General features: G+C 48.0%; 48 protein-coding genes, 2 pseudogenes and 1 other annotated feature (2 of these 51 running past the window's edge). Of the genes and pseudogenes, 28 read left to right on the forward strand and 22 right to left on the reverse strand.

The features are described 5' to 3' along the window. From secA to dapB, 3 genes are all read left to right on the forward strand, one after another. Positions 1-752, forward strand: partial view of a preprotein translocase subunit SecA gene (gene secA / locus T411_RS0104010; RefSeq protein WP_000628943.1) — the 3' portion only. 1,960 nt of this gene lie to the left of the window's left edge; 752 of the gene's 2,712 nt are visible here — the last part of the coding sequence; its start codon lies off the left edge, out of view; its stop codon occupies positions 750-752. Between the two features lie 149 nt (positions 753-901). After that, complete coding sequence (mutT, locus tag T411_RS0104015) at positions 902-1,300, forward strand: 8-oxo-dGTP diphosphatase MutT (protein ID WP_000821181.1); 399 nt, start codon at positions 902-904, stop codon at positions 1,298-1,300. 114 nt (positions 1,301-1,414) lie between these two features. Then, entirely contained in the window at positions 1,415-2,224 is an 810-nt protein-coding gene (gene dapB / locus T411_RS0104020; RefSeq protein WP_000251590.1) for a 4-hydroxy-tetrahydrodipicolinate reductase, read from the forward strand. A gap of 87 nt (positions 2,225-2,311) precedes the next feature. On the opposite strand, the gene T411_RS0104025 is transcribed toward dapB, so the two are convergent. Next, the gene (locus T411_RS0104025) at positions 2,312-2,440 is read right to left on the reverse strand and encodes a hypothetical protein (protein WP_000402351.1); all 129 of its coding nucleotides are present in this window, start codon (positions 2,438-2,440) and stop codon (positions 2,312-2,314) included. Positions 2,441-2,706: 266 nt separating this feature from the next. Here T411_RS0104025 and carA point away from each other — a divergent pair, with 266 nt between their 5' ends. After that, positions 2,707-3,846, forward strand: a complete 1,140-nt coding sequence (carA, locus tag T411_RS0104030; protein ID WP_000045131.1) for a glutamine-hydrolyzing carbamoyl-phosphate synthase small subunit — start codon at positions 2,707-2,709, stop codon at positions 3,844-3,846. 16 nt (positions 3,847-3,862) lie between these two features. Next, on the forward strand, positions 3,863-7,093 hold the full coding sequence (carB, locus tag T411_RS0104035; protein WP_001126441.1) for a carbamoyl-phosphate synthase large subunit: 3,231 nt from the start codon (positions 3,863-3,865) through the stop codon (positions 7,091-7,093). An 89-nt stretch (positions 7,094-7,182) separates the two neighbouring features. On the opposite strand, the gene T411_RS0104040 is transcribed toward carB, so the two are convergent. The 5 genes and pseudogenes from T411_RS0104040 to T411_RS0104060 all read right to left on the reverse strand — a co-directional run bounded on the left by T411_RS0104040 (position 7,183) and on the right by T411_RS0104060 (position 11,477). After that, on the reverse strand, positions 7,183-7,665 hold the full coding sequence (locus T411_RS0104040; RefSeq protein WP_000039390.1) for a hypothetical protein: 483 nt from the start codon (positions 7,663-7,665) through the stop codon (positions 7,183-7,185). 124 nt (positions 7,666-7,789) lie between these two features. Continuing rightward, positions 7,790-8,004, reverse strand: a pseudogene (locus tag T411_RS1000000121555) (transposase); the annotation flags it as partial. A gap of 273 nt (positions 8,005-8,277) precedes the next feature. Next, on the reverse strand, positions 8,278-8,895 hold the full coding sequence (locus T411_RS0104050) for a retron system putative HNH endonuclease (RefSeq protein ID WP_000612658.1): 618 nt from the start codon (positions 8,893-8,895) through the stop codon (positions 8,278-8,280). 12 nt (positions 8,896-8,907) lie between these two features. Continuing rightward, positions 8,908-10,529 (reverse strand): annotated as a pseudogene (locus T411_RS01000000119015) (AAA family ATPase). Continuing rightward, the gene (locus T411_RS0104060; RefSeq protein WP_001882075.1) at positions 10,530-11,477 is read right to left on the reverse strand and encodes a retron St85 family RNA-directed DNA polymerase; all 948 of its coding nucleotides are present in this window, start codon (positions 11,475-11,477) and stop codon (positions 10,530-10,532) included. Positions 11,478-11,962: 485 nt separating this feature from the next. On the opposite strand from T411_RS0104060, the gene T411_RS0104065 reads away from it, so the two are divergent. After that, entirely contained in the window at positions 11,963-12,748 is a 786-nt protein-coding gene (locus tag T411_RS0104065; protein WP_000423593.1) for a TSUP family transporter, read from the forward strand. On the opposite strand, the gene T411_RS0104070 is transcribed toward T411_RS0104065, so the two are convergent. The 10 genes from T411_RS0104070 to gltB (T411_RS0104115) form a co-directional block, all read right to left on the reverse strand. Further along, complete coding sequence (locus T411_RS0104070; protein WP_000923496.1) at positions 12,678-13,538, reverse strand: LysR family transcriptional regulator; 861 nt, start codon at positions 13,536-13,538, stop codon at positions 12,678-12,680. The genes T411_RS0104065 and T411_RS0104070 overlap by 71 nt on opposite strands. 151 nt (positions 13,539-13,689) lie before the next feature. Continuing rightward, positions 13,690-14,310 carry a TRIC cation channel family protein gene (locus tag T411_RS0104075; protein WP_000381501.1) on the reverse strand — a complete coding sequence of 207 codons (621 nt, stop codon included), beginning with the start codon at positions 14,308-14,310 and terminating at the stop codon, positions 13,690-13,692. Between the two features lie 82 nt (positions 14,311-14,392). Beyond that, a complete protein-coding gene (gene btuF, locus T411_RS0104080) occupies positions 14,393-15,223 on the reverse strand; it encodes a vitamin B12 ABC transporter substrate-binding protein BtuF (protein ID WP_000960255.1) in 831 nt (276 codons plus the stop codon). Next, entirely contained in the window at positions 15,224-16,177 is a 954-nt protein-coding gene (locus tag T411_RS0104085; RefSeq protein ID WP_000447408.1) for a cobalamin biosynthesis family protein, read from the reverse strand. It lies immediately after the preceding gene. Between the two features lie 12 nt (positions 16,178-16,189). After that, positions 16,190-16,885: a 5'-methylthioadenosine/S-adenosylhomocysteine nucleosidase gene (gene mtnN, locus T411_RS0104090; protein WP_000689868.1), complete on the reverse strand. Its 696-nt coding sequence runs from the start codon at positions 16,883-16,885 to the stop codon at positions 16,190-16,192. Positions 16,886-16,972: 87 nt separating this feature from the next. Continuing rightward, entirely contained in the window at positions 16,973-17,407 is a 435-nt protein-coding gene (locus T411_RS0104095; RefSeq protein ID WP_001882072.1) for a DUF1499 domain-containing protein, read from the reverse strand. 186 nt (positions 17,408-17,593) lie between these two features. Then, positions 17,594-19,006 carry an FAD-dependent oxidoreductase gene (locus T411_RS0104100; RefSeq protein WP_000081715.1) on the reverse strand — a complete coding sequence of 471 codons (1,413 nt, stop codon included), beginning with the start codon at positions 19,004-19,006 and terminating at the stop codon, positions 17,594-17,596. An 18-nt stretch (positions 19,007-19,024) separates the two neighbouring features. Beyond that, positions 19,025-23,488 (reverse strand): glutamate synthase large subunit, encoded by a 4,464-nt coding sequence (gene gltB / locus T411_RS0104105; protein WP_001240187.1) that lies wholly within the window; start codon positions 23,486-23,488, stop codon positions 19,025-19,027. Between the two features lie 527 nt (positions 23,489-24,015). Then, positions 24,016-25,485, reverse strand: a complete 1,470-nt coding sequence (locus T411_RS0104110; protein WP_000513713.1) for a glutamate synthase subunit beta — start codon at positions 25,483-25,485, stop codon at positions 24,016-24,018. Next, positions 25,486-30,030 (reverse strand): glutamate synthase large subunit, encoded by a 4,545-nt coding sequence (gene gltB / locus T411_RS0104115; protein ID WP_000227763.1) that lies wholly within the window; start codon positions 30,028-30,030, stop codon positions 25,486-25,488. 578 nt (positions 30,031-30,608) lie between these two features. Here gltB (T411_RS0104115) and mnmL point away from each other — a divergent pair. From mnmL to arcB, 3 genes are all read left to right on the forward strand, one after another. Continuing rightward, complete coding sequence (gene mnmL / locus T411_RS0104120) at positions 30,609-31,547, forward strand: tRNA modification radical SAM protein MnmL/YtqA (RefSeq protein WP_000550132.1); 939 nt, start codon at positions 30,609-30,611, stop codon at positions 31,545-31,547. A 67-nt stretch (positions 31,548-31,614) separates the two neighbouring features. Next, positions 31,615-33,354, forward strand: a complete 1,740-nt coding sequence (locus T411_RS0104125; RefSeq protein WP_001113844.1) for a diguanylate cyclase domain-containing protein — start codon at positions 31,615-31,617, stop codon at positions 33,352-33,354. A 106-nt stretch (positions 33,355-33,460) separates the two neighbouring features. Beyond that, positions 33,461-35,818, forward strand: coding sequence for an aerobic respiration two-component sensor histidine kinase ArcB (gene arcB / locus T411_RS0104130; RefSeq protein ID WP_000803850.1), 2,358 nt, complete (start codon positions 33,461-33,463; stop codon positions 35,816-35,818). Positions 35,819-35,876: 58 nt separating this feature from the next. Here arcB and arcA read toward each other — a convergent pair whose 3' ends face one another. After that, positions 35,877-36,593, reverse strand: coding sequence for a two-component system response regulator ArcA (gene arcA, locus T411_RS0104135; RefSeq protein ID WP_001194426.1), 717 nt, complete (start codon positions 36,591-36,593; stop codon positions 35,877-35,879). A 314-nt stretch (positions 36,594-36,907) separates the two neighbouring features. Between arcA and T411_RS0104140 the strand changes: the two genes are divergently transcribed. Next, a complete protein-coding gene (locus tag T411_RS0104140; protein ID WP_000589997.1) occupies positions 36,908-37,291 on the forward strand; it encodes a DUF3293 domain-containing protein in 384 nt (127 codons plus the stop codon). 29 nt (positions 37,292-37,320) lie between these two features. After that, positions 37,321-37,806, forward strand: a complete 486-nt coding sequence (locus T411_RS0104145; RefSeq protein WP_001204903.1) for a putative 4-hydroxy-4-methyl-2-oxoglutarate aldolase — start codon at positions 37,321-37,323, stop codon at positions 37,804-37,806. On the opposite strand, the gene T411_RS0104150 is transcribed toward T411_RS0104145, so the two are convergent. After that, on the reverse strand, positions 37,803-38,228 hold the full coding sequence (locus tag T411_RS0104150; protein WP_000035219.1) for a hypothetical protein: 426 nt from the start codon (positions 38,226-38,228) through the stop codon (positions 37,803-37,805). The two genes, T411_RS0104145 and T411_RS0104150, sit on opposite strands and share 4 nt — an antisense overlap. A 406-nt stretch (positions 38,229-38,634) precedes the next feature. On the opposite strand from T411_RS0104150, the gene thrL reads away from it, so the two are divergent. The 4 genes from thrL (at position 38,635) to thrC (ending at position 43,546) form a co-directional block, all read left to right on the forward strand. Beyond that, positions 38,635-38,748, forward strand: coding sequence for a thr operon leader peptide (gene thrL, locus T411_RS1000000120005; RefSeq protein ID WP_001925859.1), 114 nt, complete (start codon positions 38,635-38,637; stop codon positions 38,746-38,748). Further along, positions 38,684-38,802: a sequence feature (Thr leader region), on the forward strand. Its footprint overlaps the gene before it by 65 nt. A gap of 30 nt (positions 38,803-38,832) precedes the next feature. Further along, positions 38,833-41,292, forward strand: coding sequence for a bifunctional aspartate kinase/homoserine dehydrogenase I (gene thrA, locus T411_RS0104155; protein ID WP_001264648.1), 2,460 nt, complete (start codon positions 38,833-38,835; stop codon positions 41,290-41,292). A 20-nt stretch (positions 41,293-41,312) separates the two neighbouring features. Continuing rightward, positions 41,313-42,269, forward strand: coding sequence for a homoserine kinase (gene thrB, locus T411_RS0104160; RefSeq protein ID WP_000118016.1), 957 nt, complete (start codon positions 41,313-41,315; stop codon positions 42,267-42,269). After that, positions 42,266-43,546 (forward strand): threonine synthase, encoded by a 1,281-nt coding sequence (gene thrC / locus T411_RS0104165; RefSeq protein WP_000780995.1) that lies wholly within the window; start codon positions 42,266-42,268, stop codon positions 43,544-43,546. The genes thrB and thrC overlap by 4 nt, the downstream gene beginning before the upstream one ends. Before the next feature lie 79 nt (positions 43,547-43,625). Here thrC and grcA read toward each other — a convergent pair whose 3' ends face one another. Then, complete coding sequence (gene grcA, locus T411_RS0104170; RefSeq protein WP_000614136.1) at positions 43,626-44,003, reverse strand: autonomous glycyl radical cofactor GrcA; 378 nt, start codon at positions 44,001-44,003, stop codon at positions 43,626-43,628. Between the two features lie 345 nt (positions 44,004-44,348). Between grcA and nfo the strand changes: the two genes are divergently transcribed. The 4 genes from nfo (at position 44,349) to T411_RS0104185 (ending at position 46,899) form a co-directional block, all read left to right on the forward strand. Next, the gene (nfo, locus tag T411_RS0104175; RefSeq protein WP_000273042.1) at positions 44,349-45,209 is read left to right on the forward strand and encodes a deoxyribonuclease IV; all 861 of its coding nucleotides are present in this window, start codon (positions 44,349-44,351) and stop codon (positions 45,207-45,209) included. Between the two features lie 72 nt (positions 45,210-45,281). Continuing rightward, complete coding sequence (locus tag T411_RS1000000121480) at positions 45,282-45,404, forward strand: hypothetical protein (RefSeq protein ID WP_254898439.1); 123 nt, start codon at positions 45,282-45,284, stop codon at positions 45,402-45,404. A 173-nt stretch (positions 45,405-45,577) separates the two neighbouring features. Continuing rightward, a complete protein-coding gene (ung, locus tag T411_RS0104180) occupies positions 45,578-46,258 on the forward strand; it encodes a uracil-DNA glycosylase (protein WP_000004496.1) in 681 nt (226 codons plus the stop codon). Between the two features lie 89 nt (positions 46,259-46,347). After that, the gene (locus tag T411_RS0104185; protein WP_000979815.1) at positions 46,348-46,899 is read left to right on the forward strand and encodes a hemerythrin domain-containing protein; all 552 of its coding nucleotides are present in this window, start codon (positions 46,348-46,350) and stop codon (positions 46,897-46,899) included. A gap of 143 nt (positions 46,900-47,042) precedes the next feature. On the opposite strand, the gene T411_RS0104190 is transcribed toward T411_RS0104185, so the two are convergent. Further along, the gene (locus tag T411_RS0104190; RefSeq protein WP_000343854.1) at positions 47,043-47,222 is read right to left on the reverse strand and encodes a DUF3545 family protein; all 180 of its coding nucleotides are present in this window, start codon (positions 47,220-47,222) and stop codon (positions 47,043-47,045) included. A gap of 692 nt (positions 47,223-47,914) precedes the next feature. Here T411_RS0104190 and T411_RS0104195 point away from each other — a divergent pair. The 5 genes from T411_RS0104195 to T411_RS0104210 all read left to right on the forward strand — a co-directional run bounded on the left by T411_RS0104195 (position 47,915) and on the right by T411_RS0104210 (position 52,691). Continuing rightward, on the forward strand, positions 47,915-49,345 hold the full coding sequence (locus T411_RS0104195) for an alanine/glycine:cation symporter family protein (RefSeq protein ID WP_001882045.1): 1,431 nt from the start codon (positions 47,915-47,917) through the stop codon (positions 49,343-49,345). A gap of 163 nt (positions 49,346-49,508) precedes the next feature. Next, entirely contained in the window at positions 49,509-50,282 is a 774-nt protein-coding gene (yaaA, locus tag T411_RS0104200) for a peroxide stress protein YaaA (RefSeq protein WP_000909771.1), read from the forward strand. A gap of 29 nt (positions 50,283-50,311) precedes the next feature. Further along, the gene (locus T411_RS1000000120995) at positions 50,312-50,452 is read left to right on the forward strand and encodes a DUF5363 family protein (RefSeq protein WP_001911797.1); all 141 of its coding nucleotides are present in this window, start codon (positions 50,312-50,314) and stop codon (positions 50,450-50,452) included. Next, a complete protein-coding gene (locus T411_RS0104205) occupies positions 50,424-51,248 on the forward strand; it encodes a TatD family hydrolase (RefSeq protein WP_001006027.1) in 825 nt (274 codons plus the stop codon). The genes T411_RS1000000120995 and T411_RS0104205 overlap by 29 nt, the downstream gene beginning before the upstream one ends. A gap of 186 nt (positions 51,249-51,434) precedes the next feature. Continuing rightward, on the forward strand, positions 51,435-52,691 hold the full coding sequence (locus tag T411_RS0104210; protein ID WP_000051831.1) for a NupC/NupG family nucleoside CNT transporter: 1,257 nt from the start codon (positions 51,435-51,437) through the stop codon (positions 52,689-52,691). Positions 52,692-53,002: 311 nt separating this feature from the next. Here the strand turns inward: T411_RS0104210 and T411_RS01000000119020 are convergent, their stop codons facing one another. Further along, on the reverse strand, positions 53,003-53,185 hold the full coding sequence (locus tag T411_RS01000000119020) for a hypothetical protein (RefSeq protein ID WP_001911798.1): 183 nt from the start codon (positions 53,183-53,185) through the stop codon (positions 53,003-53,005). Between the two features lie 107 nt (positions 53,186-53,292). Here T411_RS01000000119020 and deoC point away from each other — a divergent pair, with 107 nt between their 5' ends. The 4 genes from deoC (at position 53,293) to deoD (ending at position 57,552) form a co-directional block, all read left to right on the forward strand. Further along, positions 53,293-54,072 carry a deoxyribose-phosphate aldolase gene (gene deoC / locus T411_RS0104215; protein WP_001292544.1) on the forward strand — a complete coding sequence of 260 codons (780 nt, stop codon included), beginning with the start codon at positions 53,293-53,295 and terminating at the stop codon, positions 54,070-54,072. Between the two features lie 87 nt (positions 54,073-54,159). Beyond that, positions 54,160-55,506 (forward strand): thymidine phosphorylase, encoded by a 1,347-nt coding sequence (deoA, locus tag T411_RS0104220; protein ID WP_000059253.1) that lies wholly within the window; start codon positions 54,160-54,162, stop codon positions 55,504-55,506. 17 nt (positions 55,507-55,523) lie between these two features. Continuing rightward, positions 55,524-56,744 carry a phosphopentomutase gene (locus T411_RS0104225; protein ID WP_000816440.1) on the forward strand — a complete coding sequence of 407 codons (1,221 nt, stop codon included), beginning with the start codon at positions 55,524-55,526 and terminating at the stop codon, positions 56,742-56,744. An 82-nt stretch (positions 56,745-56,826) separates the two neighbouring features. Beyond that, the gene (deoD, locus tag T411_RS0104230) at positions 56,827-57,552 is read left to right on the forward strand and encodes a purine-nucleoside phosphorylase (RefSeq protein WP_000224887.1); all 726 of its coding nucleotides are present in this window, start codon (positions 56,827-56,829) and stop codon (positions 57,550-57,552) included. A gap of 81 nt (positions 57,553-57,633) precedes the next feature. On the opposite strand, the gene T411_RS0104235 is transcribed toward deoD, so the two are convergent. Then, a protein-coding gene (locus T411_RS0104235; protein WP_000349088.1) for a YtjB family periplasmic protein crosses the window boundary here: on the reverse strand, positions 57,634-57,671 show its 3' end. 586 nt of this gene lie beyond the right edge of the window; only the last 38 of its 624 coding nucleotides appear in the window; its start codon lies off the right edge, out of view; it ends in the stop codon at positions 57,634-57,636.

Consider the following 57,671-nt stretch of genomic DNA (forward strand, 5'->3'; position numbering starts at 1 on the left):
ATCAGCGTAAAGTCGTTTACGAACTGCGTGATGAACTGATGAGCGCAGATGACATCAGCGACATGATCGCGCAAAACCGTGAAGATGTGCTGAACGCGGTGATGGATGAGTACATTCCGCCACAATCTCTGGAAGATATGTGGGATATCAAAGGGTTGGAAGATCGCCTAAAGAACGATTTCGATCTACCACTACCGATCCAATCTTGGTTAGATGCTGACAACAAGCTGTATGAAGAAGCGCTACGTGAGCGCATCATCGAGCAAGCGGTTGAGGTTTATAAAGCCAAAGAGCAAGCGGTTAGCCCTGCGGTGATGCGTAACTTTGAAAAATCTGTGATGCTGCAAACGCTAGATACACTGTGGAAAGAGCATCTGGCGGCGATGGATCACTTGCGTCAAGGTATTCATCTACGTGGTTACGCACAGAAAAACCCGAAACAAGAGTACAAGCGCGAGTCGTTTGAACTGTTTGAAGATCTGCTTGAGTCACTCAAATCGGATGTGATCACTGTCTTGTCCAAAGTCCGTGTTCAGCAGCAAGAAGAAGTGGAGCGTATGGAAGCTCAACGCCGCGCGCAAGCTGAAGAAGCGGCGCGTCATGCACAAGCGCAACACGCGAGTGCTGATGATGCTGAGCAAGACGAGTCGAACCAGCCAATGGTGCGTGATGAACGCAAAGTGGGCCGTAACGAACCTTGTCCATGCGGTAGCGGTAAAAAATACAAACAGTGTCACGGGCAAATTAACTAAGCCAGTTTCACCTTATTAAATAAAAGAGTCGCTAAGGCGACTCTTTTTATACCCAAACAACTTGAAGTTACAGCCAACACCGCTGTGGCTTTGAGTAGGAAAGGTATACAACTGAAATTCACGTCAGCCAGAAATACAGGAGTCGCCCCTTGAAACGCATCCACATTGTTGCAGGGATCATCTTCAACTCAGATCAGAGCGAAATTTTCATCACCAAACGTCCCGACCATCTGCATAAAGGCGGTTTTTGGGAGTTCCCCGGTGGTAAGGTGGAAGCGGGAGAAAGCCGAGAGCAAGCCATGGTTCGTGAGCTTGAAGAAGAGATCGGCATTACCGTGACGGAGCAACAAGCTTTCCAACATTTTGATTTCGACTATACGGACAAATCGCTGAGCTTCGATTTTATGCTCGTGACGGCTTTTGATGGTCAGCCTCATGGCCGTGAAGGCCAGCAAGGCGGTTGGGTGAAAATTGCCGATCTGGCCAATTACCGCTTTCCTGAAGCGAATGATCCGGTGGTGAAGCAAGTGATTGCTCAATTTGGTTAAGTGGTTTTTTCCTCGCTTGGCCAAGTCGTGAGGCTAGCCAGAGTGGAAGATAGTTGGTAGTTTAAGTCTACAAATTGGAACTGCCTCAAGGCAGTGGAGAATGGAGACAGCAAGATGGTTAGAATTGCGATTGCGGGTGCCGCAGGACGTATGGGACGCAATCTGGTAAAAGCAACACACCAGAATCCGCTTTCCGAATTGGGCGCGGGCTCTGAGCGTCCAGAATCCTCATTAGTGGGCGTTGATATTGGTGAGCTGTGCGGTATTGGTAAACAAGGTATTGTTTTAGTTGATAACCTAGAGCAAGCCGTTGAGCAGTTTGATGTGATTATTGATTTCACTGCGCCTGCCAGCACCTTAGCTAACTTAGCTTTGTGTGAGCAGCATGGTAAAAAACTGGTGATTGGCACAACGGGCTTTACCGATGCTCAGCGCCAAACCATTGAACAAGCAGCAAAGAAGATCCCGATTGTCATGGCGCCCAACTACAGCGTTGGTGTCAACTTGGTGTTTAAACTGCTGGAAAAAGCCGCCAAAGTGATGGGTGACTACTGTGATATCGAAATCATTGAAGCTCATCATCGCCATAAAGTCGATGCGCCTTCGGGTACCGCGATTGGCATGGGCGAAGCGATTGCCCATGCGATGGGTAATCAACTGAGTGATGTGGCGGTGTACGCGCGAGAAGGGATCACCGGTGAGCGTTCACGCAATGAAATTGGGTTTGCCACGATTCGTGCGGGAGACATCATTGGTGAGCATACCGCCATGTTTGCCGATATTGGTGAGCGAGTGGAGATCACCCACAAAGCCACTGACCGAATGACGTTTGCCAATGGTGCAGTCAAAGCCGCCATTTGGCTCGCGGAGCAACCCGCCGGTTTCTACACCATGACCGATGTGCTCGGATTGAATGATCTCTAAATACATAATTATGCGCCAGCGAACTGCTGGCGTTTTTTTTATCCTTAAAACTTGATTAAAAATCTTCTCATCCATTTTCAGCGAAAGCTAAGCTTGTTTTGTTGTTATTTTGTCTTCTTGGTGTGCGTTTTGTGGTTTTGTCTTTGTTTTTGGATAAAAACTTGGCTTGTTAACGATTGCTTTATGTGTGGTTGTTTTTTTGCCACCTATTTCCATTTTTAAAATGTTCTTTCTCACCGAGTGGGGGATGAATAGACAGGAATGACTGAGTAAAGATGTTTTTTTGATGGTTTTGATGAATAAATTCATCAGACTCTCGTAAAGATAAATTAAATTTTTAGGCTTGTGTTGACAGCCTCCGATCACATCCCTAGAATATCGCCAATTTGTCTATAGCATCCTAATGCATGAACTCGTGGCTAGTAGGAAGACGAATTTGCAAAATAATTTATTTTTGATGCATTTTTATTCTGGAGGTTATCTTGAGTAAATCAGCACTGTTAGTCCTAGAAGATGGGACAGTGTTCCGCGGAGTGTCCATCGGGGCAGATGGTATTTCCGTCGGTGAAGTCGTTTTCAATACCTCGATGACGGGGTACCAAGAAATCCTCACTGATCCTTCTTATTCCCAGCAAATCGTTACTCTTACTTATCCTCACATTGGCAATACCGGAACCAACTCCGAAGACGAAGAATCCACCGCGATTCATGCTCAAGGCCTTGTGATTCGCGATCTCCCTCTTATCGCTTCTAACTTCCGCAGTGAACAATCCCTCTCTGATTATCTCAAGTCACAAAACATTGTCGGTATTGCTGACATTGATACCCGTAAACTGACTCGTATCTTGCGTGAGAAAGGCGCACAGAACGGCTGCATCATGGCGGGCGATAATCTGGATGAAGCATTAGCACTGGCGAAAGCGAAAGAGTTTCCGGGCCTGAAAGGCATGGATCTCGCGAAAGTGGTTTCCACCAAAGAAGCGTATGCGTGGAAACAAGGCTCATGGACGCTAGAAGGCGGCCTACCTGAAGCGAAAGCGGACAGCGAGCTGCCTTACCATGTTGTGGCTTACGATTTTGGTGCGAAGCGTAACATCCTACGTATGTTGGTGGATCGTGGCTGCCGCTTAACTGTGGTACCGGCGCAGACCTCTGCAGAAGACGTGCTCGCCCTTAATCCAGACGGTGTGTTTCTATCCAATGGCCCAGGCGACCCAGAGCCATGTACTTATGCGATTGAAGCCACACGCGTTTTCCTTGAGAAAAACATTCCTGTTTTTGGGATCTGTCTAGGTCACCAAATTCTGGCACTCGCCTCCGGCGCGAAAACAGTAAAAATGAAGTTCGGTCACCATGGTGCAAACCATCCAGTGAAAGATTTGGATCGCGGTGTGGTGATGATCACCTCGCAAAACCACGGTTTTGCAGCCGATGAAGCGACTCTGCCTGACAACCTGCGTGCAACCCACAAATCGCTGTTTGATGGTTCACTGCAAGGGATTCATCGTACCGACAAGCCAGCGTTTAGCTTCCAAGGCCACCCAGAAGCAAGCCCAGGTCCACACGATGCAGCACCGCTGTTTGACCACTTTATTGAACTGATTAAACAATTCCGCGCTTAATTTGGAGTAGTAGATAATGCCAAAACGTACTGACATTCAAAGCATCCTTATCCTTGGTGCGGGTCCAATTGTTATCGGTCAGGCTTGTGAGTTTGACTACTCAGGCGCGCAAGCGTGTAAAGCCCTGCGCGAAGAGGGTTACCGCGTTATTCTGGTTAACTCAAACCCAGCGACCATCATGACTGACCCAGAAATGGCCGATGCGACTTACATCGAGCCTATCCACTGGGAAGTGGTGCGTAAGATCATCGAAAAAGAGCGCCCAGATGCGATTTTGCCCACCATGGGCGGCCAGACTGCGCTGAACTGTGCGCTGGCACTCGAAAAACATGGCGTATTGGCTGAGTTTGGCGTTGAGATGATCGGCGCAACCGCCGATGCGATTGATAAAGCGGAAGACCGCTCACGCTTTGATAAAGCGATGAAATCAATCGGCCTAGAGTGTCCTCGCGCTGATACCGCAAAAAGCATGGAAGAAGCGTACAAAGTCCTCGATATGGTCGGCTTCCCATGTATCATCCGTCCTTCTTTCACCATGGGCGGCAGCGGTGGTGGTATCGCTTACAACCGTGAAGAGTTTGAAGAAATCTGTACTCGCGGTCTGGATCTTTCACCGACCAATGAACTGCTGATCGATGAATCGCTGATTGGTTGGAAAGAGTACGAGATGGAAGTGGTGCGTGATAAGAACGATAACTGCATCATCGTCTGTGCGATTGAAAACTTCGACCCAATGGGCATCCACACGGGTGACTCGATCACAGTCGCTCCAGCGCAAACCCTGACGGACAAAGAATACCAAATCATGCGTAACGCCTCTTTGGCGGTACTGCGTGAAATCGGCGTAGAAACCGGCGGTTCAAACGTTCAGTTTGGTATCAACCCGAAAGATGGTCGCATGGTGATCATCGAGATGAACCCACGTGTGTCGCGCTCTTCGGCGTTGGCTTCCAAAGCCACCGGTTTCCCAATTGCGAAAGTGGCGGCCAAACTGGCGGTGGGTTTCACTCTCGATGAGTTGATGAACGACATCACAGGCGGCGCAACGCCAGCTTCGTTCGAACCGACCATCGACTACGTGGTCACTAAGATTCCTCGTTTCAACTTCGAAAAATTCGCCGGTGCCAATGACCGCCTGACCACACAAATGAAGTCAGTCGGTGAAGTGATGGCGATTGGTCGTAACCAACAAGAATCACTGCAAAAAGCACTGCGCGGCTTGGAAGTCGGTGCGGCTGGTCTGGATGAGAAAGTGGATCTGGACGCGCCAGATGCCCTGACCAAAATTCGTTATGAGCTGAAAGAAGCAGGCGCAGAGCGTATTTGGTACATCGCGGATGCCTTCCGTGCCGGTATGTCAGTGGATGGGGTATTTAACCTGACCAACATTGATCGCTGGTTCCTAGTGCAAATCGAAGAACTGGTGAAGCTTGAAGCCGAAGTGAAAGCCGGTGGCTTTGCGGGCTTGAACCAAGACGTATTGCGTAAGATGAAGCGCAAAGGCTTCTCTGATGCGCGTCTGTCAAAACTGCTGGGCGTTAGCGAAAACGAAATCCGTCGTCTGCGTGACCAATACAACATCCACCCAGTTTACAAGCGTGTGGATACCTGCGCGGCAGAATTTAAGTCAGATACCGCTTACATGTACTCCACGTATGATGAAGAGTGTGAAGCCAATCCGACTGACAAAGACAAGATCATGGTGCTGGGCGGTGGTCCAAACCGTATCGGTCAAGGTATCGAGTTTGACTACTGCTGTGTACACGCCGCGCTTGCACTGCGTGAAGATGGTTACGAAACCATCATGGTTAACTGTAACCCAGAAACCGTATCAACCGATTACGACACCTCAGATCGCCTCTACTTTGAGCCTGTAACTCTAGAGGATGTGCTGGCTATCGTGCGTGTTGAGAAGCCAAAAGGCGTGATCGTGCAGTACGGCGGTCAAACACCACTGAAACTGGCGCGAGCGCTGGAAGCGGCTGGCGTACCTGTGATTGGTACCAGCCCAGATGCGATTGACCGCGCTGAAGACCGTGAACGTTTCCAACAAGCGGTACAGCGTTTAGGCCTCAAACAGCCAGACAACGCAACCGTAACCGCTATCGAGCAAGCGATTGAGAAGTCGCGTGAAATCGGTTTCCCACTCGTAGTTCGCCCCTCTTATGTTCTGGGTGGCCGTGCGATGGAGATTGTGTACGATGAGCAAGATCTGCGTCGTTACTTCAACGAAGCGGTGAGCGTGTCGAATGAATCACCAGTTCTGCTGGATCGCTTCCTTGATGATGCAACCGAAGTGGACGTGGATGCGATTTGTGACGGTGAGCGCGTGGTGATTGGCGGCATCATGGAGCACATTGAACAAGCGGGTGTTCACTCAGGTGACTCAGCCTGTTCTCTGCCGGCTTACACCTTGAGCCAAGAAATCCAAGACAAGATGCGTGAGCAAGTTGAGAAGTTGGCATTTGAACTCGGTGTTCGTGGCCTGATGAACATTCAGTTTGCAGTCAAAGACAACGAAGTTTACCTGATTGAAGTAAACCCACGTGCTGCGCGTACTGTGCCGTTTGTTTCTAAAGCAACCGGTGCTCCGCTGGCGAAAATCGCGGCGCGCGTGATGGTTGGACAAACTCTGGAGCAACAAGGCTTCACCAAAGAGATCATTCCACCTTACTACTCAGTTAAAGAAGTGGTTCTGCCGTTCAACAAGTTCCCGGGGGTTGACCCACTGCTTGGCCCTGAAATGCGCTCAACCGGTGAAGTGATGGGTGTGGGTGCCACGTTTGCTGAAGCCTATGCTAAAGCAGAGTTGGGCTGTGGCTCGGTTTACCCTGAAGGTGGTCGTGCGCTACTTTCGGTGCGTGAAGGTGACAAACAGCGTGTAGTGGATCTGGCTTCTAAGCTAGTGAAACTGGGTTACCAGTTGGATGCGACTCACGGTACTGCAGTGATTCTGGGCGAAGCGGGCATCAACCCACGTCTGGTTAACAAAGTGCATGAAGGTCGTCCACACATTCTGGATCGCATCAAAAACCACGAGTACACCTACATTGTGAACACGGCTTCTGGCCGCCAAGCAATTGAAGACTCAAAAGTACTGCGCCGTGGTGCATTGGCTCACAAAGTGAACTACACCACCACACTGAACGCCGCCTTCGCAACTTGTATGTCACACACGGCGGATGCCAAAGCATCCGTCACTTCAGTACAAGAGCTGCATGCGCGTGTAAAAGCGAACCAAGCTTAATTGGTATTACAACAAGAGAGGCTCAAGGCCTCTCTGACAACCTCTTTGCCCGCTCGTCAGCGGGCTTTTTTATGCACGGATTTTGGGGTTCAGTTTGATGTAGCGTCTGTGGCTACCAATGTCGCGGCAGTGTCGAGCTTGCCATCCTTATCAACCAAAACCAGACGTTGATGATCACTTGAGAGTTTGACCCATTTGATCTGCTCAATTTCTGGCTGACGCCAATTCAGGATAAACAGTGATGTATTCTCATCTTGCTCAAAGCCGCGCTCGGTATTGAGTTCCCCAAGCGTTACCTGCCCATCAACAGACATCCGATAGCCATCACCGTGACCAATGATCTCCAAGCTGACGGATTTACCATCCACTACGCCATGGTAGATCACACCATCGAAAGCATCGTAGGCAATATCATCCATGCTGTGATCACAACTTTGCGTTGCCTGCTGGTAAGCACCTCCCGCATCTAAACAGCGATCTTGAGCGATAAACTCCCGTCCCCAAAATTGATAAAGCAAGCCGATGGAGACAAGGCCAATGCCTAGCAAAGCCGTGATGCTCTTTTTACTCATGAATATTTCTCTGTCGTTATGTGGTGAAAATTGCCATGCATCATAGTTGGGTTTTATTGGTTGGCCAAAGATATTTGTGAGGCAAATGAAAAGAGTGGGGGAATTTTCTTCGAGAAGAATGGTGGGGGGGGGGGGCGAAGGACACGCTAACCCTTGCCCACTTATCGCGCCACGATTTGCTGAGGCTTGGATGCTGGTTATTCCAAGTATTCACGAACAGATGTGCCTGTTTTGCTTGCTACAATGTGGCTGGGGCATAAATGGTTTTAAGATCTGCTGCAAGGGCTTACATTGTTTCCAACTTACAAAGCAGAGGCTATTGGATTTTTGGTGCACTACACTATCGAGTATATTGGTGCTAATGCCCGCAGCTGCAAAGCTGTTTATCTCATTTCTTTATGAGCTTAAGATCAAAGTTGCCGTTGCGAGTGTTTACACTGTTTTTATCGGCAACATCATGTTTGGCGTAACTAAGATGCTGCTCTATCTCGGCCCAAGTGCATGTTAGGCGAGTGTTTTTGTTAGCTGCTTATACTATATATTGTTCACCAAGCAGGTATTTTAGGTATTTGTAGTCCGCTACTAACTGAACGATAAGCTGGTCTTATATTGTCACATTGTAAGTTCTCGTAAAATATATTTAAAATTACCACTTTTTATAAATTTATTGGTTAGTTCATGTCTATTGTGTTTTGTTGCTTTTAAAATGTATATTAATCTTTCTATTTGTTTTTTTCTTTCTAGTTGTAGGTGTGGTTTATTTAAGCCTAACATGTCGATTGTAGTTTGAATACTATGCTTTTCTTTTCTGTTTTTAAACCCGCGAGGATTTATAAAACCATCAGTGTTTAAAGAGAAATGACTATTGCATGATGGTGATGTCGGCTCAATAAATAAAATGTTATCTTTCTTTTTTTGTCCACAAGTTTGAGTCTTACGATTTTCTTGAATACATGAAACAGCATAATTACTGTAGGTGAAACAGAGATTAGGTTGAGCATTTCTTCCCGATTTTGGTTTAATATGTTCAACTTGCATTTCATCAACGCTATATTTTTTTTCACAGTATACACATAGTTCACCTTGGAGAGTGTGTAGTCTATCTCTTACAATTTTCTTTACTCCTTGAAAGTCATGTGCACTGAAATCTTGAATGGTCAAAGATTGACCTTTTAATTTGACATAATTTTCAAGTTCAGTAGGAGTATTATTGTGTGATAATGGAATCATAATATTTATCTCTTAGTCATCACTTTCAGATTTATCGATAAAAAATTCACGATTTTCTGCTATAAAACGCCACATTTCAATGTCTGCTATATCAAATGTATATCCAGTGCTTTCTATGCGTTTTTTAATCTCTTTGGTCTTTCGACAATCTTCTTGTCCTCTTTTCACCAGAGATTCATATTTTTTTATAAGAGCTAAAATTTCTTCACTATGAACTAATGGAGATTCGGATGTTTCCATGATAGCTAGTGCATCCGAGGCATTTTTGCCAAATGGATTGCTTGTTGGAGATAGTAATTTGAATCTATAGTCTAATTCATTAATTATTTTTATTTGTTCCGAAGTAACTGTTGTTAGAACTAGTGGGCTATGCGTTGATAGGATGAATTGGATATTTGGGAAGGTATTTTCTAGTTTTTGAACAATAGTTTGTTGCCATTTAGGATGTAAATGAAGATCAATTTCATCGATTAAAACAATACCATATCCATTTAACGGATTTTCTAAGCTAGGATTTAGTATTACTAATCTTCGAGCGATATCAGAAACCAAAGCGATAAGTGTTTTCTCACCCTGAGATAGATTAAAAATACTAATCTCACTTCCATTTTTTATAACTGTCATATCTAAGTGAGGTGTTCTACTTATCTTAACTTGATCTATATCGGATACAAAAGTTTTTATGGACTCTTGAATTACTTTTTGTTGTCTAATTAAAAATTCTCTATCTTCATTATTGTTGTAATTATTTTTTTTCTCTAGTAATTGAGAAATAAGACTTCCTATTTTCTCTTTGTTATCAGTCTTAGATAATAAATATTCAATTTCCTCCTTTGTTATAGAGTCATTTGCTTTGAATTCATTAATAATATCATCAATTTCTTTGTACCAAGAAAAAAATCATTGAAATTAGATGTGCCATCAAAGGCATTTTTTAGACCTTCACTTTTATCACTATATTTGGCTTTTTTTCGTTCATAATATTTTACAGCGTCATCTCTTTTAAGAGTTACTGAACGTTCAACTGGATAATAGGCTAATAAAGGGTAAGAGAGAGTATTATTATCCAGTTCATTAGAGCGTTGGTACATGCGTGCTAGAGCTTTAAATTCTTCAAGCTCACTAGACACTTTTCTTGATATGTTTTCTCTGTTCTTTGTTAGGCTACATGAAAAAGAAAAATCATTTTCTATTTCCAAAATACATCTTACAATGGTTTGTCCGCTTATTGAATGGATATTAATTTCTGAATCTTGGAATTTGTAGTTGTTATTATTTTGGATTCTGATGTTATCAGAAAGAAATTGTAGGCATTTGGATATAGATTCAAGGATAGTACTTTTTCCGGAACCGTTATTACCAATAATGATCGTTGTATTTTTTTCTGATGACGTGAATTTTAATTTGGAGAATTTCTTGTAATCATACAAGGAGATATTTCTGAGTCTGATTTTAGCATTGTTGATAATACGTGACACGTTTCTTAGATATAGTTCACTCTGTTCTATGTCCCTTTCTAAAACTTCACCATCGTAGTAATACTCAGAAACAGTAAAGGATGAGTACAGATCTCCCTGTTTAGCCTGTCTAATTTTATCTTTAACATATTTGGGGATTCTAGTTGGCTCATTCATTTAGTTACTTCCTCTGAGAATTTTTTCAACGATGTTCACTTTATATTTATGGCTAAGTCGATGAATATATATAGGCTCTATATTATATGCGAACGCTAACATCCCTTTCATGTGATTAATTTCATCAATGTCAAGATTTTTATTTATGTATTTAAATACTAGAGAAGAGATATATCTTTTCCTACTTCTTCCTATTGATATTTTACTATCGTTAGTTAATGTTATACCAGTAACATGACGATTGTGCTTTTTAGATGAGAAAACGGTTTTTCTTTTATTAATTATTATTCTTCCAGCATATGTTTGTATAATTAACTGCTCAACTATTTCTGGTAGCTTATTTAAAGTGTTTTTTATGTTGGTTGAGAATGTGATATCGTCTGCGTACCTGGTATAGTTAATGCCATGCTTAGTGCATATATCATTAATTATTTTGTCAAATGGGTACATAATAGCATTGGATATTAATGGTGATATAGGAGATCCAACGCTCAATATTAGCTTTCCGTTCCTTTTTTTACTTGGGTTCCAGAATATCAATTGTTCTAGTTTTTCTAACTCATTTACTGAAAGTAGAATGTCATTTTGAATTAAACATTGTCGTAGAATGGTTGGAGTAATACTATTAAAAAAATTTTGGAAGTCCATTTTTAATACATAGGCAGAGTGACTGTGTACTAGAGCATTATCTTTTATACTTCTACCCTTGACATATGCATAGCTTGAGTCATGTACCTTCAATAATGGATTTAGGATAGCATTCAAATGGCGCTGACAAATTTTGAGCTTACTAGAAGGATGCGCGATTGTCCGCCGCCCTGCTTTTCTTTTGGGAATTGAGTATACCTTATATGCATGAGAGCCTCTAACCTCAAGTCTCTCGAACTCCTGAGGCATAATTACATTGTTTGTTAAAAGTTGCTCTCTTAATGTGGTTAGTATATTCAATTTTGTCCTTTTAAGAGTAAACAACCCAAGTATAAATTAACTTGGGTTGTTGCTAGCTCTTTACTAGAGACAGCGAAATGGAGGTTTTTCTCTCCTCTCGCAGTTCAGGGAAATGCGAGAGGAGAGAAAAACCTCCATTTCGCAACCCCAGTGTCGTTCAATAAATTTCAGTCTGGCTAAACGCCCGACTAGACTAATATGTGTAGTCCATTCGCTAAAGAGCACAACAATTTTAATTCATATAGAATCACTTCACAAGCATACCGATTGCGCAGTAATGTGAGTCTAATGGATCTAATGGATAGATTAATTGAGGAATGGGTATAGGAACCTGTGACCAGCCGCCTAGGGCTAGGTGGTACATGTAATAGGGATATGTGTAATATCGATGAATAAATGGAATAGATTGTCGTCTTGCGTTTCGCTGTTTTGATGTTTTGAGCAGTGATACTGTTGGGCTTTGTCATTCAAGATGTTGATTAGAAATGGAACTTTCACTGGAAGTATTGGGGCTGCTGTTTTTAGTGGCGGGAGTTGCGGGATTCATTGATGCCATGGCGGGCGGTGGCGGTTTGCTGACTTTACCAGCCTTGCTGGCCGCAGGGGTTCCTCCGACTCAAGCTCTGGCGACCAACAAACTGCAAAGCTCCTTTGGTAGCTTTTCGGCCACGCTCTATTTTGTGCGCAAGGGCGTTGTGAGCCTAAAAGCGATGCGATTGGCGATTGCTTGTACTTTTGTCGGCGCGGCGCTTGGCGCAGAAGCGGTGCAATATATTGATGCCACTTTGCTGACCAGCCTTATCCCCCTGTTACTGCTCGGAATTTCGCTCTATTTCTTATTGGCACCGACCACCAAAACGCACACAGGGCCTGCGCCTTTATCCGAAACCGCGTTTGCCTTCACGGTAGGTTTTGGTATCGGTTTTTATGATGGCTTTTTTGGCCCCGGTACAGGCTCAATTTTTACCGTCTGCTTTGTGGCTTTGGGGCATTTTAGTTTAGTTGAAGCCACCGCTCGCACCAAGGTACTCAATTTTACGTCCAACATTGCCGCGTTGACCTTCTTCTTAATCGCTGGTTTGCCGATTTGGGAAATTGGCTTAACCATGGCGGTAGGTGGATTTATCGGCGCTCGTATGGGCGCAAAAGTGGTGATTAGCAAAGGGCAGCGTTGGATCCGCCCGTTGGTGATCACCATGTCTATGCTGATGGCGCTAAAACTGCTTTGGGAACAGCATCATGCAGCGCTGTTATCAATGCTTGGACTCTAGAGCTGCGATACCGGCTGGCCCGCAGACAAATATGAATCGGCCGAGTAAGGTCTGCTAATTCAGCAAAATCAAAGCAGTGTTGGGGCTCTATTTTTAGGGTACTGACAATCGAGCGTGGCACTAGGGCGGGTAACATGCCGCCGAGCGCGAGCTGCGCCGCCGCGGTGTAAGAGTCCATCTCCATCGCGGGTCGAATGCCTTGTTTGTGCAGCATGGCCGCTTGATAGGTATTGGCGGGATTGGCTAAATCATTGGTGATAAGCTCACTTGGCAGTGCGTGCAGCGGCGCTTGGCTAATCACGGTAAATGGCTCATCACCTAGATGAAAGGTCAGCAAACCGTGATTGGCGGGCAGATAGCCGGCACAAAAGCCTAAGGTGGCTTTGCCAGATTGCACATTCTCGACAATTCGCGGTGTGTGGTTGGTGGTGATCACCCAATGCGGATCTTGCTTGCGATGTTGCCCCATCGTCTGGCCAAGATAACCCGCGACTAACGTCTCCGAGCAATCCATACGCAGCAGCGTGTTATCTTCCAGTGTCTGCTGCTCGAAAATCAAACCATGCAACTCATTAAAGGTGGGGCCGATACTGGCAATTAATTGCTCGGCATCCGCGGTCAATTTGATATGTCGCCCCGCTGGAACAATCAGTTTCTTGCCGAGTTTTTTCTCTAAATTCGCAATGCGTTTACTGACTGCTGACTGGCTGATATAGAGCTGGCTACCGGTTCGGCTCATGGTTTTTTCTTTGCTGAGCACCAGTAAGGTTTCAATGCCTTCGAGTAACATGTGTTGATGACAAATGGGAATAGATGCGTGGATTGTATGTGGAATCTCAAGCGAGGTCGTGCATTAAGCTCACAAAGTGAACTGAGCTTTAAATACGAGGGAGATTTTTGGGATAGCGGCACCTCGCATGGGGCGTTAGGTGCCGAGCCTGTTATTTGGTCAGGGCAAAGGTTGGCAGAGAAAGGTGCCAGCGGATCGCTCCGAGACGAATTAAGAGCGTGGAAAAAACGCCAGAGAGCAGAGCGGTCGAGCTGCTGTAGCCCATCGCCAGTGCGGTAGTGTGGAAAATGCCACCGATAATACAGGCGGTTGCGTACACTTCACTGCGCAGCACCATAGGAATTTCTCGGGCAAGGACATCGCGGATAATTCCACCGCCGCAGCCCGTTATCACGCCCATAATGATCGCGATTAAGGCGGAATCTTGATAGATCAGCGCTTTTTCAACCCCGATCCCGACGAAAACCGCAAGGCCAATCGCATCGCACACGGGCAAAATCCACCACGCGAGTCTTTTCGGGCGACGCACCAGTAGCATGGTCAGGGCGCAGGTGATCATAATCACCCACAGGTAGTTGGTGTCTTTGATCCAAAATACCGGAGTGGCTCCGAGCGCCATATCGCGAATGGTGCCGCCACCAATTGCGGTCACGCTGGCGAGGACCATGACGCCAAACGGATCCATTTTCAAACGCCCCGCTAAGAGCACTCCAGAAACCGCAAAAACGGCAGTACCAAACATATCAATCAGATAAAGCAGAGAAGTATCCAAAGCGGTCTCACTATCTACACAACGATGAAAAATATCGAGCAGGCAAATTGGGGCGGATTTTACGAGATTTAATCCGCTAAAGTTACTGCTTTTGTGCAATTTTGAGGTATGTGCACACTTGCTCTACCGCATCTAGGGTTCTTGGGGTCGGGCGGTTTAACCAATCGGCATTGAGTGCCCAAACCTGATCGTTTTGCACGGCGCTGAGCTCTGCCTGCCAAGCTCGCCACATGTGGCCATTGGCTATCGCATGCTCTGAGGTAAAAATCACTTGCGGCTGTTTAACCAAGACTTGCTCTATGCTCACTTGCGGATAGGGCACCTCACTGTCGGCAAAAATATTGACGCCCCCACAGAGGCTAAATACTTCACTCGGCCAGTGACCTTGAGCCAAGGTGATGATGGGTTTTTCACTGAGTTGATAGAAATAACGGATCGGCTGATTGCTCGCGTATTGCGTGCGTAAATCCTGTAAACGTTGCCGAAAGTCGTGTGCCGCTTTTTGCCCAACCTCAGGGTTGGCCGAATAGTGACTCAATGCTTCGATATTATCGGCAATTTCATCCAATGTTTTGGTTTGTGAATCGTAAATCGTAAAACCGAGTTGGCGCAGTTTAGCCAATTCACGCGGTGGATTGCCCGCTGGCCAAGCGATGATCAAATCGGGTTTGAGCGTCAGGATTTTCTCGATATTGATGGTTTGATGATTGGCGACGCGCTCCAGTTCGAGCGCTTGTGGCGGATAGTCGCTGTACTCGCTCACCGCAACCAACTTATCACCCAAACCGGCGGCATAAGCAATTTCTGTCGCGTGAGGGGCAAGGCTGATGATGCGCTCGGCGGGAAAAGGCTTGGCCAATAAGCTTGGGGTGATGAACAGAAACGTGCAGGCGATAAGCCGGATAACAAGCATTTATACTCCGCGATAAATCAGTAGTAACAGTAAACTTTCTAGCGCAATCCAGACAAAAATACGCCACGCGATAAGGCTTTGCACTTGCGCAATATGAATCGCCGCTGGGGCGATGCGCCCGCCAATTTTGGCGCGTACGCTTTTTTGCTCACCATAAATGGCAGGGCCGCCTAAGGCGAGCTGCAATTTATTGCCAACCGCACACAGTAGCCAAGCGGGTCCCGGCAATGGCCAACTGCGGCTTTGTTCGAGTACCGTTTTGAAAATCGTCCCCGCTTGTTTACCGAGAATAATCAACAGACTAAATAGGCGCAGTGGCAACCAATCAAGCAGCGCGAGAATACGCACCGCAGTAAAACCAAACGGTTGGAAGGTGGTGCGCGACGGTGACCAAGCACGAGCCAGTTCGGCAATTAAGCGATACAAGAATGCGCCGCTGCCGCCCAGTACTCCATACCAAAACAGCACGCCAATCACGTTACGGCCAAAGCCCATGACTAAGGTTTCCACTCCCGCCTTGCCAAGCCCCAGCGCGGACAGTGTCGTGGTCTGGCGATTGACAAAAGGTTGTAATAAGGCGCGTGCTTGTGGCTTGTCCTCTTTCGCGAGAGCTTGTGCCAGTTGATTGGCTAAAGTCTCTTGGCGTCGCCAATCTAATGACAGAAGCAGCAGCGCTAAATCAAACAGTTGTGGTTGCCAGACTAAGGGTTTGAGTGCCCAAAGAAGTGCCATCGTCGGGAAAATCATCAAACCCCATGCGAGGGCGCCAGACAGGAGATTTTGTGCATAACTGGCTGGTGTGTTGACCTTACTTGCCAGCAGTTCAGCAAACTTGTGCCACAAAGTGACTGGATGCGCAGCATGAGGAATAGGCAGCAGCAGATGAAATAAGAGTGCGCCCCACATCACGAGGAGCGCACCATTGGCATAAAAGTGGGAAAACCCAGTTTCCATTAATGAACTCGCTTATTTGAGCAGTTCGACCATTTTCAGCACCATAGCGGAAGAGCTTTTGGCGGCCAGTGGCAAGAACTCTTCAAACGACAGTGGAGATTCTTTATCAGCAACGTCAGAAATCGCGCGAACCACCACAAAGGGCACCTTGAATTGGTGACAAGTTTGCGCAATCGCAGAGGCTTCCATTTCTACCGCAACAACGCTTGGGAAATGTTGGCGAATAAATTGCTGACGTTCAGCGGTGCACACAAACGCATCACCGGTACAGATAAGGCCACGCACCGCATGAGTATTTGGCAATTGAGCCAGCGCTTGTTCCGCCACTGTCATCAATTTCTCGTCGGCTTTAAAGGCGGCGGGTTGGCCAGCCATTTGGCCAATTTCATAACCAAATGCAGTCACATCCGCATCGTGATGGCGCACTTCGCTTGAAATGACCACATCACCCACATTCAAACTTGCGTCAAAGCCGCCCGCAGAACCCGTATTGATCACCACATCCGGCGCATACTGGCTAATCAGCAAAGCGGTGCCTAATGCTGCCGAGACTTTACCAATGCCTGATTGCAGTAAAACGACGTCGACACCTTGGATTTGACCGCTGTAAAAAGTACAACCGGCTTGGTTAACTTCTTGCACGTCTTCGATGAGATCTTTCAGGATGGCGACTTCTTGTTGCATTGCGCCGATGATGCCGATTTTCATAGGGGCTCTCTTTCATCTATCAATAGGAAAACAGGCCGCAGTGTAGCATGAGCGAACGCAATCGATCGAGATTAGGGGCGATCGAGATTAGGGTTGCTCAAGTAAACCAGACAGCGTGAGCTTTTCGCGCAGCTCTTCAGCGCGGCGACGATTCACTCCAAAATCACTGTAGCCAATCCGCGATTCAGAGCGAACCCATAAGTGATCTTGTTCGATTTTGAGTTCCAGATCATCGACGAAGCGGAATACTTTGGAGGTGCATTCGATACGGAGATACTGGGCATTTTTTTCAGCGGTCACCGCACCAGGAAGAGAAAGGGCAATCCGTTCAACCTGCTCAATCGTGACCCCTGGGCGCAAAATAAACGGTGCAAGGTTAAATTTATCCCGCTCATCTTGAGTTGAAACACAGTTCGGTCGATTGGCGCAAGGCGTGGCGGTGCGGTCTGGCATAGAATCGACTCCCTGACTGCAGGCGGTAAGCGAAAAGGCAGCAATAATGGCATAAAACGATGGGTGCATGTTGGTAAGCTCACTCTCATCTCAGATCCCCCATTCACATGAGGTGGCAGATGGAGTGTCCGCCACTGCAAATCGTTTAGGGTTATCAATCTATTTTGTGCTCATTATAGGTAGCAAAAATAAAAAAGGATCCATAACACTATGAATCCTTTGTTGTTTGCTTCGATCTAATCCCAAAACTGTGAGCTAGACTCCAAGATAGTCGAGAATTCCCTCGGCAGCTTTGCGTCCTTCATCAATGGCCGTGACCACCAGATCCGAGCCGCGAACCGCATCACCACCAGCAAAAATCTTGGGATTGGTGGTTTGATACTGGTAAGTCTGCTTGGCAGGGGCTTTGATGCGTCCCCACTGATCGAGCTCGACATCAAACGGCTCTAACCAAGCCATTTTGTGCGGTTGGAAACCAAACGCCATGATGACGGCATCGGCAGACAAGACGTGCTCGCTGCCTGCGACCGGTTCAGGTTTGCGACGACCTGCCGCATCCGGTTCTCCAAGCGCGGTTTTGACCACTTTCACGCCAGTCACTTGGCCTTGGGCATTCACTTCAATTCCCAGCGGCTGCAAGTTAAACATAAATTCAACGCCTTCTTCTTTGGCGTTTTTCACTTCACGGCGTGAGCCGGGCATGTTTTCTTCGTCACGGCGATAAGCACAAATCACGCGAGATGCGCCTTGGCGAATCGAGGTGCGCACGCAGTCCATCGCCGTATCACCACCGCCGAGCACTACGACATTTTTTCCTGCCATATCAATGAATGGCGCCTCGTTGTTAAGTTCCATCACTTTATAGGTGTTGGAGATCAAAAACGGCAGTGCATCATAAACGCCGGGGGCGTCTTCGTTGGCTAAGCCAGCACGCATATATTGATAAGTGCCGACGCCGAGAAAAACCGCATCGTACTCATCCAGCAGTTGTTGCAGTGTGATGTCTTGGCCGACTTCGACATTGAGACGAAACTCGATACCCATCTCGCTAAAAATGCGGCGACGATTTTCCATCACCCCTTTTTCAAGTTTGAATGAGGGAATGCCAAAGGTGAGCAGACCGCCGATTTCGGGATAGCGATCAAACACGACAGGTCGTACACCGTTGCGAACCAGAATGTCCGCGGCGGCAAGACCAGCTGGGCCCGCGCCGATGATCGCGACTTTTTTGTCGGTCCAGACCACGTTGGACATGTCGGGTTTCCAGCCCATTTCGAAGGCGGTATCCGTAATGTATTTTTCGATGTTGCCAATGGTGACGGCACCGAAATCCGCATTCAAGGTACATGAACCTTCGCACAGCCTATCTTGCGGGCAAACTCGGCCACACACTTCAGGCAGGCTGTTGGTCTGGTGCGCCAAATCGGCCGCTTCGAGGATGCGTCCTTCATTGGCGAGCTTTAACCACTGCGGAATGTAGTTGTGTACTGGGCACTTCCATTCACAGTAAGGGTTACCACAATCGAGGCAGCGATCGGCCTGCGCAGTGGCTTGTTGCTTAGTAAAGGGCTCGTAAATTTCGACAAACTCAATTTTGCGGATGTGCAGCGGTTTTTTGGCCGGATCCACACGATTGACATCGATAAATTGGTAAACGTTTTGGCTCATCAATCAGGCTCCTTCCAATTATTGTGCTTGCACGCGCAGTTCAGCTGCGCTGCGGTTCTGATGGCCGAGCAGGGTACGTAAGTCCGCTGCTTGTGGTTTGATCAGATAGAACTTCGGAATCCATTCATCAAAGTTCGCCAAAATTCGCTCTGCGTGGGCGGAGCCAGTCTCTTCGAGATGTTCAGCAATCAACCCGCGCAGATGCTCTTGATGGATATATAAGTCGGTCAAGGCAACCGCTTCAACGGATTCATCATTGACGCGGCCTTGGAAATCGCCATTCTCATCGAGTACGTAAGCAAAGCCGCCGGTCATGCCTGCGCCAAAGTTCACGCCCGTTGCGCCTAAAATGGCGACGATGCCACCGGTCATATATTCACAGGCGTTATCGCCAGCGCCTTCAATCACCGCAATCGTGCCGGAGTTGCGCACCGCGAAACGCTCGCCAGCTTTACCTGCGGCAAACAGTTTACCGCCCGTTGCGCCATACAAGCAGGTGTTGCCGATAATGGTCGCTTCGTTACACACAAAAGCGGTGCCTTGGTGGGGGCGAATCACAATTTTGCCGCCTGCCATGCCTTTACCGACATAGTCGTTGGCATCACCGGTGAGATACAGCTCAAGACCACCTGCGTTCCAGACTCCGAACGATTGCCCTGCGGTACCATTGAGGACGACCTTGATGGGCGAGGTGGCGACGCCGAGATTGCCGTAACGTTTCGCGATTTCACCAGAGAGACGCGCGCCAATCGAACGGTCGGTGTTGATCACGTTGTAATAGAGCTCCAGCGATTGCTGGTTTTCCACGGCTGCTAGCGCATCTTCGACGATTTTCTGGTTAAGTGCCCCTTTATCAAACGGCGTGTTCGGTTCGGTGCAGTACAGTGGCAGATTTTGTGGTGATACAGGTGCTTCGAGCAGATCGGAGAGATCCAATTTGCTCTGTTTCGCGGTCATGCCTTCTACCACCTCCAACAGATCGGTACGGCCGATGAGATCGGTGAGCTTCTCAACGCCCAATTCGGCCAGATAACCGCGCACTTCTTCAGCTAAGCCTTTGAAATAGTTCATCACCATCTCTGGCAGACCTTTGAAGTAATCTTTGCGCAGCGTTTCATCCTGCGTTGCCACACCGGTTGCACAGTTGTTGAGGTGGCAAATACGCAAGAATTTACACCCCATCGCCACCATAGGCGCAGTACCAAAACCAAAACTTTCCGCGCCTAAAATCGCTCCTTTGATCACATCCAATCCGGTTTTCAAACCGCCATCGACTTGTAGACGGATCTTGTGACGCAGACCGTTGGCGACCAAGGCTTGTTGCGTTTCCGCCAAACCGAGCTCCCAAGGGCTTCCTGCATATTTTACAGAGGTGAGCGGGCTGGCTGCGGTGCCGCCGTCATAACCTGAGATGGTGATAAGGTCGGCGTAGGCTTTTGCCACACCAGTGGCAATCGTGCCAACGCCCGGCTCAGAGACGAGCTTGACCGAGACCAAGGCCTTCGGGTTGATCTGTTTAAGATCGAAAATCAGCTGCGCCAAATCTTCAATCGAGTAGATATCGTGATGCGGCGGCGGCGAAATCAAAGTCACACCGGGAACGGAATAACGCAGTTTGGCGATCTCCGCCGTGACCTTATGCCCCGGAAGCTGACCGCCTTCACCGGGTTTTGCCCCTTGCGCCACTTTAATTTGCAGCACATCCGCATTGGTTAAATAGTGCGGTGTAACCCCAAAACGACCAGAGGCGACTTGCTTGATACGTGAGTTACGCTCAGTGCCAAAGCGGCGTGGATCTTCACCACCTTCACCTGAGTTGGAATAGCCGCCTAGGCGGTTCATCGCGGTGGCTAACGCTTCATGGGCTTCTGGGCTTAACGCGCCAATCGACATGGCAGCGGAGTCAAAGCGTTTGTAGAGATCGCTCGCGGGCTCGATATGCTCCAGTGGCAGCGGTTTATCCGAGGTTTTCAAACGCAGCAAATCACGCAGCATGGCGACTGGGCGCTGGTTGACTTGCTGAGCAAACTCACGGTAATCCATGATTTCGCCGGATTTGACCGCTTTTTGTAGGGTACCAACCACATCTGGGTTGTAGGCGTGGTATTCGCCACCGTGAACGTATTTGAGTAAACCACCGTGTTCGAGAGGCTTACGTTTTGCCCATGCTTTACGCGACAGATTAAACAGATCTTGCTCAAAATCGTCGAAGTTCGCGCCTTGAATGCGAGTGGTAACCCCTTTAAAGCAGAGATCAACCACATCGCGGTGCAGACCCACCGCTTCAAACAGTTGTGAGCAGCGATAAGAGGCGACAGTCGAAATGCCCATTTTGGACATGATTTTGTACAGACCTTTGTTGATACCGTATTGGTAATTCTGCATCACTTCGCGATAGCTCTTTTGCAGCGCGCCATCATCAATCATTTTGCCCAGCGTTTCGTAGGCAAGGTAAGGATAAACGGCCGTGGCACCAAAGCCGATCAGCACCGCAAAATGGTGTGGATCGCGCGCGGCACCGGTTTCAATAATGATGTTGGCATCGCAGCGTAAATTGGCTTCCACCAGACGAGCTTGTACTGCACCAACCGCCATAGCAGCGGGGATCGGCAGACGATCCGCGGTTAATGCGCGGTCGGAGAGCACCACTAAAACGGTGCCTTCGCGCACCACTTGTTCGGCTTTGTCACACAAATCCAACACCGCTTGTTTGAGATTTTTCTCTTGCGGATCGAAGTTGATGTCAAGAATGGTGTTGCGATAGTGCTGATCGCTGAGCGTCAGTAACTGCTGCATATCTGAGTAGAGCAGGATCGGCGAATCAAAAGTGACGCGATGGGCGTGACCATCGGTTTCGCAAAATACGTTCATCTCTTGGCCGATGCTGGTGGCCAGCGACATCACATGTTTTTCACGCAGTGGATCGATCGGTGGGTTGGTCACTTGAGCGAATTTTTGCCGGAAATAATCGCTGATCAGGCGCTCTTTGGAAGAAAGCACCGCCATCGGCGTGTCATCACCCATTGAACCGACCGCTTCTTGTGCCATATCGCCAAGCACGCGCAGGATTTGATCGATCTCTTCGTTGCTCATCGCAAACTGCTTTTGATAGGTTTTTAGCAAGTCAGCATCAAAGCTGCGCTCACCAACCTTATCATCGGGCAACTGTGAAAAGGGCGTGAGTTTATGAACGTTATTTTCCATCCACTCACGATAGGGGTGACGGCTTTTTAGGTCGTTATCAATTTCGCTCGATTGCCAAATTTTGCCTTTGCGAGTGTCGATCACCAGCAGCTCGCCGGGGCCAACCCGACCTTTTTCAGACACTTCATCTGGTGCGTAATCCCAAATCCCGACTTCTGAAGCGAGGGTGATGAGCTTATCTTTGGTGATCACATAACGCGCAGGACGCAGGCCGTTACGGTCAAGGTTACACGCGGCGTAACGACCATCGGACAGCACGATCCCCGCCGGGCCATCCCAAGGCTCCATGTGTTTGGAGTTGAAATCGTAGAAAGCACGCAGATCCGGATCCATATCCGGATGGTTTTGCCATGCGGGCGGAACCAGCATGCGCATCGCACGGAAGATATCCATCCCGCCGGCTAAAAACAGATCCAGCATGTTGTCTAGGCTCGAAGAGTCCGAACCGGTTTCATTCACAAAAGGGGCAGCGCTTTGCAAATCGGGCAGCAGCGGTGACGCGAACTTATAAGCCCGAGCGCGTGCCCACTGGCGGTTACCTTCAATGGTGTTGATTTCGCCATTGTGCGCCAGATAGCGAAACGGCTGAGCCAGCGGCCAGCGTGGCTGAGTATTGGTGGAGAAACGTTGGTGGAACAAGCAAATCGCCGATTCCATACGCAGATCGGCTAAGTCGAGATAAAAGCGTGGTAGGTCTGCGGGCATACACAGGCCTTTGTAAACCAACACTTGAGTCGAGAGCGAGCAGATGTAGAAATCGCGATCATCCGTAATCTGTTTTTCAATGCGACGACGCGCAATATACAGACGGCGCTCAACATCGCGCTCACGCCAACCGGCCGGGGCGGAGATGAAGACTTGTTGAATATCGGGCAAAGAGTCGAGGGCTATCGGGCCAAGCACTTTCGGGTTGGTGGGCACTTTGCGCCAACCTGCCACGCTTAAGGTTTCTTTAGCGAGTTCTTGGTTAACAATTTGCTGTGCCAGCTGCGCTTTGTGTGGATCTCGGCTGAGAAACAGCATGCCAATCGCGTACTGTTTGCTGAGTTTCCAATGTTGCTCTTCTGCGATCAGGCGCAAATAAGAGTCAGGTTTTTGCAGCAACAGACCACAGCCATCACCAGTTTTACCATCGGCGGCGATACCGCCACGGTGAGTCATGCGATCAAGTGCTGAAATCGCGGTACGAACGAGTTTGTGACTGGCTTGCCCTTCCATGTGCGCGATCAAGCCGAATCCACAGTTGTCTTTTTCAAGACTTGGATCGTATAGAGCCATTGCAATTCTCCCTTTGCATCTCTGTCATCCAGACAGTAAATGACAATTCCCTTACTCCTTGAAACAGCCTCGGTATGGGCGGTGTCTGTCTACTCCAATCACATAGTTATCTATGCTGATGGGGATTCATCCACTTCCGTTTAACGATGGCTTCAAGTAGCTTGGGTATAACTATTCATTTAAATCTTTATAATTTGAATAATTAACTAACATTTCAGGTTAATTAATTAACATTTTTGCGGGATTTTATTTTCACCGAATTCACAACCTATAGCTTATTGTACAAAAGGTCAAGTTATTGGTTGAAAATAGGGTTTGCAGGGTATTTGCCGAGGAATACTTCAAATAATGTCATTATATTCAATGGGATAGTTTTCTCTCAGTTACAGATAACTCAAGGTTTTATCCCGTGTGATGAGAATAGGCATAAAAAAGGCCAGCAGGGAGTGCTGGCCGAAGTAAAACAATATGGAAGGAAACGGTTGTGTTGACACGGATGAGGATGCATCACCCGCGCCAACAGAGGATTATGCTGACAGCATGAGTGAGTCCGCTTTTGCCTCAAGATGGGTATTGCCCATCAAGAAGGTGTCAACGGCTCGCGCACATTCGCGACCTTCGTTGATACAGCGCACCACCAAGGATTGGCCTGTGCGCATATCACCTGCGGCGAATACGCCTTTTTGGTTGGTCGCAAAATCTTGCGTCGCCACATTGCCGCGCTCATCAAGCTTAATCCCCAACTGAGCAAGCACGCCGTGTGGCTCTGGATGCAAGAAGCCCATCGCCAGAAATGCCATATCACAAGGAATGACGCGTTCACTGCCCACCACTTCGTCAAAGCTTGGTCGCTCACCGGGGGCTGCATCTTTCCAAACGATGTCAGCGATGCGTAGACCCGTCACTTCACCTTGTTCATTACCAATGAACTCTTTGGTGAGGATGTTCCAATGACGCTCACAGCCTTCTTCATGAGAGGTAGAGGTGCGCAGAATCATCGGATATTGCGGCCAAGGCATATTCACTGGGCGCTTTTGCGGTGGGATCGGCATGATCTCCACTTGAGTGATACTCGCAGCGCCGTGGCGGTTAGAGGTGCCGACACAGTCGGAGCCAGTATCGCCGCCTCCGATCACTACCACATGTTTGCCTTTAGCGTGGATCTCTTCACCTTTCAGATCCATGCCATTGGCTCGGCGGTTATTTTGCGCGAGGAACTGCATCGCGAAGTAAACGCCTTTCAGATCACGTCCGGGAATGCTCAGATCACGTGGTACGGTTGAGCCGCCCGTCAGCAATACCGCATCAAACTCCTGACGCAACTGTTGAGCGTTGATGTCTACACCGATATGCGCATTGACCACGAACTTAACGCCCGCTTGTTCCATCAGATTGATTTTGCGATCAATCACATCCATACCGAGTTTGAAATCGGGAATGCCAAAGCGCAGCAAGCCGCCGACTTTTTCATCCCGCTCAAACACGGTGACGCTATGACCCGCGGCATTCAACTGCTCCGCCGCGGCCAGCCCCGCAGGGCCTGAGCCAATGATCGCGACCGTTTTTCCGGTGCGTGAACGTGGCGTTTTCGGCTTGGCATAGCCTTCTTGGTAAGCACGTTCCACAATGGTTTTTTCAATGTTACAGATGGTGATCGGATCTTGGTTGATGCCAAGCACACAGGCGGTTTCACAAGGTGCAGGGCAGACACGACCGGTAAACTCTGGGAAGTTGTTGGTCGAGCTCAGAATATTCCAAGCCTCTTCCCAACTGTCGCGATACACTGCATCGTTAAACTCGGGAATGATGTTGCCAATCGGGCAGCCGTTATGACAAAACGGCACGCCACAATCCATACAACGTGAAGCTTGCTGATTGATCTTCTTACCAAACTCTTGGTTAAGGACAAACTCTTTGTTGTTTTTGATGCGCTCTGCCGGGTCGATTTTTTTCGGCAGTTCACGACCAAATTCTAAAAATCCGGTTGCTTTACCCATTTATACCGCCTCCGCTGCTAATGTGGCTTGTTGCTCCTGTGCTTTACGCTTTTGCAGTACCGCTTTGTAATCACGCGGCATGACCTTGACCATAGTGGCTAGGCTTGCGTCAAAGTTGGCAAGGAAAGCTTTGGCCACTTCACTTCCTGTGAATTGAACATGCTTGGTTAACATCTCTTTGAGTAGGGCTCTGTCTTCCGCTTCGATAGGGTCCAGATCAACCAATTCTGCATTGAGCTTAGATTGGAAGTCGCCAGATTTATCCCACACGTAAGCCACACCGCCACTCATACCTGCGGCGAAGTTACGGCCGGTTGAACCGAGGATCACTGCGACACCGCCGGTCATGTATTCACAGCCGTGATCGCCGATACCTTCCACCACCACTTTGGCACCTGAGTTACGCACGCAGAAACGCTCGCCCGCTAGGCCGCGAATGTAAGATTCGCCAGAGGTTGCGCCGTAGAAACAGACGTTACCGACTACAATGTTCTCTTCCGGAACTATGGTGGCGTTACGGTTCGGGTAGAGCACCAGCGTGCCACCAGAAAGACCTTTGCCCCAGTAGTCGTTAGCATCGCCTTCCACTTCAAAGTAAACGCCTTTAGTGAGGAATGCCCCGAAAGATTGTCCCGCACTGCCGTTGAATTTCACCTGCATTGGCTGTGGTAGACCTTGGTCTTTGTAAACCTTACAGATTTCGTTAGACAACATGGTGCCGGTACTGCGATCGGTGTTGATGATCGGTAGCTCTGCTTTGACCGCTTCACCACGCTCAAGGGCAGGCGTTGCTAATTGGATCAAGGTGCGATCCAGTATGCTTTCGAGCTGGTGGTTCTGCTGAGTCTGGCAGTAAATACCATCTTCGCTGCGCGGCTGCTCAATAAAGAGGATCGGCGACAGATCGAGGTTTTTGTACTTCCAGTGGCCAATATCATCACGCACTTTGAGTTTGTGCGCTTGGCCAACCATTTCGTTAATGGTGCGGAAACCGAGCTCAGCCATGATTTCACGCAGGCCTTGTGCCATGTATTGGAAGAAGGTCACAACGTCATCCACACGGCCAGCAAAACGCTCACGCAGAGTTTTGTTTTGTGTGGCGATACCGACAGGGCAAGTGTTTTTATGACATTTACGCATCATGATACAGCCTTCAACCACCAGTGCAGCGGTTGCGACGCCCCATTCTTCAGCGCCCAACAGTACCGCAATCGCGATATCGCGTGGGGTTTTCATCTGTCCATCGGCTTGCACCACAATGCGGTTACGCAGGCCGTTTTTGAGCAGAGTCTGGTGGGTTTCAGCCAGACCCAGTTCCCAAGGTAAACCGGTATGACGGATAGAAGAGATGGGTGATGCACCCGTACCGCCATCGTGACCGGCAATCAGTACTACGTCAGCTTTGGCTTTAGCCACACCCGATGCGATGGTGCCGACACCGGCTTCAGAAACCAGTTTGACGTTGACGCGACCTTTGCGGTTGGCGTTTTTCAGATCGAAAATCAGCTGGGCTAAGTCTTCGATAGAGTAAATGTCGTGGTGCGGTGGTGGCGAAATCAGGCCGACGCCCGGTGTCGAGTGACGAGTTGCCCCGATCCATTCATCGACTTTATCACCCGGTAGCTGACCACCTTCGCCCGGTTTCGCCCCTTGCGCCATCTTGATCTGGATTTCATCTGCGTTGGTCAGATAGTAAGAGGTCACGCCGAAACGGCCAGATGCTACTTGCTTGATCGCTGAACGCTCTGAATCACCGTTGGCATTTAGCTCAAAACGCATTGGGTCTTCACCACCTTCACCGGAGTTGGATTTCGCGCCTAGACGGTTCATCGCAATCGCCAGTGTGGAGTGCGCTTCGTAAGAGATAGACCCAAACGACATCGCACCGGTGGCAAAGCGCTTCACAATGCTCTCGATCGGTTCCACTTCCTCAATCGGAATGGAACCCGCTGGATTTTTCACAAAATCAAGCTGACTGCGCAGAGTAACGGCTTTATCGCCTTGGCTATCCACCGCGGCTGCGTACTTCTTGAACTGCTGATAATTTTTGTGGCGAGTCGATTCTTGCAGCAGGTGAATCGTTTCTGGGTTAAACAGATGCTGCTCACCACGCTGTTTCCATTGATACACGCCGCCGACATCCAGCACTTGCAGTGGGATTTCACGCGTTGGGTAACCAATGCGATGACGAACCAACACTTCTTTAGCGATGTCGTCGAGGGTCAAACCTTGAATACGGGTGATGGTGCCAGTGAAGTATTTATCGACCACCGCTTTACTGATCCCGAGCGCTTCAAAAATCTGTGCACCGTGATAAGACTGCAGCGTCGAAATCCCCATTTTAGAGAAGATCTTCAACAGACCGCCGTTCACGCCTTTACGGTAATTCTCGAAGTATTTCTCTACCGAAACATCGGCATCGAGTTTCTTCTGACGCTTGAGATCGACGATGGTTTCCACCACTAGATACGGGTTGACTGCGTTTGCACCGTAGCCGAGTAGGGTTGCAAAGTGGTGCGTTTCACGCGCATCACCAGTTTCCACCACAATGCCGCATTTCGAACGCAGACCTTTGCGGATCAGGTGATGGTGCACCGCGCCTACAGCCAGCATGGCTGGGATGGCGGCGTGGTTGGAGTTTACCGCGCGGTCGGTCAGCAAAATGATCGAATAGCCATCAATCACCGCATCTTCCGCGTATTGGCAAATACGTTTCAGAGCGCGTTCGAGCTTGCCCGGTTCATCGCTGGCACGAAATACGATGTCTAAGGTTTTGGCTTGCAAGTGCTCGTTATCGATTGCCCGGATTTTCTCAAGCTCAGCATTAGAAATGACCGGCGATTCCAATTCGACCTTACGACAGTGCGCAGGGGTTTCTGCTAGCAAGTTTTGATCGCGGCCGATATAAGTGTTGAGCGACATCACCATGCGTTCACGGATCGGGTCGATCGGTGGGTTGGTCACTTGGGCAAACAACTGCTTGAAGTAGTTGGAGAGATGCTGAGATTGGTGTGACAGCACGGCGACCGGCCAGTCTGCCCCCATCGAACCGAGCGGCTCATAACCAGTTTGCGCGAGAGTCAGAATGATGTCATTGACCTCTTCGCTACTCACCCCAAACGCTTGTTGGCGATGGAGGAGACGCTCTGGCGACGGTTGGCTATGTACGTTGTCGGCATCCGGCAGTTTTTTCAAACTGAGTAGGTTTTCTTCTACCCATTTTTCATAAGGCTGCGCCGAAGCGATACCGTCTTTCACCTCTTCATCTGAGATAATACGGCCTTGTTCTAAGTCGGCAACAAAGATACGTCCCGGTTGCAGACGACCACGGTATTCCACATTGGCCGGATCAATTTCCACGACGCCAGATTCGGAAGCCATGATCAGAAAATCGTCTTTGGTCACGGTATAACGAGACGGACGCAGACCGTTACGATCCAGTGTGGCGCCTACTTGTACCCCATCGGTAAAGCACACTGATGCTGGGCCGTCCCAAGGTTCCATGACGTTAGCGTGGTATTGATAGAAGGCGCGGCGCTTAGGATCCATCGCTTTGTTTTCTTGCCATGCTTCTGGGATCATCATCATCAGAGCGTGAGGCAAGCTGCGACCGGAAAGCACCAGCAGTTCGAGTACCATGTCAAAGTTAGCCGAATCGGATGCGCCTTCTTGGCAGATAGGCAGCAGCATATCGATTTCAGCTTGAGTAAACAGCTTGGATTGTAAAATCGCTTCGCGCGCTTTCATCCAGTTCAAGTTACCGCGAACCGTGTTGATCTCACCGTTGTGCGCGATGTAGCGGAAAGGTTGAGCCAGTCGCCATTTCGGGAAGGTGTTGGTCGAAAAACGCGAGTGCACCAGTGCTAACGCTGTCACCATGGTCGGATTTTGCAAGTCGAGGAAGTATTGCGGTACTTGCTCTGTAGTCAACTGACCTTTATAGACCAAGGTTTTGTACGACATCGAGTTGATATAAAAATCATCACCGATGTTCGACACGCTCTCAAGGCAGACGCGAACGGTGTAGTTACGCAGCACGTACAGCTTGCGTTCTAGCTCGTCAGGCTGCATACCCGGGCCGCCAGAAATAAACACGTGTTCAAATTGTGGTTCGGTACTGAGGGGGTCGGCACCCAACATGCTGTTATTGGTCGGTAAAACGCGGTAGCCAATCACATCCAGATCAAGGCGTTTGGCATTGCGTTCTAGAATGTCGCGGCATTGGGCGCGTTTATGTTCATCTTTCGGGAACAGCACCACACCAACACCGTACTTTTCGAATGAAGGCAGCTTGATCCCCAGTTTAACCGCTTCTTCGAGTAAAAATTCGTGAGGTTTTTGCAACAAAATACCCGCACCGTCACCGCTGCAAGGGTCACAACCCTGACCGCCACGGTGTTCCATGCGTGCGAGCATGTCCAAAGCTTGAGTGACCACCTGATGAGACTTGCGATTTTTCAGGTGAGCGACAAAGCCGATGCCACAAGCATCATGCTCCAGCTCAGGCGTATAAAGACCACGCGAACGTTGCGCTTTATCTACCATAGATACATCCTTCCAGTTATTGAGGACGCAACCGCACTGAGTGTGCACTCAGTTATTCCCGCCACGCATCAAGCAGCATCCGCTGAATGAGTCGCTTGGGCGATACGTCCTGTCCTTTTTGTTTTGAGTGAAATCTGCTTAGGGAGCAGATCCGCGTCCTTTCCGTCTCTCACAGGAAATATATTGTGAGAAAGACAATCCTTAGTGACATTCCTGTTGTCGAGCCACTTTACTAGTGGATTCTTTTGGTAGGTGTGGAATATCACCGATAGTCTGCCGCGTTTTTTGTAATTAATTGAGCAAAAAAGCACGGAAAACTGAAAGTATCCTACAATTTTGCTGGCGCAAATTCCAACGAAAAGTCTGCGGTTTGGTTTATTTTTTTACAGCTAGATGAATGTTTTGTTTAACAAACTAGAAACAAAATGCAAATAGTGTTTATTTTATGCCTATTTATTGATTTGACGCTGTTTGAAATCAAACGCGAGGGATTAAAATTTGTGACCAATTCGATTGGAAATGTAATTAAATTACACGGATGGTAGTGAGAGATATTTGTATTTAGATTGAGCGAGCCGATGCATTTACATCAACTGGTGAACACCATAGGTCAAGATTTACAACGCCGTTATGGAGAGAAGGTCCATAAGTTAACGCTGCATGGTGGATTCAGTTGTCCGAATCGCGATGGCACGATAGGCCGTGGCGGCTGCACTTTCTGTAATGTGGCGTCGTTTGCCGATGAAAATACTCAGCAGCAGAGTATTCAAGCGCAGTTGAAAGATCGGGCGGGGGAGATCAAACGCGCCAAAAAATACCTCGCTTATTTTCAAGCTTACACCAGCACGTATGCGGAAGTGCAAGTGCTGAAATCCATGTACGAACAAGCCCTAGAAGAAGCGGATATTGTGGGGTTGTGTGTTGGCACTCGTCCTGATTGTGTACCGGATGCGGTGCTTAAGTTGCTCGCCGATTATGTGCAGCAAGGTTATGAAATTTGGCTTGAATTGGGTTTACAGACGGCGCACGACCAGACTTTAAAACGCATTAACCGCGGGCACGATTTTGCCTGCTACGCAGAGATCACTGCCAAAGCTAGAGCGTTAGGTATCAAAGTGTGTACTCACTTGATTGTTGGGTTACCCGGTGAAGAGCGCACTGAAAACCTCACCACGTTACAGCAAGTACTGAAGGTAGGCACCGATGGCATTAAGTTGCACGGTTTACACATCGTAGAAGGCAGCACTATGGCCAAAGCGTGGCGAGCGGGGCGTTTAACGGTACTCGATCAGGATCAATATGTGTCCATCGCTTGCGAGATGATCCGTTCTACACCCCCTGAGATTGTTTATCATCGCGTCTCTTCTGCAGCCCGCAGGCCAACGCTACTTGCCCCGTTGTGGTGCGAAAATCGCTGGTGGGCGATGACAGCGATTGGCCAAAGATTGGAAAAAGAAGGGGCTCAGGGCTCGTTGCTCGGTACGCCTTTTGAGTATTCACCTTTGAACTTAAAGTAATAATCCGCAGCAAAGTCAGATAATCTTTTGTACTATTTAAAGAATCATCAATAACACCGCTGAATGCATGCCTGAATTTCTCTCTGAATTTGTACGTTTCTTGTTCGCTGCCGGGCTTGTGCTTGGTGGTGGGTTATGGCTTTTTTCAGGATGGCAGCGCTATGTTCAACCTCAACAGTGGATTCAGTTACTTCACCATGCACCGTCAGGGATGCTCTTGGTAGGAGAGGATCGCGTTTTACGTGCCAATCTTGCCGCGTATTTGTTACTGGGGATCCGCTTGGTGGGACGTCACTATCTGTTTTCTGCCGAGCAGAGTGAAGAGAGTCAGCAAGCTTTTTATCGAGCGCTCGCCAGCAGTGCACAGCAAAAGCGTTCCGTCCCTCTGCTTTGGCCTGTGCCGGGCAATTTGACCCAAACTCTAGAGATCTCAGCTTCGCTCTTACGTCGTTGGCCGAAGAAATTATGGCTAGTGAATGTGATTGGTTTTGAGTGTCCCAGCCATGACATTCAACAAGAGCGCCACTCACTGGCGATAGCGCGCACGGCACTTGATTCCCTCTCCGAGCTGATTTTTATTAAAAGTACCGAAGGCCACTTAATCGCAACCAACCGAGCGTTTGATCAGTTTTGGCAAGGCCGGATTGAAGAGGGCAGCGCTACTTTTAAAGGCATTATGAAAGGGCGCACGAGTCAGCGTTGCTGGACTGTGACGCCTGATGGGCGCAGCTGTCTGTTAGAAACCTACCAACGGGTATTGATGTCGCCGCAAGGTGAAAATATTGGGCTACTTGGCATCAGTCATGATGTGACCGACTGGTACAACATGCAGCGTCAATTAAGAGAAGAGATGGAAAAACGCCGTGACACCGAAGTGGCATTGGCACAGCGCGATACGATTTTACAAAACATCTTAGAATCTAGCCCCGATTCGATTGGTATCTTCAATGAAAACATGGTCTACCAAGCCTGTAACCAGCCGTTTGTGGAAGCTCTCGGGATCGCGGAAGTGTCAGATCTGGTTGGTAAACGGCTGCAAGATGTGATCCCCGAGCACATCTATGCGCGTCTTTCCGATACGGATAGCCAAGTCCTGCACCAAGGTAAGTCTCTGCGCTACATCGACAGAATTGAACGCTCAGATGGTGAGTTTATCTGGTTTGATGTTGTGAAATCGCCTTTTCGAGATCCGGCTTCGGGCACCAATGGCGTGCTGATCATGGCGCGAGATGTGTCGGAGCGCTATCTCGCCGCTGAACAATTAGAAGCCGCCAACCAAGAGCTGGAACGCCTAAGCTTTTTAGATAGCTTGACTCATGTTGCCAATCGTCGTCGTTTTGATGAACAACTGCATACCCTCTGGCATTTGCATGTGCGTGAAGGCAAACCATTAAGCATCATTCTGTGTGATGTCGATTATTTCAAAGATTACAACGACGCTTATGGCCATTTGATGGGCGATGAGACGCTCAAACAGATAGCGATTGCCTTTACTCAAGTCGCCAATCGCCATTCTGATTGTGTTGCCCGCTACGGGGGAGAAGAGTTTGGTATTTTGCTGCCCAATACACCACAGTCCGGAGCAATACTGGTCGCAGAGCGAATCCATGAGAAAGTTCGTGGATTAGCGATTCCACATGATCATTCTAAGGTTGCCGATAGGATTACCGTCAGCTTAGGCATAGTGACGCTTATTCCTCGGCCTGAGGATGTACCTGAGCAAATGGTTGAGCTAGCGGATCGGGCTTTATACCAAGCCAAAGCGAATGGCCGCAATCAGACCTCAATTTATCAACCAAACCACTAAAACTGTGCGGTTCGCCCTGTCACAGCGCCAAGAAGTGGATAAGTGCTGCTAACGTTTGTGTGGGAAAAAGGCTAGACTAAGTGCTCTTTATCTGACGGAGCAGTGAATGAAACCGATGAAAAATCTCGCCCAGTATTACGTTGATTTGTTAGTCAAATTGGGCATTTTACGTTTCTCCATTCTCTTAGCTCTCGCCTTGGTTGCTTTGGCTGTGGTGGTACAAGTGGGGATCACGCTGATCCTCAACGGTTTCGTCGATGATATCGACATTATCCGCTCGGTATTCTTTGGTTTACTTATCACACCTTGGGCAGTGTACTTTCTTTCTGTGGTGGTTGATCAGCTTGAAGAGTCACGCCAACGCCTCTCGAAATTGGTGTCTAAACTCAAAGACATGCGTTCGCGCGATCAAGAACTCAATCAAAAACTTCAGCAAAACATCGTTAAACTCAATCAAGAAATCGAAGAACGGATCAAGGCAGAAGAGGCACGCGAAGAAGCGATGGCTGACCTTGAAAATGAAGTGTATCAGCGTGAAAAAACCCAAGTGGAATTGGCCGAACGTACCGCTTTGCTACGCTCTTTCATCGACGCATCTCCCGATTTGATCTATTACCGCAACGCCAAAGGTGAGTTTTCTGGCTGCAACCGAGCGATGGAAGAGCTGACCGGAAAGCGCGAAAGTGAGCTAGTGGGGTTAACGCCTTGGGATGTTTATCGCAAAGAGATTGCTCAATCAATTGTCGAAACGGATCAGCAAGTTTTTAACAACAACACCGCGATTACTTACGAGCAGTGGTTGGAGTACCCTGATGGTCGTAAGAGCTTCTTTGAACTGCGTAAAGTGCCTTTTTACAACAAAGATGGCCGCCATCTTGGCTTGGTCGGTTTTGGCCGTGATATCACCGAGCGTAAACGCCATGAAGAATCATTGGAGAAAGCCAGCCGCGACAAAACCACGTTTATTTCTACCATTAGCCATGAGCTGCGCACTCCGCTCAATGGTATCGTTGGTTTGAGCCGGATGCTGCTCGATACACCATTGAGCAGTGAGCAGCGTAAGCATTTACAAACCATCAATGTCAGTGCTGTGACGCTGGGTAATATCTTCAACGATATTATTGATATGGATAAGTTTGACCGCCGTAAATTAGAGCTTTTCCCTGCAGCCCTCAACTTTGAAGAGTTTGTGGCAGAAATTGAAGTGTTGGCGGCCTTAATGGCGGAGCAAAAAGGGTTACGTTTTGATTTAGAACGGTTAACTGACTTGCCTTCTTTAGTGGAAGTGGACTCGACACGTCTGCGTCAAGTGTTATGGAACCTACTCAGTAACGCGATGAAGTTCACCAAAGAGGGCGGTGTGGTGATGACGGTCAGCGCAGAATGCGATGCGCAGCATGCAGAGATCACGATTGAAGTTGAAGATACCGGGATTGGCATTCCGGAAGCGGAACAAGAAAAAATCTTTGCCATGTATTATCAGGTCAAGTCAGGCAAAGATAACTTACATGCGGTGGGGACTGGCATCGGCTTAGCCGTATCACGTCAGTTGATTAAGTTGATGGGTGGCGATATCAGCGTCAACAGTGAAGAGGGTTTTGGCAGCACCTTTACCGTAACGATCCGAGTCCCCTTGTTAGCCGAAGCGCCGATTGAGATTGAGCCACAGGAGCCGCAAACTCAGCTGAATATTTTCATGGTCGAAGACATTGAGCTCAATATTACGGTTGCTCGTTCATTACTTGAAAGTATGGGGCATAAGGTGACGGTCGCCATGACGGGCGAAGAAGCGATCCAAGGCTTTAACCCAACAGAGTACGATCTGGTGTTCCTCGATATTCAGCTACCGGATATGACAGGCTTCGATATCGCTCACTATTACCGCACCCATTACTCCTCATTACCGCCATTAGTGGCATTAACTGCCAATGTATTGAAAGATAAAGAAGAGTATCGTCAAAAAGGGATGGATGCTGCGATAAGCAAGCCTTTATCGGTAGCGGCGGTGCGAGAAGTGATTGCGAAGATGACGCAACATCATGCCGGTGAGAGCGTCGCTAAAGTGAAATCAAATAAAGAAAAAGAAGTACCAGACGATCTCTATCAGCAGTTACTGGATCTTGAGATGTTGCAATCCTATGTTGAGATTGTCGGTAGCCAACCCGTGATTGATAGCGTGCACTTATTCGAACAATCCATGCCAGCCTATCTTGCTGTATTGGACTCGAATATGGTGGCCAAAGATCAAGAAGGTATTGTCAGTGAAGCCCATAAAATCAAAGGTGCGGCAGGCTCTGTCGGGTTAAAACGCATTCAAAAGATTGCTCAGAAAGCGCAATCGCCGGAAGCTCCTGCATGGTGGGAGAACATCAGTGACTGGGTGGAAGAGATCAAAAACGAATATCAGTCTGACATTGCTGTATTGAAGCGCTGGCTGACTCAGCAAGCAAACGCAAAGCAGTGATAAAAAAAGACCCTAGCCATTGGCTAGGGTCTTCTCTAATTAGATATAAAAGAAGAGGTTAATCTTCTAAATCACCACAGAAGCGGTAGCCTTCACCGTGAATGGTGGCAATGATTTCTGGCGTACCTGACACAGATTCAAAGTGCTTACGGATACGACGAATAGTTACATCAACAGTACGATCGTGTGGTTTGAGTTCACGGCCTGTCATCTTTTTCAGGAGATCGGCACGAGTTTGAATTTTGCCCGGATTTTCACAGAAGTGCAGCAGAGCACGGAACTCAGAACGTGGCAGCTTGTAGCTATCACCATCAGGGCTCACCAGTGAACGACTGTTGATGTCCAGTTCCCAACCATTAAACACGTATTTTTCGACGCTACGTTTTTCTTCTTGTGTGGTGCCCGCATGCATTGAGCGGCTCAACAAGTTACGTGCGCGAATGGTTAATTCACGTGGGTTGAAAGGCTTGGTGATGTAATCATCTGCGCCGATCTCTAGGCCCAGAATCTTATCTACTTCATTGTCGCGACCGGTCAGGAACATCAGCGCTACATCCGCTTGTTCACGCAGTTCGCGTGCAAGCAGCAGGCCATTTTTTCCTGGCAGGTTGATGTCCATAATCACCAAGTTAATTGGATAATCGGACAGCACTTGGTGCATCTCTTCACCATTGCTGGCCTCAAAAACAGCGTATCCCTCTGCTTCAAAAATACTCTTAAGAGTGTTACGAGTTACTTGCTCGTCTTCGACGATAAGGATCTGCGGGGTTTGCATTAGCGTTACCTAAACTTGTGAAAAAATCGTGCTAGTAGAAGTCATTCTAGGCAAAAAGATTACATACCGGTTAGTGATGTTAACAATAAAGTAAAAAATCTAATTTATGTCACTACTTTTTGTCCGCCATCCTTGGTGTAACTAGTGTTGAGACTCCCATTCTCAAGAGGTTCTACTAGTCTATGGGGCGGATTCTATAATGTTAACAGCATGCTAACAACGCCCGAATGTTAATTCCAATCACTTTGTTGATTTACATCAAGAGTTAGAATGTAACAGATATTAAGAACAATCACGAGTTGTAAAATTACCAAATGATCAAGATTGACGCTAGCCTTTGGCTGGCCTACCAAAGCGTGAAATTTGCCTTTGAAAAGCCAGTAAATTGGCCATTTTACTGCATAATTACCGCATGGAACCCTGAGAGTATTCGCTTGTCAGATGATGAGAATTGCGTAAATAATCAACGTTTACAGCAATGCTTGATCGATTATGATTGGGTGAAAGTGAGGGTAGGAGACGCTCATTTTCACTGGTTTGAAGAGAGTTTTGCGGTCGTAATGCCGCTTTCAGAAGCCCGAAAATTGGCGCAGAGATTTGCTCAAAACGCGATCTATTTTGTACAAGACGGCGACCTTTATCTCTGTTCTTGTGTTGATGAGAGCGAGCTTCATCTCGGGCCAATAGGGAAACAATAGATCTGAAAAATAAAAATCATGGAGGAATGATGAGAGATATAACCCCAGATCTTTGCGATAAGTACGAATCGCAAGTCACCTTACTCAATTTACCGCTGCAAAATTTTGGTCAACGCAGCGCATTTTGGGGCGAAATAGTGACAGTTCGTTGCTATCACGACAACTCTAAAGTACGTGATGTGCTCAGCCAAAATGGCAAGGGCAAAGTATTGGTTGTGGATGGTCACGGTTCATGCCACAAAGCCTTAATGGGTGATCAGTTGGCGATTTTAGCCATCAAAAATGATTGGGAAGGCGTAATTATTTACGGCGCAGTGCGTGATGTGGTCGCAATGTCTGAGATGGATTTAGGCATCAAAGCATTAGGCACAAGTCCCTTCAAAACCGAAAAGCGCGGCGCAGGGCAGGTGAATGTCACTTTGACGATGCAAAATCAGATCGTTGAACCGGGCGATTATTTGTATGCCGATTGGAATGGTATTTTGATGTCAGAAACGGCGCTTGATGTAGCTTAAAAGCGAAAACCGACACCAAACTCGACGGCTTGCTGCCATTCTTGGTAGTCCAGCGTGGTATGCAAGTCGAGATTTTCGGTTAATTTTAATCGGCTCGACAATTCGGCTGATACCATAGCTTCTTGGTTTTTACTTTCCACCTTGGGTGAGGCAATTAAGGTGCTTTTGAACGAGAGACGCTCGGTAAATTGATAGCCAATGCCACTCAGCCAACCCTGTGCTCCATTATCCAACCGATTATGAATGCGAGCACCGACATACAGGTCGATATCGTTAAACAGGTTGTAAGCGTAACCACCATCAATCGTCCAACTATCAAAGCTTTGGCTGCTGTTATCGCTGGCAATAAATAATTTGTGCGGCGAGGCATTGCTCTCTGAGGGCAAGGCAGGAAGCAGCTCTGCTCCGGCAAATGGAGCCATTAAGGTTATCAAACAGAAAAAAGCAGTTTTCACGATAGCCCCGGATGTACCAGCCAAGATTGATAGGTACGCTCAATTTAAGCATAAAAACACATACATTCCACAAAGAGTTTTATAGCATTTTGTTATTTCTATATAGGCAGATTGTTGGTGGCTTGCTATCTGGTTGTGCCGATTGAAAAACTCATGATGACCCCCTAGATGAATGCGCAGATTAAGTTGTGGCGTTATTGACGAGGCTCGTCCTTTTAATCACAGCATCAGCCTATTTTGAGCGTGATACGCTCACTAGTTGCCCACTTATCACCTCAAGTCGTTTGAGTATGCACAGTCGAAGATTTTTAAAATCCTCAATAAAAAAAGCAGATTTTCGTTGACGACTTGAACGCAAATGAGTTAAACGTATTTGCAAGCAAACACACAGATAGACAGAAAAACCGTTATGTTGAATCACAGCCTAATCGTAATGACCACCATTATTACCATTACCGACACGTCGCATGTTGGGGCAGGCTGCTGAGCGCAAAATTTCACAAAAAAGGCCTGTATCCCAACCGATACAGGCCTTTTTTTATACCCGCTTTTTATGCATTTGGAGGAAGGGATGCGAGTATTAAAGTTTGGAGGTTCATCGCTGGCGGATCCGGAGCGTTTTCTACGCGCTGCCGATATCATCGCGAATAACGCACAGCAGGAAGAGGTGGCCGTTGTCCTCTCTGCTCCGGGAAAAACCACCAATAAATTGGTGGCAGTGATTGAAAGTGCTTTACGTCAGGGAGAGGTGGAAGCGCAAATCGTAGAGCTAGAGAGCTCATTCTATGCCTTGCTTGATGGCATTAAAGCGCAGCTCCCGAATTTGGATGACAGTGCTTATCAACAGCAAGTGCACTCTTCCATGACTCAGTTACGCCAGTTTGTGCACGGCATTACGTTGCTCGGTATGTGTCCAGACAATGTGAATGCACGCATTATCAGTAAAGGTGAACGCGTTTCCATTCAATTGATGAAAGCGGTGATGGAAGCCAAAGGTCTGCCAGCGAATTTGGTTGATCCCGTTAAATACCTGCTTGCCAAAGGGGATCATCTTGAAGCTATGGTCGATGTGGAAATTTCGACTCAGCGTTTCAGACAAGCACCATTGCCACAACAGCACGTCAATATCATGCCGGGCTTTACTGCGGGTAATGCACAGGGTGAGTTGGTCTGTTTAGGGCGTAACGGTTCGGATTACTCAGCCGCGGTACTGGCTGCCTGTTTACGTGCGGATTGTTGTGAAATCTGGACGGATGTGGATGGAGTTTATAACTGCGATCCGCGTTTGGTCGATGATGCGCGCCTTCTTAAATCCCTTAGCTATCAAGAGGCGATGGAGCTTTCTTACTTCGGAGCATCTGTGTTGCATCCGAAGACCATTGCACCGATTGCTCAATTTCAAATCCCTTGTTTGATCAAAAACAGCTTCAATCCACAAGGTGCGGGCACCTTGATTGGCCAAGACACTGGCGAAGATAAACTCGCGATCAAAGGCATTACCACTCTGAGCAATCTCACTATGGTCAACGTTTCTGGTCCAGGAATGAAAGGCATGGTGGGGATGGCGAGCCGCGTGTTTGGCGCGATGTCAGCGGCCGATGTGTCGATCGTGCTTATCACTCAATCTTCTTCGGAATACAGCATCAGTTTCTGTATCGAAGCACAACATAAAGCTTTGGCACAGCAAGCGCTGGCGGATGCATTTGAACTGGAACTCAAAGATGGCCTGCTTGAGCCGGTTGAGTTTGTCGATAACGTCGCCATCATCACGCTGGTTGGTGATGGTATGCGCACCTCTCGCGGTGTCGCGTCGCAATTTTTCTCATCTCTGGCCGAAGTACACGTCAACGTGATTGCAATTGCCCAAGGCTCTTCTGAGCGTGCGATTTCAGCGGTGATCCCCGATGATAAGATTTCAGAAGCGATCAAGGCTTGCCACGAAAACCTCTTCAACTCTAAACACTTTTTAGATGTGTTTGTGGTCGGTGTTGGTGGCGTGGGTGGTGAGTTGGTGGATCAAATTCAGCGTCAACAAGCCAAGCTTGCGGAAAAAGGCATCATGATGCGCGTTTGTGGCCTCGCTAACAGTAAAGGCATGCTGCTTGATAGCCAAGGCTTGCCGTTGGAGCAGTGGCGCGATCGTATGGTCAATGCGGATCAAGCGTTCAGTTTAGAGAATCTGGTGGCTTTGGTGCAGCGTAATCACATCATTAACCCAGTATTGGTGGATTGCACGTCCAGTGATGAGATTGCTAACCAGTATGCGGATTTCCTCGCCGCAGGTTTCCATGTGGTGACCCCGAACAAGAAAGCCAATACCGCTAGCATGAGTTATTACCATCAGCTACGTAATGTGGCGCGTCACTCGCGTCGTAAACTGATGTATGAAACTACAGTTGGCGCGGGTCTGCCCGTTATCGAAAACTTGCAAAACCTAATTGCAGCAGGGGATGAGCTGGAAAAATTCAGCGGTATTCTCTCAGGTTCTCTCTCCTTTATCTTTGGTAAATTGGATGAAGGCATGACCTTGAGCCAAGCAACGCAGCTTGCTAAAGAGAAAGGCTTTACAGAGCCAGATCCGCGCGATGACCTCTCTGGTATGGATGTGGCGCGTAAGTTACTGATTTTGGCGCGTGAAGCGGGTTACGAGTTGGAGCTGAGCGATGTGGATGTTGAACAAGCTCTGCCCGCTGGCTTTGATGCTTCAGGCAGTGTTGAGGAGTTCATGGCTCGTTTAGCGCAAGCCGATGCCGCGTTTGCTGAGCGAGTAGCGCAAGCCAAAGCCGAAGGTAAAGTGCTGCGCTATGTGGCGCAAATCGTCGATGGCCAGTGCCAAGTGCGGATTGTCGCGGTTGATGAAAACGATCCTATGTTCAAAGTCAAAGAAGGTGAAAACGCGCTGGCTTTCTACAGCCGTTACTATCAGCCAATCCCATTGGTATTACGTGGTTACGGCGCGGGTTCTGAAGTGACTGCTGCAGGCGTGTTCTCAGATGTGATGCGTACACTCGGTTGGAAATTAGGGGTTTAATAGAAATGAGTTCAGGTGACATGAGTGTTGTGGTGTACGCACCCGCTTCCATCGGTAATGTCAGTGTCGGATTTGATGTGTTGGGGGCCGCGGTGTCCCCGATTGATGGCACGTTACTCGGCGATCGAGTGAAAGTGGAAGCTGGCGCAGAGGCTTTCACACTGAAAACGGCGGGGCGATTTGTCGATAAGCTTCCCGCTAATCCGCAAGAAAACATTGTGTATGACTGCTGGCAAGTATTCGCGCGTGAGCTAGAGAAAAAGTCGGTGGTACTGAAGCCGCTGACCATGACGCTAGAAAAAAATATGCCGATTGGTTCAGGATTGGGCTCCAGTGCTTGCTCGATTGTCGCGGCTCTGGATGCGTTGAATCAGTTTCACGCCAGTCCGCTTGATGAAACTGAGCTTCTGGCTCTGATGGGGGAAATGGAAGGCAAGATCTCTGGCAGTATTCACTATGACAACGTTGCTCCCTGCTATTTAGGTGGCGTGCAGTTGATGCTCGAAGAACTCGGTATCATTAGTCAATCCGTGCCGAGTTTTGATGACTGGTATTGGGTGATGGCCTATCCGGGGATCAAGGTGTCCACGGCGGAAGCGCGTGCCATTTTGCCTGCGCAATATCGCCGCCAAGATATTGTGGCGCATGGCCGCTATCTGGCAGGATTTATTCACGCTTGCCATACTCAGCAGCCTGAATTAGCGGCAAAAATGATCAAAGACGTGATTGCCGAACCCTATCGTGAGAAACTGCTGCCGGGTTTTGCCAAAGCGCGCAGCTACGCCGCTGCGGCTGGCGCACTGGCAACGGGCATTTCGGGCAGTGGTCCGACTTTGTTTAGCGTGTGCAAAGAACAAGCAGTGGCTGAACGTGTGGCACGTTGGCTTGAGCAAAACTATGTGCAAAATGAAGAAGGATTCGTCCACATTTGTCGTCTAGACAAGCAAGGTTCGAAAGTAACAGGAAGTGAGCTATGAAGCTGTACAACATAAAAGAAAATGATGAACAAGTCTCTTTTGGTCAAGCCGTTCGCCAAGGGTTAGGCCGCAATCAAGGCCTATTTTTTCCGGCACAATTGCCGAAGTTTGACGATATTGATGCGCTATTAGCCGAAGATTTCGTCTCTCGTAGCAGCAAGATTTTATCGGCGTTGATTGGCGATGAACTGCCTGCGGATAAAATTCGCGCTATGGTGGATTCCGCCTTTCAATTCGCCGCACCGATTGCCAAAGTGAAAGAGGGCGTTTACGCGCTCGAATTGTTCCACGGGCCAACGCTCGCGTTTAAAGATTTTGGTGGTCGCTTTATGGCCCAGTCTCTGGCGGCGGTCTCGAACGGCGGAAAAATCACGATTTTGACGGCGACATCCGGTGATACCGGCGCTGCTGTTGCGCACGCATTTTATGGCATGCCAGATATTAATGTTGTGATCCTTTATCCGAAAGGAAAAATCAGTCCGCTGCAAGAAAAGCTGTTCTGCACATTAGGTAAAAACATTCACACCGTGGCGATCAATGGTGATTTTGATGCTTGCCAAGCGCTAGTGAAACAAGCTTTTGATGACGCAGAGCTGCGTCAACAGATCGGTTTGAACTCCGCCAACTCGATCAACATCAGCCGTTTGATGGCGCAAATCTGTTACTACTTTGAAGCCGCTGCGCAGATGAGCAAAGCTGAGCGTGAAAATCTGGTGATTTCAGTGCCTAGTGGCAACTTTGGTAACTTAACCGCAGGGCTGTTAGCCAAAGCACTGGGTTTATCGGTGAAGCGCTTTATTGCGGCAACCAATGCCAACGATACAGTGCCACGTTACTTGGAAACGGGACGTTGGGAACCCAAACCCACGGTAGCAACAACGTCAAATGCGATGGATGTCAGCCAACCGAACAACTGGCCGCGTATCGAAGAGCTCTGCCAACGTATGGGATGGGGCTTAGAAACGCTGGGCAAAGGCGCGGTTTCTGACGAGGAAAGTGCGCAAGCCGTACAAGAACTTTACGATCTAGGCTACTTGTGTGAACCGCATGGTTCGATTGCTTACCGTGTATTGGAAGAGCAGCGCCAGCTGCAAGAAACGGGGCTGTTCTTATGTACCGCGCATCCCGCCAAATTCAAAGAAGTGGTGGACGATATTTTAGGTACCGACATTGCTCTACCAGCGCCATTGGCAAAACATGCGGCGATGGAATTGCTCTCACAAGAGCTGAATGCCGATTTCGCAGCGCTGCGTACGTTACTGGTGAATGTGAAATAATCCGCGGATTTGAGAAAGCGAAGATAATAAAAAACGGTGCTCATTGAGCACCGTTTTAGTATGGATTCTTTACTGACGATTACAGAGATTCAGTGAAAGTACGCGCGATAACGTCGCGTTGCTGCTCAGCAGTCAGAGAGTTGAAACGCACGGCGTAGCCAGAAACGCGAATAGTCAGCTGTGGGTATTTTTCTGGATGCGCAACCGCATCTTCCAGAGTTTCACGCTTCAGTACGTTTACGTTCAAATGTTGGCCACCTTCGATACGTGGTGCCGCTTCGATAGCCACTTCACGGCTTTCGAATTGACCAAGATCGTTGATGCTAACCACTTGATCAGCTTCAAAGCCTTTCAGCGCAGCAACACAGCGTGCTTCATTCTTTTCGCTATCTAGCAACCAGATAGAGTTCAGTAGGTCGTCGTTAGCAGCTTTAGTGATTTGGATACCTTGGATCATCGCTTTCTCCTAGTCCACATCAAGTGGCGTTATTGGTGTTAATTTTCAGATCTTGTTGAGCTGGCTATTATATAGCAAATATCCATACTGCTGATATTGATTTAGGTCAAATTACAACAAAAAACCATTTTTATACTGGGGTTTGGTTTTTGATTTGTGTCAATAAATGCTTTAAAAACAATGATGATTAAATTTATTTTAAATAATAAAAAATAGTTAAGTTGTATTTTGTTGTAATTTTACTACAAAATTGTAATCCAACTTGACCCGTGCCAGAGAAAATCAGAAAGTTAGCGCTGTGAACTGAAAGTCCGAAGTCATTTAGCAACAATAAGAAGTCGTAATATGTATGAGAAGTTAATCGGGGCACATGTATCGGCCTCTGGTGGTGTCGAACTCGCGCCAGTTCGAGCTCATGAAATCGGAGCGAATGCTTTTGCTCTCTTCACCAAAAACCAGCGCCAATGGGCAGCTAAGCCACTGGAAGCGAGCAGCATTCGTGCTTTCAAAGCCAATTGTAAAAAATGGGGATTTGGCAGTGAGGCGATTTTGCCGCACGACTCTTATCTGATTAATTTAGGGGCTCCAGAACCCGAGAAGCTCGACAAATCACGAGCCGCTTTTGTCGATGAAATGCTGCGTTGTGATCAGTTAGGGTTAACTTTGCTTAACTTTCATCCCGGTAGTCATTTACAGCAGGTCTCGGAAGAGGCGTGTTTAGCGACAATTGCTGAGTCAATTAATCTTGCGCATCGTCAAGTACCGAATGTGATTGCGGTGATTGAAAATACCGCAGGGCAGGGGAGTAACTTAGGTTGGCGTTTTGAGCATCTGGCGGCAATCATTGACCAAGTTGAGGATAAAGAGCGGGTTGGCGTATGCCTAGATACTTGCCACACCTTTGCCGCAGGGTATGATTTGCGTACGAAAGCCGCGTGTGATGAGACATTCGCTGAGTTTGAGCGAGTGGTCGGTATGCACTATTTGCGCGCAATGCACATCAATGATTCAAAAGGTAAGCTGGCTAGCCGCGTTGACCGCCATCATTCCTTAGGTATGGGAGAGATTGGCTGGGAGTGTTTTGAATATATCGCGCAAGATGCTCGATTTAACGGTATCCCTCTGATTTTAGAAACGATTGATCCTGACATTTGGGCGACTGAGATCGCAACGCTACGCAAATTTTCGACGCAAAAAGAGAATTAATCGGCAAACTTCACAGATTTGGCATCTTTCTTTCATCATGCTCAGGGTCAGCGTTGTAAGAAGGATGCCGCTATGAACTCATTAACTCAAACTGCTTCACCCAGTTCCAGACCCGCCGCTCGTCGCCCGGTTCCTAATCGACACGTCAATGGGCAAGGGCATCATCGTGCTCCACAGCCGCAAAAACCGCATTAAGATAACAAAAACCGTATTCAGATGAATGGCTAAGCAACCTCTCTCTTTAACAGGAGAGCGAGGTTGCCTTCCGCTTGTGAATATTGAAGTCGGTGCACTTATTTTCGCTTAGCTGCAACTGAGCGTGGTTTGGGTATACAATGCCAACAGAAATCATAATTTAAGGTATTGATATGTCTGAATCACTGACGTGGCATGATGTCATTGGTAATGAAAAGCAGCAGGCTTACTTTCAACAAACTCTGCAATTTGTCGAAAGCCAGCGTCAAGCCGGAAAAGTTATCTATCCTCCCGCTAAAGATGTGTTTAACGCCTTTCGCTTTACCGAGTTTGGTGACGTGAAAGTGGTGATCTTGGGGCAAGATCCTTATCACGGCCCTAATCAGGCGCATGGTTTGTGTTTCTCTGTGCTACCGGGTGTCAAAACACCGCCCTCGTTAGTCAATATTTATAAAGAGTTAGCGCAAGATATCCCTGGATTTCAAATCCCACCTCATGGCTACCTACAAAGTTGGGCACAGCAGGGCGTTTTGCTACTCAACACCGTATTGACTGTTGAACAAGGTATGGCCCATTCTCATGCGAATACCGGCTGGGAAACCTTCACGGATCGTGTGATTGACGCCTTGAATCAACACCGAAATGGGTTGATCTTCCTATTGTGGGGATCGCACGCGCAGAAAAAGGGCCAGATGATCGATCGCCAGCGCCATCATGTCTTGATGGCTCCGCACCCTTCACCGCTTTCGGCGCACAGGGGCTTTTTAGGATGTCGGCATTTCTCTAAAACCAATCAATTGCTGCAAGCGCAAGGTATCGCTCCCATTAACTGGCAGCCCGAGCTCGAATCTTAATGCAATTGGCGTTTTTTCGACCAGTTTCAAAGCCGATATATCAATCCTTATGTACACTTTACCTTAGTACAAGTATGGAGATTGATAAGATGATGATGGAACGAATCCGCCGCGAGCACAGTTATATGGTGCGTTTGTTGTCGATTTTACGCCACAAATTGGATCTGGTGAAAAGCGAGCAACCGATCAACTACAGCCTTCTGAAAGAAATCGTTGATTATTTAGCAAGCCATTCAGAGAAAGTGCATCACCCGAAAGAGGACATTCTGTACCGCCACTACATGGCACATTACGGCGATGAACAGCAAGTGGCTAATTTGGAGCGTGAACATCAAGAGTTGGCGCAAATTACCCATCAGTTTCTCGATGTCATGGAGATGATTTTAAACGATGCGGTTGTGCCACAAGATGTGTTTATTGAGCAACTGGAGGCCTTTCTACAAGGTCAAAAACAGCATTTAGAGTTGGAAGAACAATCGATTTTGCCATTGATTAATCAAACGTTTGAATTAGAAGATTGGCAGAACGTTGAGTCGCAATGGCAAAACAACGATGATGATCCGGTATTCGGTGAAACGATCGCTGAGCGATATGCGCTTTTGGCTCGCCGTGTTCGTAAAAGTGAGAGTGAATACACCTAACCAATCAAAGGTATACCATGCAGGATTGCTTCAGTTTCACATGACACTGCGTTGTCTAGAGAAGCTTGCTGTGGATAGCCGTTCTCACTTAAAGTCTTAAAAACAACAAAGGCACGCGAAACGTGCCTTTGTTGCTCAATCCTTTAAATTTTTATGTCGTCAGCGTCGAGACAAACATCCATATCCAACAACTCTTTCTCTAGTCGTTTACGATCTCGAATCGCTTCGATCTCGCGCCACATCCGTTTTACAGGTTTAGAACGGCTAGTACGAATTTTCGAGATTTCCATTTCCAACAGCTCATCAAAGTGCAGTTCGTCCATAAGTCGCCTCATTATTGTTGTCATCATTCCTTGAGTGCTCTCTAAATAGCACACCTTGGCGAAGCGTAACTATGATTTGTTTCTCATTTGTTTCGTTTTAATGAAGCTTTAGTGAGCTTTTGAATAGAATTTCACAGTTTTCACCCTGAGTTATCGATGGAAAACTGAACAAAAAATTGAGGCAATCGATTAACTGGACGATTTTTTTGTGTTGCTGAAATGTTGTTTTTTACGTTGCACGGAATTGTGTTGGTTGTTTTTTGTGCGAACAAACAGGAAATATGACACTCTCCTGACAAAATTTACTGGTTCGCACAGGCATGCTGCGATTCCCAAAGCGTGAGATTTCATTAATGCAACAAAGCATTTGTGGTGAATAAATGTACTGATCTGTGTGCTTTTTGTTTTCTTTTTGTTCTTTGTTTGTGACTCAAATGGTTTTGTTGATGTTAATAAAGCGTGATTTTAAGGTGAAAAATAACATTTTAATGCAATCCTGTTCATATTGATTTTTGCGGATTGAGGTTGCATTATCCGCCCGTCAAAAAATAGGCTGGGTGCTTTTCGAGGTCTCTTCTGCTCGAGAGTGCCATGACATACACGGCAAAAAGATAATCTCAATACCGTATCCGTGTAACAGAAACTCTTACTCATCGGAGTCAGAGCAGCTCATCACTCTATGCGAGGTTCCTGTGACAGACTTAATTAATTTAATGAATGACCTACTATGGGGTTCCATCTTGGTATACCTATTGGTCGGGGTCGGTATCTACTTCACTTTGCGATTGGGTTTTATCCAATTTCGTCATTTCACCCACACTTTTACCGTCCTCAAAAATAGCCGTAAAGCGGATAACGCTGGCATCTCCTCTTTCCAAGCGTTATGTACCAGCCTTGCCGCACGTGTCGGTACGGGGAACATGGCCGGGGTGGCGGTTGCTTTAACCGCTGGTGGTCCTGGCGCCATCTTCTGGATGTGGTTGATTGCCATGTTAGGCATGGCGACTTCTTTCGCTGAAAGTACCCTAGCTCAGTTGTATAAAACGCGTGACAAAGATGGCAATTACCGCGGCGGTCCAGCGTATTACATGGAAAAAGGCCTTGGTATGCGTTGGATGGGGGTGCTGTTCTCCATCTTCCTGATCATTGCGTTTGGTTTGGTGTTTAACGCGGTGCAAGCCAACTCAATCACCAATGCGATGAAAACGGCTTTCGGTTTTGAACCCATGCTGATCGGTATTGGTATCGTGTTGCTGACCGCTTTCGTGATTTTTGGTGGCATCCGTAAGATTGCACGGACGGCAGAGCTGATTGTGCCTTTCATGGCGTTTGCTTATCTGGCGATTGCTCTGTTTGTCGTGGTCATGAATTATGAGAAAGTGCCTGATGCGATTAGCCTGATTTTCAAAAGTGCCTTCGGTTTACAAGAAGCGGCTGCAGGTGGCCTAGGCTATGCGATTGCACAAGCTATGATCAACGGTGTGAAACGTGGCTTGTTCTCAAACGAAGCGGGTATGGGTTCTGCACCTAACGCCGCGGCTTCTGCAACGCCATATCCACCACACCCAGCTTCACAAGGTTACGTGCAAATGCTTGGTGTGTTCATCGATACGATTGTGATCTGTACCGCGACAGTGGCGATTATCCTTATGTCTGGTGAGTATGTACCGCACGGCGAGTTAACGGGTATTGAGCTGACTCAGCGTGCACTCAGTTCACAAGTAGGGGATTGGGGAGGTATCTTTATCGCATTTGCGATCTTCTTCTTCGCTTTTACTTCGATCATCGCCAACTACTCGTATGCGGAAACCAACCTGATTTTCCTTGAGCACAACAATAAGAAAGGCTTAGTGCTGTTTCGTCTCGTGTTCTTAGGTATGGTGATGTTTGGCTCGTTGGCAACATTGCCAACGGTGTGGGCGATGGCGGATGTCTCGATGGGCTTGATGGCGATTGTGAACTTGGTCGCTATCCTCCTGCTCTCAGGTATCGTGATTAAACTGGCGAAAGATTACAACCGTCAGCTGGATGCTGGCAAAGTACCGACCTTTGATGCCAATGATTACCCAGAGTTGAAATCTCAGCTTGAAGATGGCATTTGGGATAACAACAAAGCGTCATAGACAGCGCCGATGTCAGAAATTGAAAAAGCCATGCAGACACCGCATGGCTTTTTTTGTACCCTAGCTTGCGTCATCTTATAAAAAATTTAATCACTTGGAATAATGGCCAGTGCTGTCGTTTCAAGTCGGTTGATAACACGCTCAACAAAAGATAGGAATTATTATGCTGATTGTCGTTTCACCTGCGAAAACGCTGGATTATGAATCTCCCGTTTCAACCTCAAACTTTACGCAGCCTGAATTAACCGCGCATTCGGCAGAGTTAATTCAAGTCTGTCGTACTTTGTCATCACAGGATGTTTCTGAGCTGATGAGTGTCAGCGATAAAATTGCCGGACTCAATGTGGCTCGATTTGCGCAGTGGAGTGAAACCTTCACTCTCGATAACGCACGACAGGCGATTTTCGCTTTCAAAGGTGATGTGTACACTGGGCTGGAAGCGGAAACACTCTCGCCACAAGATTTGGATTTTGCCCAGCAACATCTACGTATGCTCTCTGGCTTGTATGGCGTGTTGCGCCCGCTGGATTTGATGCAACCTTATCGCCTAGAAATGGGAACAAAATTAGCCAACGCGCGTGGTGCGAATCTGTATCAGTTTTGGGGGGACATTATTACAGAGAAGCTCAATCAAGCGATTGAAGCACAAGGTGATAATGTACTGGTAAACCTTGCCTCTAATGAGTATTTCAAAGCGGTCAATCCGAAGCGATTGAACGCGCAAATTGTGACGCCAATCTTTAAAGATGCCAAAAATGGCCAATATAAAATCATCAGCTTCTTTGCGAAGAAAGCACGCGGCATGATGGCTCGCTACATCATTGAAAATCGAATTAAATCGGTAAAGGATTTAGAAGGTTTCAACACTGCGGGCTACTATTTTGTGGCAAGTGAATCAACACCCACCGAGTTGGTGTTTAAGCGCGAAGAGCAATAACCTCCAAGGTTCAAAATAAGGAACACATGATGTGGCTATGGTTAAAACGTTGGATTGCGAAATACGATGCTTGGTGCCAAAGCATGGGGTTAATGCCGGGGCAAAAGCGCAGTTGTGTTCCTTATCGAAAAGATCCGGCCAATGAACGAGACGATTCCACCTCCGCTTGAATGGTCGTTGTTCGACACCCATTGCCACTTTGATTTTCCTCCGTTTACTGCCACCCCTGAGCTGGAATTGCAAAAAGCGGCGCAGCATGGAGTTAGGCGGCTCGTTGTGCCATCGATTGGGCCGCAAGATTGGCAGGCGGTGACTGAGCTGGCGCAGCGCTTTCCCTCAACCATTTACTATGCGTTGGGATTTCATCCACTCTATTTAGATGCCTCTTCACCGACCCATTTACCTGCGTTAGAAAAGGCTCTAATGCAGGCAGAACAGGCTTGTGTAGCCGTTGGGGAGTGCGGTTTAGATGGCATGATAGACGTCGATGTGGCGCTACAAGAGCAGATGCTGATCGCCCAGCTCTCTATGGCCTCACAGGCCAAACTACCCGTGATCCTGCATAGCCGACGTACTCACAATCGGTTGTTACAGTTATTGAAACAGCAGCGTTTTCAACAAGGTGGTGTGCTGCATGCTTTTTCTGGCAGTGTGCAAGAAGCGCAGCAGTTTGTAGACCTAGGGTTTAAGATTGGTGTGGGAGGCGTCATCACTTACCCAAGAGCCAATAAAACTCGGCAAGCCATCGCAGCGTTACCTGTAGAGCACATAGTGTTAGAGACGGACGCGCCTGATATGCCACTGAATGGTTTTCAAGGTCAGGCTAACCATCCGGCTCAATTAGCCAAGGTTTTAGAAACACTCGCCGAGCTAAAAGGTGTTTCAGCACAATATCTCGCGCCAATCCTCTGGCAAAACAGTCAAATGCTGTTTGGCTTGTGTGAACAAAACCGAAACAAGATGTAGCGTTAATGACGCATCTGTCACTAAAAGTTGAGTGGTGTCACAGATATTAGTGAACGCGTGATGAATCTTATCCGAAAGTGTGAATCCTGCATTACTTTCTCTCTGTGCCCGTGAGTATAATTGCCCCCGCTTAATCGCTCCATTTTGTAACACGCCAACATTAAACTAATAAGGAAGTCATAAACTATGAGCCTGTTTATGAGCCTCATCGGCATGGCAGTTCTGCTAGGAATCGCAGTTCTACTGTCAAGTAACCGTAAAGCTATCAATCTAAGAACTGTGGGTGGCGCTTTTGCTATCCAATTTTCACTGGGTGCATTTATTCTGTATGTGCCTTGGGGCCAAGAGCTACTTCGTGGCTTTTCGGATGCCGTATCGAATGTTATTAACTACGGTAACGATGGTACTTCATTCCTCTTCGGTGGACTGGTATCAGGCAAAATGTTTGAAGTGTTTGGCGGCGGCGGTTTCATTTTCGCATTCCGCGTACTACCAACACTGATCTTCTTCTCAGCACTGATTTCTGTACTGTACTACTTGGGTGTTATGCAATGGGTTATCCGCATTCTTGGCGGTGGTCTGCAAAAAGCACTGGGTACATCACGCGCGGAATCTATGTCTGCGGCTGCAAACATTTTCGTGGGTCAAACTGAAGCACCATTAGTTGTTCGTCCATTCGTTCCAAAAATGACTCAATCTGAGCTGTTTGCGGTAATGTGTGGTGGCTTGGCTTCTATCGCAGGTGGTGTACTTGCGGGTTACGCTTCAATGGGCGTTAAGATCGAATACTTGGTAGCGGCGTCATTCATGGCGGCACCGGGTGGTCTGCTGTTCGCAAAACTGATGATGCCTGAAACTGAAAAACCACAAGACAATGAAGACATTACTCTTGATGGTGGTGACGACAAACCGGCTAACGTTATCGATGCGGCTGCTGGCGGTGCTTCTGCTGGTCTGCAACTTGCTCTGAACGTTGGTGCAATGTTGATTGCCTTTATCGGTTTGATTGCTCTGATCAACGGTATGTTGGGTGGCATCGGTGGTTGGTTCGGTATGCCTGAACTGAAACTGGAAATGCTACTGGGCTGGTTGTTTGCGCCTCTGGCTTTCCTGATCGGTGTTCCTTGGAACGAAGCAACTGTTGCGGGTGAGTTCATCGGTCTAAAAACCGTTGCTAACGAATTCGTTGCTTACTCTCAGTTTGCGCCTTACCTGACTGAAGCGGCACCAGTGGTTCTGTCTGAGAAAACCAAAGCGATCATCTCTTTCGCTCTGTGTGGTTTTGCGAACCTTTCTTCTATCGCAATTCTGCTTGGTGGTTTGGGTAGCTTGGCACCTAAGCGTCGTGGCGACATCGCTCGTATGGGGGTCAAAGCGGTTATCGCAGGTACTCTATCTAACCTGATGGCAGCGACCATCGCTGGCTTCTTCCTCTCTTTCTAATTCATAGAGACAGAGCTTTATAGACGCCGTTTAAATTCACCCCGTAGCAAGTGATTGCTGCGGGGTGTTTTGCTTTTAGGCGCCCCGAGTTTTAGGGGGAGACCTAGGGGTAATGTTGTAATGGATTGCAGAGCTGAAGCCTTGTGTGGTAAGGGATTGCCCTTTAAATTTCAGCTATTTTTTTGAGATACAAACCGTTTGCGCTTCGCGCAGCACTACCGCTTTGCGACAAATATCTATACTGTAGCCATGGATAAAAAACGAGTGGATTGACGATGGAATACACCACGCGTTTGACCGTGAGCTTAGGCTCAGGTGGCGGGCTTATCTAATGGAATATGGATGAGTTTTCGCTGGCTCTCAGCATGACTAAGAGTATGATGAGCGCCGGAGGCAATCGCCTTGCCTGTATGCAGTAAAATACCGCAAACGCAGATTGTTGTGCCATTGACCAAACTGGTACTGTGCGGTGACAAGGATAGCAATTGGTGCATGAGCACCGAGTCTTCAAGGAACCAAGTCCGTTCATTTGTGGCTGCTCAGCAGAAAATAGTACTCTGCTGGGGAGTGAACTAGATGACTATATTGATCGGAGATAGAAATGAGCGAATTAAAAGTAGCAGCTCTACGTGCACTGAAACTGATGGATCTCACCACGTTGAATGACAACGATACGGATGCCAAAGTGATCCAACTTTGTCATGATGCGAAAAGTCCAGTCGGCAACACGGCTGCCATTTGTATTTACCCTCGCTTTATTCCTATTGCTAAGAAGACACTTCGCGAGCAAGGAACCCCTGAAATCCGTATTGCTACGGTAACCAATTTTCCTCACGGTAATGACGATATTGAAATCGCCGTTGCTGAAACGAAAGCCGCTGTTGCTTACGGTGCTGATGAAGTGGATGTGGTATTCCCATATCGCGCTCTGATCGCAGGCAACGAGCAAGTCGGTTTTGATCTGGTGAAACAGTGTAAAGCGGCTTGTGGCGACAAAGTGCTACTGAAAGTGATCATCGAAACTGGTGAGCTGAAACAAGAAGCGCTGATCAAAAAAGCCTCTCAAATCTGTATTGAAGCTGGCGCAGATTTCATCAAGACCTCAACCGGCAAAGTGCCAGTAAATGCGACACCAGAATATGCACGCATGATGCTGGAAGTGATCCGTGATATGGGCGTAGCCAAAACCGTCGGTTTCAAACCTGCCGGTGGTGTTCGTACCGCAGAAGATGCGCAGCAATATCTGGCCATGGCCGATGAGATCCTCGGTGGCGATTGGGCAGACAGCCGTCACTACCGTTTCGGCGCTTCAAGCCTACTGACTAACCTTCTGAATACATTAGAAGTGACAGACCAAAAGGCAGATCCTGCCGCTTACTAATATCCATTGTGTCTGAGAGCAGCGCGAGGCTTCGCGCTGCTTAACCTCTTTACACTACGCAGTTTCTTTGGGAACTGGGAGGCAGCTATGTCTTTATCTCAAGCAAAGTATTTACCTCAAGAAATTATCCGCAGAAAGCGTGATGGTGAAGTTCTCACCAACGATGAAATCAACTTCTTCATTCAAGGTGTGGCGAATAACACCGTCTCTGAAGGGCAAATTGCCGCGTTTGCGATGGCGATTTTTTTCCGTGAAATGACTATGCCTGAGCGTATTGCACTGACGTGCGCGATGCGCGATTCCGGTATGGTGATTGATTGGAGCCACATGAATTTTGATGGTCCGATTGTGGATAAACACTCCACGGGCGGCGTGGGCGATGTGACCTCACTGATGCTTGGCCCTATGGTGGCAGCCTGTGGCGGTTATGTGCCGATGATTTCTGGCCGCGGCCTTGGTCACACTGGGGGGACGCTCGACAAACTTGAAGCCATCCCCGGCTATAACATTACCCCAACCAATGACGTGTTTGGCAAAGTGACCAAACAAGCCGGCGTGGCGATCATCGGCCAAACTGGCGATCTGGCTCCGGCGGATAAGCGTGTGTACGCAACGCGTGATATTACCGCGACAGTGGATAACATCTCGCTGATCACCGCTTCAATTCTTTCTAAGAAACTGGCGGCTGGCCTTGAATCGCTCGTGATGGATGTGAAAGTTGGCTCTGGTGCTTTCATGCCAACTTACGAAGCGTCTGAAGAGCTCGCCAAATCGATCGTGGCAGTGGCCAACGGTGCAGGCACCAATACCACGGCGATCTTAACTGATATGAACCAAGTGCTGGCGTCTTCAGCGGGTAACGCGGTGGAAGTGCGTGAAGCAGTACGCTTCCTCACCGGCGAATACCGTAATCCGCGTCTGCTGGAAGTCACTATGGCGTCGTGTGCGGAAATGCTGGTACTTGGCAAGTTAGCCAAAGATACCGCGCAAGCGCGTGAGAAACTGCAAGCAGTGCTGGATAACGGCCAAGCCGCCGAGCGTTTTGGCAAAATGGTCGCAGGCCTCGGTGGCCCAAGCGATTTTGTTGAAAACTACGACAAGTATCTTGCGAAAGCTGAGATTGTTCGCCCAGTTTACGCTCAGCAATCTGGCGTTATTTCTGCGATGGATACCCGTGCCATCGGCATGGCGGTGGTCGGCATGGGCGGTGGCCGCCGCGTGGCGACCGATCGTATCGATTACGCTGTCGGTTTTGATCAGTTTATCCGTCTGGGTGAAATCGCCGACAGCAACAAACCTTTAGCAATGATTCATGCCCGTAATGAAGAGCAGTGGCAACAAGCTGCCAATGCACTACAAAGTGCGATTAAAGTGGGCGGTGATTACCTACCAACACCGGATGTTTACCGTCAAATTCGAGCACAAGACGTGTAAGTTCGGGGGAGTGAGCAATGAAAAGAGCATTTATTTTAGTTTTAGACTCGTTTGGCATTGGCGCAACAGCGGATGCACAAGCCTTTGGTGATGTCGGTTCTGATACCTTAGGCCACATCGCGGATCAATGTGCGCAAGGTTTGGCGGATAACGCAGAACGTAAAGGCGCATTGCAACTGCCGAACCTTTCTAAGCTGGGTTTGGCGATGGCGCATAAAGAGTCGACCGGACGTTTTGCGCCGGGGCTGGATGAGCGTGCGGATATCATCGGCGCTTATGCCCATGCCGCAGAGCTGTCATCAGGCAAAGATACTCCGTCAGGTCACTGGGAAATTGCTGGTGTGCCAGTGCTGTTTGAATGGGGTTACTTTAGCGATAAGCAAAATAGCTTCCCGAAAGAGCTGACCGATCGCATTTTAGCGCGCGCGGGTTTGGACGGATTTTTAGGCAACTGCCACGCCTCTGGTACGCAAGTGCTGGATGATTTGGGCGAAGAGCATATGCGTACGGGCAAGCCGATTTTCTACACCTCGGCAGATTCTGTATTCCAAATTGCCTGCCACGAAGAGACATTTGGTTTAGCTCGTCTGCTGGAGCTTTGCCAAATCGCTCGTGAAGAGCTGGCGGATTACAACATCGGTCGCGTCATTGCGCGTCCATTCGTTGGCCCGGGCAAAGGACAATTTGCTCGTACCGGTAATCGCCGTGATTTGTCGGTTGAGCCCCCTTCAGCCACAGTGTTGCAAAAGTTGGTGGAAGAGAAGCAAGGCCGAGTGGTGTCTATCGGTAAAATTGCCGATATCTACGCGTACTGCGGCATTACCGACAAAGTCAAAGCGACGGGCATTCCAGATCTGTTTGAAGCGACTTTAGAGCAGATCAAACAAGCCGGTGATAACACCATCGTATTCACTAACTTTGTGGATTTTGACTCGGCTTATGGTCACCGCCGTGATGTCGCAGGTTATGCGGCGGCACTGGAGTATTTCGATAAGCGTTTACCTGAAGTTCTAGCGCTGATGCAGGAAGATGACATTCTGATTTTAACTGCCGACCACGGCTGTGACCCAACATGGCCGGGCACTGACCATACTCGTGAACACATTCCGGTACTGGTTTATGGCAAGAAAGTGGCTCCGGGTTCATTAGGTCGTCGTGACACTTTTGCTGATATCGGGCAAACTCTGGCAAGCTACTTTGGCACTTCGCCAATGGATTACGGTAAGAACTTTTTATAATACGCATACCCTAAGGCTAGCTTCAGTCTTAGGGTTTTGTTGAATGATGGCGATTGAGCCAACAAACCAAAGGAACGAAAACATGGCAACTCCACATATTAATGCGCAAATGGGTGATTTCGCTGACGTTGTACTGATGCCGGGTGATCCGCTGCGCGCGAAATACATCGCAGAAAACTTCCTCGATAACGCAGTTCAAGTATGTGATGTGCGCAATATGTTCGGCTACACAGGCACTTACAAAGGCCGCAAGATCTCTGTGATGGGGCATGGTATGGGTATCCCATCTTGCTCAATCTATGTAACCGAGCTTATCAAAGATTACGGCGTGAAAAAGATTATCCGCGTCGGTAGCTGTGGTGCAGTGAACGAAGGCATCAAAGTGCGTGATGTGGTGATCGGTATGGGCGCGTGTACTGACTCTAAAGTCAACCGTATTCGCTTCAAAGATCATGATTTTGCTGCGATTGCGGATTACAAGATGGTAAAAGCTGCAGAAGAAGCGGCCAAAGCACGTGGCATTGACGTGAAAGTTGGCAACCTGTTCTCTGCAGAACTGTTCTACACGCCAGATCCTTCCATGTTCGATGTGATGGATAAATACGGCATCGTTGGCGTAGAAATGGAGGCGGCAGGCATTTACGGTGTAGCGGCGGAATACGGCGCGAAAGCACTGGCGATCTGTACTGTGTCTGACCACATCAAAACGGGCGAGCAAACCACCTCAGAAGAGCGTCAAAACACCTTCAATGAGATGATTGAAATCGCACTGGACTCTGTACTGATTGGTGATCAAGCGGGTTACTAATCTTTGTACTCGTGTTATCTCTGAATACAAAAAAACCTCAGTCAGTACTGAGGTTTTTTATCACTCAATTTATTTTTCCTGTTACTCATTCAAAGACTGTTCGGCTTGCTTGAGCAGTA

Origin of the sequence: Vibrio cholerae ATCC 14035 (genome assembly GCF_000621645.1) — a bacterium.
Classification (GTDB): domain Bacteria; phylum Pseudomonadota; class Gammaproteobacteria; order Enterobacterales; family Vibrionaceae; genus Vibrio; species Vibrio cholerae.

What these genes read in the sequence shown, in the direction of transcription:
- T411_RS0104225 (WP_000816440.1), top strand. Translation starts at nt 55,524, where the DNA reads ATGAAAAGAGCATTTATTTTAGTTTTAGACTCGTTTGGCATTGGCGCA.
- T411_RS0104185 (WP_000979815.1), top strand. Translation starts at nt 46,348, where the DNA reads ATGATGATGGAACGAATCCGCCGCGAGCACAGTTATATGGTGCGTTTG.
- mtnN (WP_000689868.1), bottom strand. Translation starts at nt 16,885, where the DNA reads ATGAAAATCGGCATCATCGGCGCAATGCAACAAGAAGTCGCCATCCTG.
- deoA (WP_000059253.1), top strand. Translation starts at nt 54,160, where the DNA reads ATGTCTTTATCTCAAGCAAAGTATTTACCTCAAGAAATTATCCGCAGA.
- carB (WP_001126441.1), top strand. Translation starts at nt 3,863, where the DNA reads ATGCCAAAACGTACTGACATTCAAAGCATCCTTATCCTTGGTGCGGGT.
- T411_RS0104210 (WP_000051831.1), top strand. Translation starts at nt 51,435, where the DNA reads ATGAGCCTGTTTATGAGCCTCATCGGCATGGCAGTTCTGCTAGGAATC.
- T411_RS0104040 (WP_000039390.1), bottom strand. Translation starts at nt 7,665, where the DNA reads ATGAGTAAAAAGAGCATCACGGCTTTGCTAGGCATTGGCCTTGTCTCC.
- yaaA (WP_000909771.1), top strand. Translation starts at nt 49,509, where the DNA reads ATGCTGATTGTCGTTTCACCTGCGAAAACGCTGGATTATGAATCTCCC.
- T411_RS0104065 (WP_000423593.1), top strand. Translation starts at nt 11,963, where the DNA reads ATGGAACTTTCACTGGAAGTATTGGGGCTGCTGTTTTTAGTGGCGGGA.
- T411_RS0104100 (WP_000081715.1), bottom strand. Translation starts at nt 19,006, where the DNA reads ATGAGCCAAAACGTTTACCAATTTATCGATGTCAATCGTGTGGATCCG.
- T411_RS0104190 (WP_000343854.1), bottom strand. Translation starts at nt 47,222, where the DNA reads ATGGACGAACTGCACTTTGATGAGCTGTTGGAAATGGAAATCTCGAAA.
- T411_RS0104205 (WP_001006027.1), top strand. Translation starts at nt 50,424, where the DNA reads ATGAACGAGACGATTCCACCTCCGCTTGAATGGTCGTTGTTCGACACC.
- T411_RS0104095 (WP_001882072.1), bottom strand. Translation starts at nt 17,407, where the DNA reads ATGCACCCATCGTTTTATGCCATTATTGCTGCCTTTTCGCTTACCGCC.
- deoC (WP_001292544.1), top strand. Translation starts at nt 53,293, where the DNA reads ATGAGCGAATTAAAAGTAGCAGCTCTACGTGCACTGAAACTGATGGAT.
- deoD (WP_000224887.1), top strand. Translation starts at nt 56,827, where the DNA reads ATGGCAACTCCACATATTAATGCGCAAATGGGTGATTTCGCTGACGTT.
- T411_RS0104025 (WP_000402351.1), bottom strand. Translation starts at nt 2,440, where the DNA reads ATGGAAATAGGTGGCAAAAAAACAACCACACATAAAGCAATCGTTAAC.
- arcA (WP_001194426.1), bottom strand. Translation starts at nt 36,593, where the DNA reads ATGCAAACCCCGCAGATCCTTATCGTCGAAGACGAGCAAGTAACTCGT.
- T411_RS0104145 (WP_001204903.1), top strand. Translation starts at nt 37,321, where the DNA reads ATGAGAGATATAACCCCAGATCTTTGCGATAAGTACGAATCGCAAGTC.
- arcB (WP_000803850.1), top strand. Translation starts at nt 33,461, where the DNA reads ATGAAACCGATGAAAAATCTCGCCCAGTATTACGTTGATTTGTTAGTC.
- T411_RS0104140 (WP_000589997.1), top strand. Translation starts at nt 36,908, where the DNA reads ATGATCAAGATTGACGCTAGCCTTTGGCTGGCCTACCAAAGCGTGAAA.
- dapB (WP_000251590.1), top strand. Translation starts at nt 1,415, where the DNA reads ATGGTTAGAATTGCGATTGCGGGTGCCGCAGGACGTATGGGACGCAAT.
- T411_RS01000000119020 (WP_001911798.1), bottom strand. Translation starts at nt 53,185, where the DNA reads ATGCACCAATTGCTATCCTTGTCACCGCACAGTACCAGTTTGGTCAAT.
- T411_RS1000000121480 (WP_254898439.1), top strand. Translation starts at nt 45,282, where the DNA reads ATGAACTCATTAACTCAAACTGCTTCACCCAGTTCCAGACCCGCCGCT.
- T411_RS0104050 (WP_000612658.1), bottom strand. Translation starts at nt 8,895, where the DNA reads ATGATTCCATTATCACACAATAATACTCCTACTGAACTTGAAAATTAT.
- T411_RS0104125 (WP_001113844.1), top strand. Translation starts at nt 31,615, where the DNA reads ATGCCTGAATTTCTCTCTGAATTTGTACGTTTCTTGTTCGCTGCCGGG.
- mnmL (WP_000550132.1), top strand. Translation starts at nt 30,609, where the DNA reads ATGCATTTACATCAACTGGTGAACACCATAGGTCAAGATTTACAACGC.
- T411_RS1000000120995 (WP_001911797.1), top strand. Translation starts at nt 50,312, where the DNA reads ATGTGGCTATGGTTAAAACGTTGGATTGCGAAATACGATGCTTGGTGC.
- gltB (WP_001240187.1), bottom strand. Translation starts at nt 23,488, where the DNA reads ATGGCTCTATACGATCCAAGTCTTGAAAAAGACAACTGTGGATTCGGC.
- T411_RS0104085 (WP_000447408.1), bottom strand. Translation starts at nt 16,177, where the DNA reads ATGGAAACTGGGTTTTCCCACTTTTATGCCAATGGTGCGCTCCTCGTG.
- T411_RS0104150 (WP_000035219.1), bottom strand. Translation starts at nt 38,228, where the DNA reads ATGGCTCCATTTGCCGGAGCAGAGCTGCTTCCTGCCTTGCCCTCAGAG.
- thrC (WP_000780995.1), top strand. Translation starts at nt 42,266, where the DNA reads ATGAAGCTGTACAACATAAAAGAAAATGATGAACAAGTCTCTTTTGGT.
- T411_RS0104070 (WP_000923496.1), bottom strand. Translation starts at nt 13,538, where the DNA reads ATGTTACTCGAAGGCATTGAAACCTTACTGGTGCTCAGCAAAGAAAAA.
- nfo (WP_000273042.1), top strand. Translation starts at nt 44,349, where the DNA reads ATGTATGAGAAGTTAATCGGGGCACATGTATCGGCCTCTGGTGGTGTC.
- thrB (WP_000118016.1), top strand. Translation starts at nt 41,313, where the DNA reads ATGAGTGTTGTGGTGTACGCACCCGCTTCCATCGGTAATGTCAGTGTC.
- thrA (WP_001264648.1), top strand. Translation starts at nt 38,833, where the DNA reads ATGCGAGTATTAAAGTTTGGAGGTTCATCGCTGGCGGATCCGGAGCGT.
- ung (WP_000004496.1), top strand. Translation starts at nt 45,578, where the DNA reads ATGTCTGAATCACTGACGTGGCATGATGTCATTGGTAATGAAAAGCAG.
- gltB (WP_000227763.1), bottom strand. Translation starts at nt 30,030, where the DNA reads ATGGTAGATAAAGCGCAACGTTCGCGTGGTCTTTATACGCCTGAGCTG.
- grcA (WP_000614136.1), bottom strand. Translation starts at nt 44,003, where the DNA reads ATGATCCAAGGTATCCAAATCACTAAAGCTGCTAACGACGACCTACTG.
- T411_RS0104110 (WP_000513713.1), bottom strand. Translation starts at nt 25,485, where the DNA reads ATGGGTAAAGCAACCGGATTTTTAGAATTTGGTCGTGAACTGCCGAAA.
- btuF (WP_000960255.1), bottom strand. Translation starts at nt 15,223, where the DNA reads ATGCTTGTTATCCGGCTTATCGCCTGCACGTTTCTGTTCATCACCCCA.